The 57,671-nt window shown below is 60.6% G+C and carries 54 protein-coding genes and 1 pseudogene (1 of these 55 running past the window's edge); 38 read left to right on the top strand and 17 right to left on the bottom strand.

Annotation, left to right across the window (positions count from 1 at the left end):
- The 4 genes from FEF26_RS02760 to ilvA all read left to right on the top strand — a co-directional run.
- On the top strand, positions 1-318 hold the 3' portion of the coding sequence (locus FEF26_RS02760; RefSeq protein ID WP_166432889.1) for an energy-coupling factor transporter transmembrane component T family protein. 249 nt of this gene lie to the left of the window's left edge; only the last 318 of its 567 coding nucleotides appear in the window; its start codon lies beyond the left edge, outside the window; the stop codon is at positions 316-318.
- 106 nt (positions 319-424) lie between these two features.
- Complete coding sequence (locus tag FEF26_RS02755; RefSeq protein WP_243730369.1) at positions 425-1,324, top strand: Bax inhibitor-1/YccA family protein; 900 nt, start codon at positions 425-427, stop codon at positions 1,322-1,324.
- A 110-nt stretch (positions 1,325-1,434) separates the two neighbouring features.
- Entirely contained in the window at positions 1,435-2,958 is a 1,524-nt protein-coding gene (locus FEF26_RS02750) for an AI-2E family transporter (protein WP_243730368.1), read from the top strand.
- On the top strand, positions 2,955-4,226 hold the full coding sequence (gene ilvA, locus FEF26_RS02745; RefSeq protein ID WP_138252010.1) for a threonine ammonia-lyase: 1,272 nt from the start codon (positions 2,955-2,957) through the stop codon (positions 4,224-4,226). The genes FEF26_RS02750 and ilvA overlap by 4 nt, the downstream gene beginning before the upstream one ends.
- 21 nt (positions 4,227-4,247) lie before the next feature.
- Here the strand turns inward: ilvA and greA are convergent, their stop codons facing one another.
- Together greA and FEF26_RS02735 are read right to left on the bottom strand one after the other, a co-directional pair.
- Positions 4,248-4,751, bottom strand: coding sequence for a transcription elongation factor GreA (gene greA, locus FEF26_RS02740; RefSeq protein ID WP_138252009.1), 504 nt, complete (start codon positions 4,749-4,751; stop codon positions 4,248-4,250).
- 205 nt (positions 4,752-4,956) lie between these two features.
- Positions 4,957-5,394 carry a DUF4307 domain-containing protein gene (locus tag FEF26_RS02735; RefSeq protein WP_138252008.1) on the bottom strand — a complete coding sequence of 146 codons (438 nt, stop codon included), beginning with the start codon at positions 5,392-5,394 and terminating at the stop codon, positions 4,957-4,959.
- 21 nt (positions 5,395-5,415) lie between these two features.
- On the opposite strand from FEF26_RS02735, the gene mca reads away from it, so the two are divergent.
- The 4 genes from mca to FEF26_RS02715 all read left to right on the top strand — a co-directional run bounded on the left by mca (position 5,416) and on the right by FEF26_RS02715 (position 10,330).
- On the top strand, positions 5,416-6,429 hold the full coding sequence (gene mca / locus FEF26_RS02730) for a mycothiol conjugate amidase Mca (RefSeq protein ID WP_138252007.1): 1,014 nt from the start codon (positions 5,416-5,418) through the stop codon (positions 6,427-6,429).
- A 9-nt stretch (positions 6,430-6,438) separates the two neighbouring features.
- Positions 6,439-6,849 carry a hypothetical protein gene (locus FEF26_RS02725; protein ID WP_138252006.1) on the top strand — a complete coding sequence of 137 codons (411 nt, stop codon included), beginning with the start codon at positions 6,439-6,441 and terminating at the stop codon, positions 6,847-6,849.
- A gap of 191 nt (positions 6,850-7,040) precedes the next feature.
- The gene (locus FEF26_RS02720) at positions 7,041-7,976 is read left to right on the top strand and encodes a PDDEXK family nuclease (RefSeq protein ID WP_138252005.1); all 936 of its coding nucleotides are present in this window, start codon (positions 7,041-7,043) and stop codon (positions 7,974-7,976) included.
- 161 nt (positions 7,977-8,137) lie between these two features.
- Positions 8,138-10,330 carry a thioredoxin domain-containing protein gene (locus FEF26_RS02715; RefSeq protein WP_138252004.1) on the top strand — a complete coding sequence of 731 codons (2,193 nt, stop codon included), beginning with the start codon at positions 8,138-8,140 and terminating at the stop codon, positions 10,328-10,330.
- Here FEF26_RS02715 and trhA read toward each other — a convergent pair.
- Positions 10,323-11,012, bottom strand: coding sequence for a PAQR family membrane homeostasis protein TrhA (gene trhA / locus FEF26_RS02710; protein ID WP_138252003.1), 690 nt, complete (start codon positions 11,010-11,012; stop codon positions 10,323-10,325). The genes FEF26_RS02715 and trhA overlap by 8 nt on opposite strands.
- A 132-nt stretch (positions 11,013-11,144) precedes the next feature.
- Between trhA and uppS the strand changes: the two genes are divergently transcribed.
- Together uppS and FEF26_RS02700 are read left to right on the top strand one after the other, a co-directional pair.
- On the top strand, positions 11,145-11,957 hold the full coding sequence (uppS, locus tag FEF26_RS02705; protein ID WP_138252067.1) for a polyprenyl diphosphate synthase: 813 nt from the start codon (positions 11,145-11,147) through the stop codon (positions 11,955-11,957).
- Positions 11,958-12,425: 468 nt separating this feature from the next.
- Positions 12,426-13,724, top strand: a complete 1,299-nt coding sequence (locus tag FEF26_RS02700) for an RNA 5'-3' helicase PhoH2 (RefSeq protein WP_243730379.1) — start codon at positions 12,426-12,428, stop codon at positions 13,722-13,724.
- On the opposite strand, the gene FEF26_RS02695 is transcribed toward FEF26_RS02700, so the two are convergent.
- On the bottom strand, positions 13,721-14,398 hold the full coding sequence (locus FEF26_RS02695; RefSeq protein WP_166432888.1) for a rhomboid family intramembrane serine protease: 678 nt from the start codon (positions 14,396-14,398) through the stop codon (positions 13,721-13,723). The genes FEF26_RS02700 and FEF26_RS02695 overlap by 4 nt on opposite strands.
- Positions 14,399-14,477: 79 nt before the next feature.
- On the opposite strand from FEF26_RS02695, the gene FEF26_RS02690 reads away from it, so the two are divergent.
- Complete coding sequence (locus FEF26_RS02690) at positions 14,478-15,899, top strand: class II fumarate hydratase (protein WP_138252001.1); 1,422 nt, start codon at positions 14,478-14,480, stop codon at positions 15,897-15,899.
- Positions 15,900-15,929: 30 nt separating this feature from the next.
- Here FEF26_RS02690 and FEF26_RS02685 read toward each other — a convergent pair whose 3' ends face one another.
- The 3 genes from FEF26_RS02685 to FEF26_RS02675 all read right to left on the bottom strand — a co-directional run bounded on the left by FEF26_RS02685 (position 15,930) and on the right by FEF26_RS02675 (position 19,235).
- Entirely contained in the window at positions 15,930-16,721 is a 792-nt protein-coding gene (locus FEF26_RS02685; protein WP_138252000.1) for a thioesterase family protein, read from the bottom strand.
- 2 nt (positions 16,722-16,723) lie between these two features.
- Positions 16,724-18,439 (bottom strand): AMP-binding protein, encoded by a 1,716-nt coding sequence (locus FEF26_RS02680; RefSeq protein ID WP_166432887.1) that lies wholly within the window; start codon positions 18,437-18,439, stop codon positions 16,724-16,726.
- Between the two features lie 124 nt (positions 18,440-18,563).
- Positions 18,564-19,235 (bottom strand): TetR/AcrR family transcriptional regulator, encoded by a 672-nt coding sequence (locus FEF26_RS02675; RefSeq protein ID WP_138251999.1) that lies wholly within the window; start codon positions 19,233-19,235, stop codon positions 18,564-18,566.
- A gap of 90 nt (positions 19,236-19,325) precedes the next feature.
- On the opposite strand from FEF26_RS02675, the gene FEF26_RS02670 reads away from it, so the two are divergent.
- The 5 genes from FEF26_RS02670 to FEF26_RS02650 are packed head-to-tail and all read left to right on the top strand — an operon-like array spanning position 19,326 to position 25,468.
- Entirely contained in the window at positions 19,326-20,933 is a 1,608-nt protein-coding gene (locus tag FEF26_RS02670) for a carboxyl transferase domain-containing protein (RefSeq protein WP_138251998.1), read from the top strand.
- A 10-nt stretch (positions 20,934-20,943) separates the two neighbouring features.
- On the top strand, positions 20,944-22,986 hold the full coding sequence (locus FEF26_RS02665) for an acetyl/propionyl/methylcrotonyl-CoA carboxylase subunit alpha (protein ID WP_138251997.1): 2,043 nt from the start codon (positions 20,944-20,946) through the stop codon (positions 22,984-22,986).
- Entirely contained in the window at positions 22,983-24,146 is a 1,164-nt protein-coding gene (locus FEF26_RS02660; protein WP_138251996.1) for an acyl-CoA dehydrogenase family protein, read from the top strand. The genes FEF26_RS02665 and FEF26_RS02660 overlap by 4 nt, the downstream gene beginning before the upstream one ends.
- A 1-nt stretch (position 24,147) precedes the next feature.
- Entirely contained in the window at positions 24,148-24,627 is a 480-nt protein-coding gene (locus tag FEF26_RS02655; RefSeq protein WP_138251995.1) for a MaoC family dehydratase, read from the top strand.
- Positions 24,614-25,468 carry an HpcH/HpaI aldolase/citrate lyase family protein gene (locus FEF26_RS02650; RefSeq protein WP_138251994.1) on the top strand — a complete coding sequence of 285 codons (855 nt, stop codon included), beginning with the start codon at positions 24,614-24,616 and terminating at the stop codon, positions 25,466-25,468. Before FEF26_RS02655 ends, FEF26_RS02650 begins: the two co-directional genes overlap by 14 nt.
- 3 nt (positions 25,469-25,471) lie before the next feature.
- On the opposite strand, the gene FEF26_RS02645 is transcribed toward FEF26_RS02650, so the two are convergent.
- Positions 25,472-25,966: an NUDIX hydrolase gene (locus FEF26_RS02645; RefSeq protein ID WP_138251993.1), complete on the bottom strand. Its 495-nt coding sequence runs from the start codon at positions 25,964-25,966 to the stop codon at positions 25,472-25,474.
- A gap of 35 nt (positions 25,967-26,001) precedes the next feature.
- On the opposite strand from FEF26_RS02645, the gene galE reads away from it, so the two are divergent.
- A complete protein-coding gene (galE, locus tag FEF26_RS02640) occupies positions 26,002-26,952 on the top strand; it encodes a UDP-glucose 4-epimerase GalE (RefSeq protein ID WP_138251992.1) in 951 nt (316 codons plus the stop codon).
- Here the strand turns inward: galE and FEF26_RS02635 are convergent.
- From FEF26_RS02635 to FEF26_RS02625, 3 genes are read right to left on the bottom strand one after another with little or no spacing between them, the layout of a single operon-like run.
- Positions 26,945-27,457, bottom strand: a complete 513-nt coding sequence (locus FEF26_RS02635; protein WP_243730378.1) for a prepilin peptidase — start codon at positions 27,455-27,457, stop codon at positions 26,945-26,947. The two genes, galE and FEF26_RS02635, sit on opposite strands and share 8 nt — an antisense overlap.
- Before the next feature lie 7 nt (positions 27,458-27,464).
- The gene (locus tag FEF26_RS02630; RefSeq protein ID WP_138252064.1) at positions 27,465-28,091 is read right to left on the bottom strand and encodes a carbonic anhydrase; all 627 of its coding nucleotides are present in this window, start codon (positions 28,089-28,091) and stop codon (positions 27,465-27,467) included.
- Entirely contained in the window at positions 28,084-28,707 is a 624-nt protein-coding gene (locus tag FEF26_RS02625; RefSeq protein ID WP_138251990.1) for a DUF4245 domain-containing protein, read from the bottom strand. The genes FEF26_RS02630 and FEF26_RS02625 overlap by 8 nt, the downstream gene beginning before the upstream one ends.
- A 93-nt stretch (positions 28,708-28,800) precedes the next feature.
- Between FEF26_RS02625 and glpX the strand changes: the two genes are divergently transcribed.
- Together glpX and FEF26_RS15870 are read left to right on the top strand one after the other, a co-directional pair.
- Complete coding sequence (gene glpX, locus FEF26_RS02620) at positions 28,801-29,841, top strand: class II fructose-bisphosphatase (RefSeq protein ID WP_243730367.1); 1,041 nt, start codon at positions 28,801-28,803, stop codon at positions 29,839-29,841.
- 128 nt (positions 29,842-29,969) lie between these two features.
- Complete coding sequence (locus FEF26_RS15870; protein WP_279536471.1) at positions 29,970-30,224, top strand: SDR family oxidoreductase; 255 nt, start codon at positions 29,970-29,972, stop codon at positions 30,222-30,224.
- A 138-nt stretch (positions 30,225-30,362) separates the two neighbouring features.
- Here the strand turns inward: FEF26_RS15870 and FEF26_RS15865 are convergent, their stop codons facing one another.
- Positions 30,363-30,623: a hypothetical protein gene (locus FEF26_RS15865; protein ID WP_208012828.1), complete on the bottom strand. Its 261-nt coding sequence runs from the start codon at positions 30,621-30,623 to the stop codon at positions 30,363-30,365.
- A gap of 19 nt (positions 30,624-30,642) precedes the next feature.
- Positions 30,643-31,785, bottom strand: coding sequence for a S8 family serine peptidase (locus FEF26_RS02610; protein WP_138251988.1), 1,143 nt, complete (start codon positions 31,783-31,785; stop codon positions 30,643-30,645).
- Positions 31,786-31,980: 195 nt separating this feature from the next.
- Between FEF26_RS02610 and FEF26_RS02605 the strand changes: the two genes are divergently transcribed.
- From FEF26_RS02605 to FEF26_RS02585, 5 genes are all read left to right on the top strand, one after another.
- Positions 31,981-33,171 carry a 5-(carboxyamino)imidazole ribonucleotide synthase gene (locus FEF26_RS02605; protein WP_243730377.1) on the top strand — a complete coding sequence of 397 codons (1,191 nt, stop codon included), beginning with the start codon at positions 31,981-31,983 and terminating at the stop codon, positions 33,169-33,171.
- Positions 33,168-33,734, top strand: a complete 567-nt coding sequence (gene purE / locus FEF26_RS02600; protein ID WP_138251986.1) for a 5-(carboxyamino)imidazole ribonucleotide mutase — start codon at positions 33,168-33,170, stop codon at positions 33,732-33,734. Before FEF26_RS02605 ends, purE begins: the two co-directional genes overlap by 4 nt.
- Positions 33,734-35,389, top strand: coding sequence for an LCP family protein (locus tag FEF26_RS02595; protein ID WP_138252063.1), 1,656 nt, complete (start codon positions 33,734-33,736; stop codon positions 35,387-35,389). The genes purE and FEF26_RS02595 overlap by 1 nt, the downstream gene beginning before the upstream one ends.
- A gap of 121 nt (positions 35,390-35,510) precedes the next feature.
- A complete protein-coding gene (gene manA / locus FEF26_RS02590; RefSeq protein ID WP_138251985.1) occupies positions 35,511-36,644 on the top strand; it encodes a mannose-6-phosphate isomerase, class I in 1,134 nt (377 codons plus the stop codon).
- A complete protein-coding gene (locus FEF26_RS02585) occupies positions 36,641-37,165 on the top strand; it encodes a GtrA family protein (RefSeq protein WP_138251984.1) in 525 nt (174 codons plus the stop codon). The genes manA and FEF26_RS02585 overlap by 4 nt, the downstream gene beginning before the upstream one ends.
- On the opposite strand, the gene FEF26_RS02580 is transcribed toward FEF26_RS02585, so the two are convergent.
- Positions 37,146-37,886: a TIGR03089 family protein gene (locus FEF26_RS02580; protein ID WP_138251983.1), complete on the bottom strand. Its 741-nt coding sequence runs from the start codon at positions 37,884-37,886 to the stop codon at positions 37,146-37,148. The genes FEF26_RS02585 and FEF26_RS02580 overlap by 20 nt on opposite strands.
- Before the next feature lie 185 nt (positions 37,887-38,071).
- Here FEF26_RS02580 and FEF26_RS16240 point away from each other — a divergent pair, with 185 nt between their 5' ends.
- The 6 genes from FEF26_RS16240 (at position 38,072) to ahcY (ending at position 46,267) form a co-directional block, all read left to right on the top strand.
- Positions 38,072-38,626: a WhiB family transcriptional regulator gene (locus tag FEF26_RS16240; protein WP_138251982.1), complete on the top strand. Its 555-nt coding sequence runs from the start codon at positions 38,072-38,074 to the stop codon at positions 38,624-38,626.
- Between the two features lie 33 nt (positions 38,627-38,659).
- Positions 38,660-42,262 carry a glycosyltransferase family 2 protein gene (locus FEF26_RS02570; RefSeq protein WP_138251981.1) on the top strand — a complete coding sequence of 1,201 codons (3,603 nt, stop codon included), beginning with the start codon at positions 38,660-38,662 and terminating at the stop codon, positions 42,260-42,262.
- Positions 42,259-44,100, top strand: a complete 1,842-nt coding sequence (locus tag FEF26_RS02565) for a DUF5719 family protein (RefSeq protein WP_138251980.1) — start codon at positions 42,259-42,261, stop codon at positions 44,098-44,100. The genes FEF26_RS02570 and FEF26_RS02565 overlap by 4 nt, the downstream gene beginning before the upstream one ends.
- A gap of 59 nt (positions 44,101-44,159) precedes the next feature.
- The gene (locus tag FEF26_RS02560; RefSeq protein WP_138251979.1) at positions 44,160-44,528 is read left to right on the top strand and encodes a DUF3499 domain-containing protein; all 369 of its coding nucleotides are present in this window, start codon (positions 44,160-44,162) and stop codon (positions 44,526-44,528) included.
- Positions 44,529-44,627: 99 nt separating this feature from the next.
- Positions 44,628-44,798: a Trm112 family protein gene (locus tag FEF26_RS15655; protein ID WP_166432886.1), complete on the top strand. Its 171-nt coding sequence runs from the start codon at positions 44,628-44,630 to the stop codon at positions 44,796-44,798.
- Positions 44,795-46,267 (top strand): adenosylhomocysteinase, encoded by a 1,473-nt coding sequence (gene ahcY, locus FEF26_RS02555; RefSeq protein WP_138251978.1) that lies wholly within the window; start codon positions 44,795-44,797, stop codon positions 46,265-46,267. Before FEF26_RS15655 ends, ahcY begins: the two co-directional genes overlap by 4 nt.
- Before the next feature lies 1 nt (position 46,268).
- Here ahcY and FEF26_RS02550 read toward each other — a convergent pair whose 3' ends face one another.
- Positions 46,269-47,081 carry an RDD family protein gene (locus FEF26_RS02550; protein ID WP_166432885.1) on the bottom strand — a complete coding sequence of 271 codons (813 nt, stop codon included), beginning with the start codon at positions 47,079-47,081 and terminating at the stop codon, positions 46,269-46,271.
- A gap of 25 nt (positions 47,082-47,106) precedes the next feature.
- Between FEF26_RS02550 and FEF26_RS02545 the strand changes: the two genes are divergently transcribed.
- Together FEF26_RS02545 and FEF26_RS02540 are read left to right on the top strand one after the other, a co-directional pair.
- The gene (locus FEF26_RS02545) at positions 47,107-48,096 is read left to right on the top strand and encodes a stage II sporulation protein M (RefSeq protein WP_208012827.1); all 990 of its coding nucleotides are present in this window, start codon (positions 47,107-47,109) and stop codon (positions 48,094-48,096) included.
- Positions 48,097-48,194: 98 nt separating this feature from the next.
- A complete protein-coding gene (locus FEF26_RS02540) occupies positions 48,195-49,502 on the top strand; it encodes a TIGR01906 family membrane protein (RefSeq protein WP_138251976.1) in 1,308 nt (435 codons plus the stop codon).
- A gap of 60 nt (positions 49,503-49,562) precedes the next feature.
- Here FEF26_RS02540 and FEF26_RS02535 read toward each other — a convergent pair whose 3' ends face one another.
- The gene (locus FEF26_RS02535; RefSeq protein ID WP_138251975.1) at positions 49,563-50,207 is read right to left on the bottom strand and encodes a VOC family protein; all 645 of its coding nucleotides are present in this window, start codon (positions 50,205-50,207) and stop codon (positions 49,563-49,565) included.
- A gap of 92 nt (positions 50,208-50,299) precedes the next feature.
- Between FEF26_RS02535 and FEF26_RS02530 the strand changes: the two genes are divergently transcribed.
- From FEF26_RS02530 to FEF26_RS02520, 3 genes are read left to right on the top strand one after another with little or no spacing between them, the layout of a single operon-like run.
- Positions 50,300-51,133: an SURF1 family protein gene (locus tag FEF26_RS02530; protein ID WP_138251974.1), complete on the top strand. Its 834-nt coding sequence runs from the start codon at positions 50,300-50,302 to the stop codon at positions 51,131-51,133.
- Complete coding sequence (locus FEF26_RS02525) at positions 51,130-51,654, top strand: DUF3817 domain-containing protein (protein WP_166432884.1); 525 nt, start codon at positions 51,130-51,132, stop codon at positions 51,652-51,654. The genes FEF26_RS02530 and FEF26_RS02525 overlap by 4 nt, the downstream gene beginning before the upstream one ends.
- 39 nt (positions 51,655-51,693) lie before the next feature.
- Positions 51,694-52,707 carry a LacI family DNA-binding transcriptional regulator gene (locus FEF26_RS02520; protein ID WP_243730375.1) on the top strand — a complete coding sequence of 338 codons (1,014 nt, stop codon included), beginning with the start codon at positions 51,694-51,696 and terminating at the stop codon, positions 52,705-52,707.
- Here the strand turns inward: FEF26_RS02520 and FEF26_RS02515 are convergent.
- The gene (locus FEF26_RS02515; RefSeq protein WP_138251971.1) at positions 52,675-53,676 is read right to left on the bottom strand and encodes a glycoside hydrolase family 43 protein; all 1,002 of its coding nucleotides are present in this window, start codon (positions 53,674-53,676) and stop codon (positions 52,675-52,677) included. The genes FEF26_RS02520 and FEF26_RS02515 overlap by 33 nt on opposite strands.
- Before the next feature lie 127 nt (positions 53,677-53,803).
- On the opposite strand from FEF26_RS02515, the gene FEF26_RS02510 reads away from it, so the two are divergent.
- From FEF26_RS02510 to FEF26_RS16045, 3 genes and pseudogenes are all read left to right on the top strand, one after another.
- Positions 53,804-55,489: an ABC transporter substrate-binding protein gene (locus tag FEF26_RS02510; protein ID WP_138251970.1), complete on the top strand. Its 1,686-nt coding sequence runs from the start codon at positions 53,804-53,806 to the stop codon at positions 55,487-55,489.
- The gene (locus FEF26_RS02505; RefSeq protein ID WP_138251969.1) at positions 55,482-57,134 is read left to right on the top strand and encodes an ABC transporter substrate-binding protein; all 1,653 of its coding nucleotides are present in this window, start codon (positions 55,482-55,484) and stop codon (positions 57,132-57,134) included. The genes FEF26_RS02510 and FEF26_RS02505 overlap by 8 nt, the downstream gene beginning before the upstream one ends.
- Before the next feature lie 42 nt (positions 57,135-57,176).
- A pseudogene (locus FEF26_RS16045) lies at positions 57,177-57,671 on the top strand (hypothetical protein); the annotation flags it as partial.

Here is a 57,671-nt window from a genome sequence, read left to right as displayed (position 1 = left end):
ATCCTGACCTGTCTGATGGCGGCCCAGCTGCTCCTGCTCACTACCGCGCCGGTCGAGCTCGTAGGAGTTCTCCGGCGGATTTTGGCGCCGCTTCGACTCCTCGGAATTCGACCCGGCCGAATCGCGCTCGCTGCGCTCATCATGCTGCGTTCGATCCCTTACCTGGCTGACTCCTTCCACTTGGGCGCTCAGCAGGCGCGTGCCCGCGGGTTGGAACGCGACCTGCGTGCTCGCACCGTGCCGCTGCTGCTAGGGGCGGTCGACCATGCGCGGAACACAGGACGTGCGCTGAACGCCCGCGGTATCGACGAGGCCTGAGCCGATCCGACACGAGGCATAATCCGCGGCCATAAACGGTTAGAATAAATGAAAGCGACGATTTTCGACGTTGACGACGAACCCATTGAAGGAGAGCGGAACCCCTATGGCCATGCAATTTGGCAGCTCGAGCAACCCGGTGTTCAAGTCGGGTGCAATGCCTGACCAGTTCAACGCAGATAAGCGCCGCCGGTTCTACATGGACTCCGGCTCTGGCACGGTGCGAGAAGAACAGCGTCAGCAGCAGACCTACGCCCAGCAGCACGGTGTCCCGCAGGCAGACGACCTTCAGCGGCAGTACAACCTGCCTGAGCGTTCCGGTCTAGAGGGCACGCCGATGACGTATGACGACGTCATCCGCAAGACTGTGACCAGCTTCGCCGTCCTGCTGGTCGGTGCTGGCGCTGCGGTCACCTTGGCCACCATGATGCCCGGCGTGGTCATGGGTCTGGCGCTCGTTGCAGTTCTCGGAGGCCTGGTCTTGGGTCTGGTCAACGCGTTCCGGCGTGAGCCGAACCCGGCACTGATTCTGGCCTACTCGGCGACTCAGGGCTTCTTCCTGGGTGCATTCACGTGGATCCTAGAGATGGCGTATCCCGGCGTTGCCGTTCAAGCAGTGACCGCAACCCTGGTGGTCTTCGGTACTGTGCTGGCGCTTTTCAAGTCAGGAAAAGTGCGTGCCACTCCTAAACTCAACAAGTTCTTCTTCACCGCACTGATTGCCTACATGGTGTTCAGCCTGGTGAACTTCGGAATGGTGATGTTCACCGATATCGGCATGTTCGGTATGCGCGCCGGCTGGCTCGGTGTCGCGATCGGTGCCTTCGCCATCCTGCTCGCCACCTACTCACTCGTGCTGGACTTCACCAACATCCAAGACGGCGTTGAAGCTGGTGTGGAGCAGAAATACGGATGGGCAGCTGCATTCGGTCTGACCGTCTCGCTGGTCTGGCTCTACATTGAAATCCTTCGCGTGATCGTGATTCTGCGGTCCATCGCAGATTGAGCTGAGACTCAGCACAACATCGACACCGAAGGGCCTGTCATGCGTTCTGGCTACGCATGGCAGGCCCTTCGCATGGCCGCATGTGATGACATCAGCCCAGGCACAAAGCCGTGGCTTCGTTCCGTGACAAGATGGACGCCATGAACACTGGTCACACACCAGAGAACCCGGCGCCAGCCGCCACCACTTACGCTGCGGACCATCCACCAGCCGGGGACTCCGCGCCGCCGGCCGCCAATAACGGGCAGGCTGAGCTGAAGGTCTCAGATGAGAACCGACTCCGCCAAGACATTCCGTGGGGGGTGCGGATCGCCGCAGAGTGGTCATGGCGTGTGATTATCATCCTCATTGCAGCAGGTGTGATGATATGGCTCCTCAGTCACGTGATGCTGCTGCTCATTTCGCTGCTCATAGCAGGACTCCTGGCCTCGCTTCTGCGGCCCCTGCACGATGCCCTGCGCAGGGTGAAATTCCCTCAGATCCTCGCGGCGCTGACGTCAATCCTGGTACTTCTCGGCGGTGTTGTCGGCATCCTGTTCCTGGTGGGAAGTGAGATCGTCTCCGGCTTCGCCGAGATGGCAGGGCAAGTGGAGACGGGAATCTTCGAACTCATCGAGTGGGCGGATGAGCTCGCTCGCGACTTCGGTCTAGAGATTTCCACCGAACAGTTCGACCAGGGCATCCAAGAGGCCATCGCCTGGCTCGAAGAAAACTCAGATGCCATCATGTCCGGGGCCGCTGGAGTGGGGTCCGTCGCAGGGAACATAGCCATCGGCACCGTTCTGGTCCTTTTCACCTTGATCTTCTTCCTTTCCGACGGTCGCAGAATCTGGGACTTTATGGTCCTGTTCACACCCGCCAGGCACCGTCCGGCCATCCACGGTGCGGGCCGCCGAGGATGGACGGCAGTCGGAACCTACATGAGGGTTCAAGTGTTTGTGGCGTTTGTTGATGCGGTCGGCATCTACATCGGTGCTGTGATCCTCGACGTCCCACTTGCGTTGCCGATCGCCGTGCTGGTCTTCTTTGGTGGATTCGTTCCTGTGGTCGGCGCCGTCGTGACGGGCGCTGTCGCGGTCCTGCTAGCTTTCGTCGCCCATGACTTCATGACAGCACTGCTCATGCTCGGTGTGGTGCTTCTGGTCCAACAGATCGAATCGAACGTGCTGCAGCCGATCATCATGGGCAAGGCGGTCAAACTCCACCCACTTGCAGTGGTGCTAGCCGTCACTGCAGGCTCCACACTCCTCGGACTCATCGGAGCGCTCTTCGCAGTGCCCGTTCTGGCCTTCATTAAACGCGCAACTCAGTACCTGAACAAGGAAGAGTGGCGCGGAGATTCGGAAGCTTTGGCTATGGAGCGTACAGTCAAAGAGGAGGTCCTGCGCCGAGCCGCCCAGCAGGAGCAACGCGAAGCGGAGGAACAGGCCAGCATGGATACCCTGAAGCGCCGCATTTTTGAGACCATTCCCGTCCTGGACCCTCATAAGCACGGTGCCGGGCGCAGCAAGGCCTCATCGGAACAGCAGAATAGTCCGGAGACCCCAGATCCAGTCCCCGCAACCGGCCGAGATACTGAGCGCCCGCGTCGCGCACCAGTTGACGACGAAGACAAGGACGCGTCCCAGAAATGACCAACACTGCCTCAATCGAACTCCCCGGACATCAACTGAGCGTGCAGCTGAGCGACATTATCTCAGCGCGCGAACTCCTCGACGGTGTCATCGTGGACACGCCCATGGAGCATTCGCGGGCTTTGGGGCGCATGCTCGGTGCCACTGTGCACCTCAAGGCGGAGAATCTGCAGCGGGCCGGGTCCTTCAAGGTCAGAGGTGCCTATGTGCGCATGGCTCGCCTCACTGATGAAGAGAAGTCCCGCGGCGTCGTTGCCGCGTCGGCAGGTAACCACGCGCAGGGTGTGGCTTTGGCTGCCAAGAAGCTCGGCGTTGAGGCCACCATTTTTATGCCGCGGGGAGTGGCGCTGCCCAAGCTGGCCGCAACGCGTGACCACGGCGCCGAAGTCATCCTGCACGGCTCCAATGTTGATGAAGCACTGGCCGAGGCTCAACAGTTCTCTGACGACTCGGGTGCGGTATTTATTCACCCGTTCAACCACACACACGTGGTGGCTGGTCAGGGAACCATTGGCCTAGAAATCCTCGAGCAGCAGCCAGACGTCGATACCGTGGTGATGGGAATTGGCGGCGGAGGGCTCCTGGCAGGCGCTGCAGTGGCGTTGAAGCAGCAGGCTGCGATGCAGGGCCGCACCATCAAGCTCATCGGGGTCCAGGCAGAGAACGCTGCGGCTTACCCGCCTTCGCTTGCGGCTGACGCACTGGTCCCGCTGAAGGGCGTTCGCACTATTGCGGATGGCATTGCCGTCGGGCGCCCTGGCGAAATCCCTTTCGAGATCATCAAGGAGCTGGTAGACGATGTTGTCACAGTCAGTGAGGACGCCATTGCTAAGGCGTTGATCTTCCTCATGGAACGGTCAAAGCTGATCGTCGAGCCCGCAGGAGCCGTAGGAGTAGCCGCCCTGATGGAGGGCAAGCTCGCCGAGTTGGGCATCAACCCCCGCAGCGTGGTCGCAGTTCTGTCAGGCGGCAACATTGACCCAATGCTCATGCTCCGAGTCATCCAGCACGGGTTAGCCGCCGCAGACCGCTTTCTTACTGTGAAACTCATGCTGAAGGATCGGCCAGGAGAACTTGCGATAATCTCCAAGATCATCGCTGACACTGATGCCAATGTCATAGGGGTCGACCACTCCCGAATCGGCGGGGAACTGTCCATGGGCAATGTGTCGATCGTGATCAACATGGAGACCAAAGGCTCAGAACATTCGGCCCTGGTGCTGAACTCCTTGCGGGCAGAGGGCTACGAGCCTCTGGTGATGAACTAGAGGCGAACCGCCGAACACCTGCTATCCGGTGTAGGGCTGGGCTGAGAGAATCTCGACCTCAATGTCCTTGCCGTTCGGCGCCGTGTAGCTGACTTTGTCGCCTTCCTTCGCGCCGTTGATGGCCTCGCCCATAGGGGAGGCGTCGGAGTAGACGGAGAGGTCAGTGTCCCCGGCCACCTCTCGGTTACCGAAGATGAATTCCATCTCACGACCGGCGACATGAGCCTTTACCAGCATGCCGGGCTCAACAACGCCGTCGTCGGGCGGAGTGCCCCCAACATTGGCGTTCTCCAGCAGGCGAGAGAGGTAAGAGATGCGAGCCTCGATCTTGCCCTGCTCTTCCTTGGCAGCGTGGTACCCGCCGTTCTCTTTGAGGTCACCCTCTTCGCGAGCCGACGCGATACGGTCCACGACCTCCTGGCGGCCAGGGCCCTTGAGCTGATCCAGCTCAGCAGAAAGGCGATCGTAGGCCTCCTGCGACAGCCACTGGGAGTTTTCCTCGACTTCTGTGGTGTGTGCGGACACGATGCTCTCCTCTTCTGATCTGCAGGCAACAGGTCAGTTCCACAGACCGCTACCTAAATAGAGACCCCGCCGGGGCGTCCCTGGCGGGGTTGTTGCGTAATGAAACATCTTAGAGACGCATCACCGAAATCTCAACGATTAACCCGTTTTTGCGCCCACTGTGAACTGTTTTTCAGGTCCTCAGGACAAGAAGCGCCTTAAGTTATCAATCGACAAGCCAGCAGGAATCCACGATACCGGTCACGGCACGGTACTCGGTGAGCAATTCCGAGTTGTAGTAGTTGCTGCGGTCTGATTCTCCGCCGCCCTCATGAGGGCCGATGGTCACGATGCGAGCTCCGACAATCGCATAGGAATCGTCAAGCGCGTGAAGCATGCACTGTGCGGTATCGTCGAAGTCTTTGGTGACCTCGAAATCGACCTCGATACGGGAATCGGATACCACCGTGTACCCGACATCCTGGTACTCCAGTCGGCCTACATTCAGACTTATCGTGAACCATACTGTCGTGGCGAAAGCCACCAGAAGTGCACCGAAGATAAGGATCCTCTGGGTTCGGGGCGCCATACCCTTGCGCGCGGCACCGTAACGCCTCGACACATCGGACTGCGAAGTGTTGCTGTCGGACTCGGTGATACTCATCAGCGACTATTCTATGTGGTTATGCACCAGACCACGCCATCGGAAACCGCCCTGGATGTCTCGGCAGTCCCCGCAGACGATCCGCGCGCCTCGGCCGCGGCCCAAGAGCTTCACGACCGTGCGCCGCGAGGATCCACATCTGTGCCGAATTCGGAAGGGCTGAGGCTGCTCGCCGTCCACGCGCACCCTGATGATGAGTCCTCAAAGGGCGCAGCCATGATGGCCGCCTACGCTGACGCCGGGGCGGAGGTCATGGTTGCCACTGTGACCGGGGGAGAAGCCGGAAGCCTATTGAACCCTGCTGCAGCTGAGATTCAGCAATGCCATCGGGACCTGACGGGTGTGCGGAGGCAGGAAATGGCCGAGGCCGCCGAAGCACTCGGAGTCCAGCACGTCTGGCTGGGCTTCGTCGATTCAGGCCTGCCCGAAGGGGACCCGCCCCCACCACTGCCCTTCGGCTCATACGCCGCACTGCCGCTGGAGTTGGCCAGCGCCCCTCTAGTTCGGCTGATCAGGCGCTTCCAGCCCCATGTTGTGACGTGCTATGACGAGTCTGGAGGCTATCCTCACCCCGACCACATCATGAGTCACAAGACCACTGTGGAGGCCTACCATGCCGCAGGGGACGCTTCGAAGTACCCCGATTGTGGTCAGCCCTGGCAGCCGCAGAAGCTTTACTACGACCGAGCATTCAACCCGGGTCGGTTCCGAGCCCTGCATGAGGCGCTGGTCGCCGCTGGAATCAACTCGCCGTTCGGAGAGCGACTCGCTCGTTGGGAATCCGACGAGCGGCCCGACTGGCTGACCAATCATGAAGTCACCACCCAGGTGCCGGTGGGGGAGTTCCTCGAAGCGCGAGACGCAGCTCTGAAGGCGCACCGCACACAGGTTGACCCGGAGGGCTTCTTCTTCGCGACTCCTAACGATTTCCTACGCGAAGTCTGGCCCTATGACGACTTTGTGTTGGCCCATTCGAGGGTCGAGACCTCTCTGCCTGAAAATGACCTGTTCTCCGGATTGAGAGGCAACCCGTAGAATGGTTCTGTGTATTTTTCCGCTGACGCGTTAGCTCCCTCCCTGACCCAATGGTGGCCGGGTGGCGGTGGAGGTGGTGAATCTCCCGATCTGCGCGATGGGCTCACTGAAGCTGATATCACGCCGGGCATTGAGGGTTTCCTGTTCACCCTGCTCATTGTGGTGATGCTGATCTTCGTTGTTCGGGACCTCGCCAAACGCATGCGGAGAATGAAGTACCGCAGCTTGGCTGAAGCTGAACTCGCAGGCGAGGAACCCGAGTTCCCCGGGGAAATAACTCCGGCCGGAATGTCTGAGGCTCAGCAGCACGCCCGGACAGCAGCCGCTGATGCGCGGTTCGGGTCGGCAGTCCCAGCCCCGGACCACCACAGCTCTGCCTCGGGCACACAGACCGCCCCAGAGAGCGAATCTCGCGCCTAGACCCATGCGCAGAGGCCCTTGCGAGCCCTGTGCGCCACCAGATGTCAGATGTTCTTCTTTTCAGCTTCGGCGCTCGGCTGAGAGCGGGGAATTTTGACATCTGTCAAAGGGCCATCGCCTACGAGGCGAGTTTATCCACAGCCTTGTGGAAAACCAAGGTGAATTGACCGGCGATTCGGCATCCTGGAGATGTGCGCTATCCAGAACCCTTGCCGAACGAACTACGCGGCAAGCCGCTGAATGCCAGGCTGCTGCGCGAACACCACGTCGCGGTGTCCCGGCTCCAGCGCGATGACATCGTCACGCTGGGCTCAGGCATCTACCTCGAGCGTGAAGCCGCTCAGGTCTTGGACTCTGAGGGACTGTACCGGGCCAGGGCGTTCGGCCTCGTCGGAGAGTTCCCTGGCAGCTGGCTTTCCCATACGACCGCCGTCAGGCTACGTGGACTGCCCCTGAGCGCCAAGAGGGACGACGTCGTTCACCTTTCCGTGCCGTCCACACAGCGGAACCCGGTGCGCCGACAGGGGGTCGCCGGTCATAGAGCCACTGCCTACCGGGATGAGGTGCAGTATTTTCGCGGAGTGCCTGTGAGCGCGGCGCACCGCATGTGGGGTGAGTCCGCTGCTGAGATCTCGGTGGAGGCCCTCACTGTTCTTGGCGATTCCTTGGTGCGCAGGCCTCGGCCGAGGTTCGAAAAGCGGACAGAGCCGTGGACCACCATCGAGGCACTCCGTATGGTGGTTGGTCGGCATCGGCGTGCCCCTGGCCGAGCTAGAGCGCGAGCGGCGGCCGATCTGATCAGGGTGGGGGCTGACTCGGCGCAAGAGACACTACTGCGGCTGGCTATCCTCCGCGCCGGTCTGCCCGAGCCTGAGCTGCAGGTGCCCGCGGATCCGCGTCGTCCCCGCTCGCCGTGTGCAGATTTGGGTTATCCATATTGGCGCATCGCGATCCAGTATGACGGTGCATGTCACTTTGACCCTGAACGAGCCAAACGCGACCGCAGAGTTGACCGTCATTTTCACGCTCGGGGATGGACGGTGCTGCGGTACTTCGACGCCGACGCCCGGGATGGCTTCCGCTGCGCTGTGCGTGAGATCGGCCAGACTTTGAACCTGCACCGCTGAGTCAGCCAACAGCCGAGGAATGTCGAATCACACCGCTTTGAAGGGAATGACAGTGCTGGTAGCGCACGGATTCGACATCTGGTGCAAGACGGAGCCTCGCCTGAGCAGACGCTGCACCAGCACGCGGGTCGCAAGCAGGAAGCCCAGGTACGGTGGGGATCATGGCACAGCGTTTGATCAATGCCCAGTCGGCGTACCTTCGGCAGCATGCAGACAATCCCGTGGATTGGTGGCCATGGGGGAGTGATGCGTTCGCCGAAGCTGAGCGCAGGGACACCCCAGTGTTCGTCTCCATCGGTTATGCCGCCTGCCACTGGTGCCATGTGATGGCGCACGAAAGTTTCGAAGACGAAGCAGTCGCGGCCTTTCTCAACGAGCGTTTCGTCAGCATTAAGGTGGACCGTGAGGAACACCCCGATGTTGACGATGCCTATATGGCGGCCACGCAGGCTATGACCAGCCAGGGCGGCTGGCCCATGAGTATCTTCGCGCTCCCCGACGGCAGGGTCTTCCACGCCGGAACGTACTTCCCACCGCAGCGCGCTGGTCAGGTACCGTCTTTCGCCGAGGTTCTCCAGGCGGTACACGAGGCGTGGGTTCAGCGTCGCGAGCAGGTGGAGGAACAAGCCGCAACCATTGCCGAGGCGCTCGGCCAACAAAGGCAGCGACAGGCGCAGATGGCCACCGTGGTGCACACCTCCGACGACGGCGCCCCCGCTCCTGCACTCAGTAGGGAAAGTCTTCAGGAGCTCACGGGCCAGATTCTCGAGGCGCTCATCGCCGATGAGGACACAGTGCACGGAGGGTTCGGATCCGCCCCCAAGTTCCCGCCCTCCCCAGTGATGACCTGGCTTCTGGAGGAATCCGCCTGGACATTGCGCGCCGAAGACCCCGACGGTACTGGCGAGCCTGACCGGGCCGGGGGATTGGCTATCCACACAATGGAGGCAATGGCTCGTTCGGCGCTGTTCGACCATGTCGAGGGTGGGTTTGCTCGGTACGCGACAGACCGCGCCTGGCAGCTGCCGCACTTTGAGAAGATGCTCTTGGACAACGCCCAGCTCCTGAGCGCCTACGCCCGCCTCTCCCGCCACCCTGCCGCGGACACCGACGTTCAAGCGCGTGCCGAACGAGTGGCCCGGATGACCGTGGAGTGGTTGAAGAACCGAATGCTCACGCCGCAGGGCCTGCTTGCCTCCTCGCTGGATGCTGACACGGTGGACGCCGAGGGTCATCGCGAAGAGGGTGCGACCTACCTCTTTAGTGACGAGCAGCTGATTCAGCTAGCCACCAGCGCGGGACTCAGCATCTCGCGGGCCCATGAGTTTGCGGCTCTGAATCAGGGGGTGCCCGCTGATGAGCATGCTCTGCGAGCCGGAGCCCCACTAGAGATCAACGAGGCCACGGCGCGGACCCTGCACTTCGATGAACCGCTCACAGGGGATGACCGGGCCCTATGGGAGGCAGTGGCGCCGCACCTGAGAAAGGCCCGGGAGGAAAGACCACAGCCCGCGCGTGACGACAAGGTGGTTGCCTCCTGGAACGCCCAGACAATCCGGTCGCTCGCTGAGGCTGCGATGATCTGGGACGACGCCGAGACCCTGAGTTTCGCAGAAAAGCTCGCCGATAAGCTGTGGGCAGTACACACTGAATCCGGTCCAGACGGTGCCCGCATCTGCCGTACATCCTATGACGGTGTCCGCGGGAAAAAACTGGGGACTCTCGCCGATCATGCGCATACAGTCAACGCGTACTTCAGTCTGGCCTCAGCCCTGGTCGGCACCGGCAGAGAATCCCTCAGCGTGAATCGTGGCCGCCAAGTGCTCGACTACACGCTCAGCCGAGCCATCGTGCGGGACGCTCAGGACGCCGCATCATGGTCCCTGGCCGACTCTTTTGAGGACATGGCCGCACCAGGACAGAGCGGACCACAACTTGCTTCACCGATTGACGGGCCCGAGCCCAGCAGCGTCGCAGCCTTGGCGCAGGCGCTCCAAACAGCTGCCGCTCTCCAGCACCCTCCCGTCGGTGAGATCAGCGCTGTAGATATCCTGCACCATGTCCCGCTCATTGGCCCCCAAGCGCCGCTGGCTGTGGGTGGCTCGCTCGTAGCCGCCCGGCGGGCCGCCGCCGGGTCAGCTGCGTTCCGGATTCTCGGAGGCACTCCGGCAGACCTCGCTCAGCTCAGGCGCGTCAGTGCGCTGCTGGGGATTCCGGTCGAGCCGCTCGGCGACGGCGTCGTCATCAGTTTCCGCCAACAGTTGACGCTCAGTGTGTGTTTGTCTGGTGCAGGCGGGGGAGTGTGTCTGGCCCCGGTGTCCTCGATCAGTGCCGCGCTGTCGGCAATCAGGTGATTGAGATCACAATGGCGATGTAGTGACAGATGAACCCCACGAGGGTGCACGCGTGGAAAAGTTCATGGAAGCCGAACCAGTGCACCGAGATGTTGGGACGCTTCATGGCGTAGAAGACCGCACCGGTGATGTAGGCAACGCCGCCGGCGCATATCAGGACGGCTGCTCGCACATCTGCGGCGAAGAAGTCTCCGATAAACCAGACTGCGGCCAGCCCCAGCACAATGTAGAACACCGTGTACAGCCAGCGCGGCGCATCGGTCCAGAAGAGCCGGAACGCCACTCCGCCCAGTGCGCCGATCCACACTGCGGAGAGCAGAACGGTGCGCTGGGGATCATCCAGCAGTGCCAGCGTCATGGGGGTGTACGTGCCAGCGATGATGAGCAGAATATTAGTGTGATCAAGGCGCTTGAGCACTCGCGCTGTCCGGTCTGACCAACGACCCAAGTGGTAGATCGCTGAGATCGCAAACAGCAGAAGTCCGGTCATAGCGTAGATTGCAGCAGCGATCCGCAGCGTGGTGGTCGGGGCCAAGGCAACGACGACTACGCCGGCAATCAGAGCCAGCGGGACCATCACAGCATGCAGCCAGCCGCGAAGACGGGGCTTGAGTGGTGCGTCGGTGTCGAGCAGTCGGTCTGCGGGTGCAACGTTTCGCCCGCGGCTGGTGGCAGAGCCCATAGGGCCAGTCTAATCTCACAAGATACTTGTCGGTAACTTATACGTAGAGAGTGCCGTTCGTGCCGATCCCCTACAGTGGTGCACGTGACTGAACGCGGACCGTTGAAGCGCTCGCTGCTGGGCCTTACAGATATGGCGTACGCCGTCTATGAGAGGCGGCTGCGAAGTGACCTGCGTTCCTGCCGTCTGCCGCAGCACATCGCGGTCATGGTCGATGGCAACAGGCGCTGGGCCCGGCTGGCTGGCACTCATACCGCTGACGGGCATATGGCCGGTGCGGACAAGATTGTTGAGTTCATCGGGTGGTGCGCTGACCTTGGGATCCCCACGGTGACGCTCTATATGCTGTCCACCGATAATATGAACCGATCGGAGCAGGAGCTCGAACAGCTGATGGGCATCATCAGCGACACGCTCGACCGGCTGACCGAGGCGAGGCCAGGGGGTCGTCCAGTTCGGGTTCACCCTGTGGGTCAGCCCGAACTTCTTCCGGAACCGCTGGCCACCAAGCTCTGGGATGTCACCACCGCCACCGGAGCCATTCCCCGTGTCGAGGCTCAGTCGCTCAGCAATGACGCAGATCCGCCGGATGAGGAGCCCTGCATTCACATCAATGTGGCGGTGGGTTACGGAGGCAGGCAAGAGATCGTCGACTCAGTTAAAGACCTGATGCGTGCCGCTGCCAAGGAGGGCAAGACCCTCGCTGAGGTTGCCGAGTCACTGACTCCTGCTGAGATCGGTGAACGGCTCTACACCAGGGGGCAGCCGGATCCAGATCTGATCATTCGCACCTCAGGCGAGCAGCGCCTGTCCGGTTTTCTGATGTGGCAGTCTGCGTACTCCGAGTTCTACTTTGCTGAGGCCCTCTGGCCTGATTTCCGCAGGGTGGACTTTCTCCGGGCGGTGCGCGACTACTCGAACCGCCAGCGGCGCTTCGGCCATTAGTCTCCTGCCGCATTGCTGGAACAGTGGCGTCGACGTCGTGGAATCGTTAGCTGGTGTTTACCCAGATGTCACACACATTTCGGTGTGTTTGCCCTCATCGGGGGCGTGGAGAGGTCTACATTGGGAACTGTCAGAACACTGACCGGAAGGCCCACAGCTTGATGCCACAAGGCAGATGGGGCCGGCTCGGTCCCTGGCCGAGGAATCGGCTGAGGGCCTGCCGCCCACCATCCGAGAACTGTTGCGGGGATGCACCAGGTCCTGCAGCCGAGTACTGGGACGAGCACGTCGAAGACCTCGAACTTGGGGAAGAGTTCGAAGTGGACGACGAGTCCGTCACAGGGATCTGCTCAGCTGTGGGGCCTTTTCTGCACTCCGCTCGGAAAACCCTTGTCTGGAGATACTGTGGCCTCCTTGAACACCCCTCCCGTCGTTGCTAAGGATTTCGAGACTGCTGTAGCTGCTGAGGTGGCACAGAAGTCCTATGTGCTCGACACCTCAGTGCTGCTGTCTGACCCTAAAGCCGTGCTTCGGTTCGCAGAGCATGAGGTCATCATCCCGATCGTGGTGATTTCCGAATTGGAGAACAAACGTCATGATTCGGAGCTCGGCTACTACGCCCGGTCTGCGCTTCGGCTGCTGGACGAGCTGCGCGTCAAGCACGGAGCTCTGAACTGCTCCGTCCCGCTCAATGATCAGGGTGGCCACCTCCTGGTGGAGCTCAATCACATCAACGAAAACGTGCTCCCTGCAGGTTTTCGACAGGGTGACAACGACTCGCGCATTCTGGCGGTGGCCAAGAGCTTCGCTGACGAAGGCCGGGAAGTCACAGTCGTGTCCAAAGACCTCCCCATGCGGGTCAAAGCCTCAGCCATGGGCTTGGCTGCTGATGAGTACCGGAACGAATGGGTCACTGACTCCGGCTGGACTGGGATGGCTCAGATCAGCGCAACCGAGGAGCAGGTGGGGGAACTCTACGACGGTGAGCATATTGAGCTCGACGCCGCGGACGACCTGCCTGCCAACACTGGCTTGGTGATTCAATCAAGCCACGGTTCCGCTCTGGGGCGGGTCAAGGTAGATGCCACCAGCCGAAAGTATGTCCAGGTGGTCCGTGGGGACCGGGAGGTCTTCGGACTTCACGGTCGGTCCGCGGAGCAGCGGCTCGCCATCGATATGCTCTCCGACCGCGAGATCGGCATCGTCTCGATGGGAGGCCGAGCAGGCACGGGTAAATCGGCCCTAGCGCTCTGTGCAGGCCTGGAAGCTGTGTTGGAGCGCCGCGAACACAAGAAAATCATCGTGTTTCGGCCGCTGTACGCGGTCGGGGGCCAGGAATTGGGGTACCTGCCAGGTTCGGAGTCGGAGAAGATGAACCCCTGGGGTCAGGCTGTCTACGACACATTGGGAGCGCTGGTCAGTGAGAACGTGCTCGAAGAGGTGATGGCGCGTGGACTCTTGGAAGTTCTGCCGCTGACTCACATCCGTGGACGATCACTCCACGATGCCTGGGTGATTGTCGACGAGGCCCAGTCCTTGGAGAAGAATGTCCTACTGACCGTAATGTCCCGTATGGGACAGAACTCCAAGATCGTGCTCACGCACGATGTCGCACAGCGCGACAATCTGCGCGTCGGGCGGCACGACGGCGTGGCAGCGGTAGTGGAGATCCTCAAGGGCAACCCGCTCTTCGCTCATATGACTCTGACTCGATCCGAGCGAAGCCGGATCGCAGCTCTGGTGACGCAGCTGCTTGAGGAGAACTAGTACTGGATCTGTTCGTTCCCGGAGGAGGAGGCTCGTCCGCGTTGCGCGCGGGCCTCCTTCGTCAGGAAGAAAGCCACGGTGACGCCAGCGATCGCACCAGCCAGATGTCCGGTCCATGACACCCCGGGAGTCATCGGCAGCATTCCCACCAGCATGGTCAGACCGTAGACGAATGCGACGCAGAGGCCGAACAGCATGGGCAGGAAGCGGCGAGCGAGGATCGCATATGTGACGATGAACGCTGCGAAGCCATAAACCACTGTGGATGCACCAATGTGGTTCACCACACAGCCTGTTCCGGCTGGAGCATGACAGACCCAGGGTGTGCCGATGATCCACAGCACTGCACCGGAGAGCAGCCAAAGACTCACCATGACGGTGGTGAACCGCTTGGTCAGGAGTGAGGTCATTCCGCCCAGGACCAACCAAGACATCGTATTTCCAATCAGGTGTCCAAAACCGCCATGCAGAAGTGGCATGAACAGGATCCCGATCAGCCCGCTGAAGTCCCGGGCCTCAAGCGCCAGTGTTCTGTTGAACCAGTTGCCCAGGGCTAGCGAGACAACAAACATCAACCACATTGCCAGCAGTGGGAGGATCACCGGCACAAAGGTTCGCTTGAGGGTGGTCGCGAAGTCGCTGCTGATCGAACGCACTGAGTCCTGAGAGGCCATACACCCCATGGTACGGATTCAGAGGAACCTGGTGAGCCCTGACTCCGCCCTGAACCGACCCTGACGTTAGGATGATTCCATGAGCGATGCTTCCACTGAGACTGAATACCGTATCGAGCGCGACACCATGGGCGAGGTCAAGGTCCCCGCTCATGCCCTCTACCGCGCACAGACCCAGCGTGCGGTCGAGAACTTCCCCATTTCTGGGCGAACCTTAGAGCCAGCCCATATTGAGGCCCTGGCACGCGTCAAAAAAGCTGCAGCTCAGGCCAACGCTGAGGTCGGCGTACTGGATGCGGAGCTCGCCGAGGCGATCGTCAAAGCAGCTGACCAGGTAGCCACCGGCGAGTTGGACGAACACTTCCCCGTTGATGTCTTCCAGACAGGTTCGGGCACCAGCTCCAATATGAACACCAACGAGGTGCTGGCTACTCTGGCCAATAGGTACCTGGCGGACAAGGGCTCGGACAAGGAAGTCCACCCCAACGATCACGTCAACGCCTCTCAGTCCTCCAATGATGTGTTCCCCACAAGTGTCCATGTAGCGGCCACATCCGCACTGATCAACGATCTCAAGCCAGCTCTGGACTACCTGGCGGAAGCCTTGGAGGAGAAGGCCGGAGAGTTCGCGGAGATCGTCAAATCGGGCAGGACTCACCTGATGGACGCCACACCGGTGACGCTTGGGCAGGAGTTCTCTGGGTATGCCGCTCAGGTGCGGTACGGCATCGAGCGCATTGACTCGTCGCTTCCCCGGGTAGCAGAGGTGCCGTTGGGCGGCACGGCAGTGGGCACCGGTATCAACACGCCGTTGGGCTTCGCGGAGAAAGCTATCGCCAATCTTGCCAAGGACACAGGTCTGCCGCTGACTGAAGCACGCGATCACTTCGAGGCCCAGGCAAACCGCGATGGACTGGTCGAAGCGTCCGGACAGCTGCGCACTATCGCGTACTCACTGATGAAGATCAATAACGATCTCCGGTGGATGGGATCTGGCCCAAACACCGGACTTGGCGAGTTGGCGCTGCCTGACCTGCAGCCCGGTTCTTCCATCATGCCGGGCAAAGTGAACCCCGTGATCTGCGAGTCGGCCATACAGGTCTGCGCTCAGGTCATCGGCAACGACACTACAGTGGCACTGAGCAGCACCAATGGGGCATTCGAACTCAATGTGGGTATCCCCGTTATGGCAGCCAACTTGCTGGAATCGATCCGTCTGCTGTCCAACACCTCACGTGTGATGGCTGACAAGATGATCAAGGACCTCACCGCCAATGAGGAACGGTGCTCTTTCTTGGCCGGTGCCTCACCGTCGGTGGTGACCCCGCTGAACAAGTACATCGGCTACGAAGCTGCGGCTGACATTGCTAAACATGCCGTGAAGAACAAGCTCACAGTGCGAGACGCTGTCGTGGAGCTGGGCTATGTGGAACGCGGTGACCTGACGCAGGAGCAGCTGGACAAGGCTCTGGACGTCATGTCTATGACCCACCCAGGCTAGCCAGAACTCCGGCCCCGGCGTCTGACTGGTCTACGACATCCGGACAGTCAGCTGTTGGGTCAGGGAGCCGACTGGCCCAACTGCATCGTGCAGGATGCTGTGGGTCAGTCCTAGCCCGGTGGGACCGAAGGAAACATGTGTGTCATAGCCCACCTGTTCACCCTGTGGGATCCGGAAGAAGGAGGCCGTCAGGTCGACATTCGGGAAGGCGACCTCTGCCGGGTCGGCTCGGACTGCCACACCGTTGGCGACATCCAGGAGTGCGCAGAACTTCGCGAAGCTGCTGACCTCTTCGCCATCGACCAAGCGCAGTGACGAGGACGTCCACCCGCGGGCACGCCCCGGTTCATGATGATCACGGTTGCTGGTGAGTGAGGCGATGAACCCACCCGGCCACACCGAGGTGGCGTCCCAGGGTGGAACGTCGTCCCGCCGCGGAATGCCGGGAAGGGACGAGCCTTGGATGGCTTCGGTGGCGAACTCCGCCAGCGCCCACGCCCTCAGGATGACAATGGTTCTCCCGCGGTGGCTCATTCGGGCTTCCACCAACTCGATAGTTCGTCCAGGACGCAGCACCTCGACGTCCACATGCACCTCGCCCACCGGCACAGTGCCGAGAATGTCGAAGGAGAGTCGACAGAGTTGGAGAGGATCGTCGCGACGTGACGCCGCTGCCTTCTCGACGGTGTGGACCATGAGGCCCAGCGGGGAGGATATGTGCTGCTCCGTCTCATCCCAGGCTCCTGAGACGGCCTGTGTCGCCTGGTATCTCTCGCCGCCCAGCGGTATGAAGTAGGCGGAGGGCTTCTCCGATTCACTCATGTTCACCTCGGGTCCTCGGGGTCCTTCCCTCGCTCATCGGCTCGCGCGTCGTCCACGGCCCCCGGTGTGGCCAGCATGTCCAGAGACTGTTGGCGCATTTGGATCTTTCTTACCTTCCCGGTGACGGTGGTGGGGAATTCGTCGACGATCACCACGTACCGGGGGATCTTGTAGTTGGCGACCTCTCCTCGGCAGAACTCTCGGAGGTCATGTGAAGAGAGTGCGGGAGCCCCCTCGCGAAGCCTGATCCAGGCCATCAGCTCCTCACCGTACTTCTTGTCTGGGACCCCGATGACCTGGGCATCCATGATGTCCGGGTGGGTGTATAGGAACTCTTCGATCTCCCTGGGGTAAATGTTCTCTCCGCCGCGGATGACCATGTCCTTGATCCGGCCAGTGACCTTCACATAGCCGCGAGCGTCCATCCGGCCGAGATCGCCGGTGTGGATCCACCCCTCACGGTCAATAGTCTCCGCGGTCCGCTCGGGGTCCTCCCAATACCCCTTCATCACCAGGTAGCCGCGGGTGCACAGCTCACCGTCGTCCTCCACTGGAAGGGTCCTCCCGCTACTGGGATCGATGATCTTGATCTCAGCGTGGGGTGCTGCGCGACCCACCGTGCCGACCCGTAGGTCCAGCGCGTCGTCGGGGCGGGTCTGCAGGGACACGGGAGATGTCTCTGTCATGCCGTAGCAGATAGTCACTTCTGACATATTCATCATGCTGATGACCTGACGCATGATCTCCTCCGGACAGGGTGAACCGGCCATTATCCCTGTGCGCAAGCTGCTGAGGTCGAAGTCGTTGAAGTTCGGCAGCCCCAGTTCCGCGATGAACATCGTCGGCACACCGTAGAGGCTTGTGCATCGCTCCCGTTCTACTGCTTGGAGCGTCGCCGCCGGTTCGAAGGAGGGCGAGGGAATGATCATTGCAGAACCATGGGTGATGGCCGCGAGATTACCCATGACCATACCGAAGCAATGGTAGAAGGGCACAGGGATGCATATGCGGTCGGCTTCGGTGTAGCGATTGATCTGACCCACGAAGAATCCGTTGTTGAGAATATTGCGATGGGACAGCGTCGCGCCTTTAGGAAACCCTGTGGTGCCGGAGGTGTACTGAATGTTGATCGGCTCGTCAGGATGCAGCTCCGCAGCACGGGTCTCCAGCGCGCGATCATCCGGTTCTGCGCTCATCACCTCATCCCAGCTTGCCCTCCCCATGATGACTTTGAGCTTCAGCGGGCCAAGTTCCTGCTCGGCGAGGTCGAGCATCGCTGGGTAGTCCTGGGTTCTGAAGCTGTCCGAAGCGATCATCGAAGTGATGCCCGCCTGCTTCATGACGTAGTTGAGCTCATGCTGCCGGTAAGAGGGGTTGATGTTGACCAGCACCGCCCCAAGTTCGGCGGTGGCGAACTGCGTCAGTGTCCACTCCCAGCTATTGGGTCCCCAGATGCCCACGCGTTCTCCCTTGCGGACACCGGAACGGTGGAGTCCAGTGGCGAGGCGCCGAACATCTGCGTAGAGCTCGTCGTAGCTCCAGCGACGCTGAGCATGCGCGTCCACCATCGCTTCGCGTTCGCGGAACTTTCCCACAGTCTCCCGCAGGGCGCGGCTGATCGTCGTGTGCAGCAGTGGGGTGTCAGTGGGGCCGACGTCGTGGGCGAGCTCCAGTGCGCCGTCGGCGCCGTCAGTGACAACCGCGGGAACAACGTTCACGGTGAGTCTCCTCAACGGATGGAAATTTCAGTTAACAGCGCCAAACTCAAGTTAGCACGCAGTGAACTGGATCACAATCACATAGCCCTTGAGTGCGCGGGAGTGCCGCTGCGGCTCATCTCGGTCAGTGCGATTCAGTGCTGGCCCCACCTGCCGGAAGTTTGCACGCGATGGCGGCCCAGGCCATTGCGGTGAGGGTGGAGTGACTCTCTGCGACTTCTGCCGCAGAGGGGGCCCGTTGGTAGGAGTGCTTCATCGAGTGTGCAGTGGAATTGATCAGCCCAAAGACCCCGTGAATCCGGGTACGCAGCTCTACGGGGCTTATCTGTGGATGCAGCTTCCGGAGGGCTGCACTCCAGATGTCGATATATTTGCGCTGCATTCGACGTACTGCTTCCCTGTCGGCTTCTAGTAACTGAGGCATTTCCTGTTCCTGGACGCGGATGATCTCCGGTGACCTCAGGGCGAAGTCCGCATGGAAGGCGATCAGTCGGTGAATCTGCTCCTGCGCATCGGAGGAATCGGCGCGGATATGCTGGCCGCCCTCCAAGAGCCGGGCGCTGACATCCAGCAGCAACCGCCCCAGCATGTCTTGTTTGCCCTTGAAGTGACGGTAAATGGCTTGTCCGGAGACTCCCACCTCATGTCCGATGTCGTCCAGGGCCACTGAGGCATAACCATGTGTCCCGAAGAGCCGAGCCGCAGTCCCCAAGAGTTCCCGGTACCGTTGTTCCTTTTCGGATTGCCGACGGGTCTTCGGCTGACCCCCTGTGTTGACACTCGCTGCGCTGGACAAACGTGATCACCGCCACTATGTTGGGTTTTCAGTTAGTCAACATTAACTCAAAGGGTTCGTCAGGGCGAGCCCGATTCGGAGGATACCTAAGTGGAGTCACTCCTCAGCGAGGCTGATTCGAAGTCACCGGTGTTCCTCTCCAACGCGGAGGTCAATCACCAACTGGCCGCAGCGCTGAAGGACAATCTGCACCGTGCCGCACTCGGCGGCCCAGGGAAGTCACGCCAGCGACACCTCGATCGAGGGAGGCTGCTGCCCCGGGATCGCGTCAACCGACTTCTGGACGAGGGCAGCCCTTTTCTAGAGATCGGCGCCCTGGCGGCTCACGGCATGTACAACGACGATGCTCCTGCTGCTGGAATCATCACCGGAATAGGTCTGGTGCATGGGCGTCAGGTGATGGTGGTCTGCAATGACTCCACGGTCAAGGGAGGAACCTACTTCCCCATCACGGTCAAAAAGCATCTGCGCGCGCAGGAAATCGCTGCGGAGAACCACCTGCCTTGCATCTACCTAGTGGACTCCGGCGGAGCATTCCTGCCGATGCAGGACGAGGTCTTCCCAGATCGGGACCACTTCGGCCGGATCTTCTACAACCAAGCGAACCTCTCCGCAAGAAAGATCCCCCAGATCGCAGCAGTTCTGGGCTCCTGCACCGCCGGCGGCGCCTATGTGCCGGCTATGAGCGATGAGTCTGTGATTGTGCGCAACCAGGGCACGATTTTCCTAGGTGGCCCACCATTGGTCAAAGCCGCTACCGGGGAAGTCGTGACCGCAGAAGACCTCGGCGGGGCGCGTGTTCACACGTCCGAGTCTGGCGTCGCTGATCATATTGCAGAGAATGACGACCATGCCCTGCAGATAATTCGCGACATCGTAGACACCCTGCCGGCCTCCTCAGAGCCCGCCTGGCAGGTGAAAGCCCCGAAGCCTCCGCGGAGCAATGTCGATGAACTCTACGGAATCATTCCCACCGATGTGAACCAACCGATGGAGATCCGCGAAGTGATCACACGACTGGTTGACGACAGCGCTTTCCACGAGTTCAAACGAGACTACGGCAGGACCCTGGTCACGGGATTCGCCCACATTGACGGGCACCCAGTGGGCATTGTCGCCAATAATGGGATCCTCTTCTCAGAGTCCTCCCTCAAAGGCGCGCACTTCATCGAGCTCTGCGACCAGCGGGGCATCCCGCTGCTTTTCCTTCAGAACATCTCCGGTTTCATGGTCGGGCGTGACTACGAGGCCGGAGGCATCGCCAAGAACGGGGCAAAAATGGTGACAGCCGTCGCCTCGACACGGGTACCGAAGATCACTGTCATCGTTGGAGGATCTTTCGGTGCGGGAAACTACTCGATGTGTGGCCGCGCCTACTCCCCACGGTTCCTCTTCGCCTGGCCCAACGCTCGGATATCGGTCATGGGCGGCACTCAAGCCGCATCCGTGCTCGCCACCGTCAAACGGGACCAGCACGAATCAGCTGGTCACGAGTGGCCGGCGGAGGCAGAAGAAGAGTTCAAAGCGCCGATCAAAGAAAAGTATGAAGCTCAGGGGCAGCCCTACTACTCCACAGCGCGGTTATGGGACGACGGCGTCATTGACCCAGCAGATACCCGCAGAATACTGGCCATGGCACTAGCAACCTGCGCTCGCGCTCCTCTGCCCGAGTCCGGCTTCGGCCTTTTTCGGATGTAAGGGGCTCTTCATGTTCAGCACAGTCCTTGTCGCCAACCGTGGTGAGATAGCCTGCCGAATCATCAGGACCCTTCACAGGTTGGGTATCTCATCGGTTGCCATCTACTCAGAGGCTGATGCGGTCGCGCAACACGTGGCAATGGCTGACTCTGCGATACGTGTGGGCCCAGCACCGGCGACCGAGTCCTATCTCAACATCGAGGCTGTGATCACTGCAGCACAACAGGCGGGCGCGGAAGCTATTCACCCCGGATACGGATTCCTCGCGGAGAACGTCACATTCGCTCGAGCCTGCGCAACCGCCGGAATCACTTTCATCGGACCACGAGAGCACGCTCTAGAGGTCATGGGCGACAAAATCCGCTCGAAAAACCATGTGGCTCAGGCCGGGGTTCCTTTGGTGGAAGGCATTAGCGAACCCGATCTCACCGATGAGCAGCTGATCGAGGCGGCCAGCCAGATGAGCTTCCCAGTATTGATCAAACCATCAGCAGGCGGTGGCGGCAAGGGAATGCATGTGGTGGAGAAATCCGAGGAGCTCGCCCAGGGCCTGGCCGCTGCCCGCCGTGTGGCAGCAGCCAGTTTCGGCGACGACACGCTCCTGATCGAGCAGCTGATTCGCTCCCCCCGGCATATTGAAGTCCAGGTGCTCGCTGATGGTCATGGCAACATCATCCATTTGGGCGAACGTGAATGTTCCCTGCAGCGCCGACACCAAAAGATCATAGAAGAGGCTCCCTCTGCTCTGCTGGATGAGGCCACCCGAGAGCGCATCGGTCAAGCAGCCATCGACACTGCTCGGAGTGTGCAGTACCTCGGCGTCGGCACTGTCGAATTCCTTGTCTCCGATGAGAGTCCTAACACCTTCCACTTTATGGAGATGAATACCCGTCTGCAGGTGGAGCACCCGGTCACCGAGCAGGTCACCGGCATCGACATCGTCGAGCAGCAACTTCGCATTGCTGCTGGAGAACCGCTGGGCATCAAGCAAGACGACGTCACCTTCACCGGGCATTCCATTGAAGCGCGGATCTACGCCGAGGACCCCGAGTCTGGATTCATGCCCAGCACCGGAACCATTCTCCGACTCTGTGAACCCGCAGGGACAGGAATCCGAGTTGACTCCGGGATGGCGGACGGACTCGTAGTTGGAACAGACTACGACCCCATGTTGGCCAAAATCATCGCCACCGGCGCCGATCGAGAACAGGCACTGGCCCGGCTGCACCAGGCGCTGGGGGAAACAGTCGTCCACGGACTGACCACAAACACCGCGTACCTCCAGCAGCTGACTGCGGACCCTGACGTCCAAGCTGGACGTATGGATACCACCATGATCGAGCGCAAACTGCCGGAGCTGAAGTTCCCCGTCCCGACCCAATCCCATGCCATGGCCGCCGCACTGTTCGCCGCGCAGCTGGATGGTGTTGACGTGCTGGAAACTCATGCTGTTGGTCCTGCCGGATGGCGACGAGACGGATGGCGGCACAGCACTCCCCACCATCCAGCATTCCACGTCATCTGGGAGCGGCCCGGCTACACCGGTGAGTCCTTCGACGTCGTCATTGACGGTCAATCCACCCTGCGGCCCAACAGAAATTCTGGCGGCTACCTGCTGCGCACCCCTGAGGCCAGCTTTGAAGTTCACCTCAGCGCAGGCAATCACACACGCCAGGGCCGCCACGTGTGGGTCACCGCCGGAGCTCTCACTGCACAGCTGACAGTGCTGGATCAGGAGGCTCAGACTCACCGGCAACTCGCCGAGATTGAGGCGGAGCTGGCGGAAGCCAAGCCCGAGGTCATCGCACCGATGCCCGGCACCGTTGTTGCCATTGGCCCTGATTCCGGACATGAGGTGAGTGCGGGTCAGATGCTCGTGACCATCGAGGCTATGAAAATGGAGCACCGACTCAACGCGCCCACCGATGGCACCGCCCGCATCCAGGTGGCAGTGGGGGACCATGTGTCGCTTGGGCAGGTTCTGGCCGCGGTGGAAGCTGAAGCGATGATGACATCAGCGGAGAATCCCGACGACAGTAAGGACCAGTTATGACACAGCTGCTTTCTGAAGAGCACCAGGCGCTCGCCGAATCAGTGCGAGATTTTGCAGAACAGGTCATTGCGCCGGTATCAGCCAAACACGACGCTGAGCACAGCTTTCCCTACGATGTGGTTGCGCAGATGGGCAGCATGGGTCTTTTCGGGATTCCCTTCCCGGAAGAGCACGGGGGAGAAGGTGGGGACTACCTCGCTTTCTGCCTGGCACTTGAAGAGATTGCGAAAGTCGACCAGTCCGTGGCCATCACTCTCGAGGCTGGAGTCGGGCTTGGGGCTATGCCCATCTTCAGATACGGCTCGGAGGAGCAGAAGCAGAAGTGGTTGCCCGATCTCCTGAGCGGCAAACGGTTGGCCGGATTCGGCCTCACCGAGTCTGATGCCGGTTCGGACGCCTCGGGCACAAGGACCTCTGGCAGATTGGAGGGTGGGCAATGGGTGATCGACGGAACTAAAGAATTCATCACGAACTCGGGCACGGACATCACCTCACTGGTCACGGTCACTGCCGTTACGGGTACTTCTGAGGCCAGTGACGGCACAACTAAGAAAGAGATCTCCACCATTATTGTGCCCGCCGGGACCCCGGGATTCACCGTGGGCTCCGGTTACGACAAAGTCGGGTGGAACGCCTCAGACACGCATCCACTGTCCTTCACAGACTGCCGGGTCCCGGAAGACCATCTCTTGGGACAACGCGGCCGGGGTTACGCCAACTTTCTGGGCATCCTGGATGAGGGGCGAATCGCCATTGCAGCCCTGGCGACCGGCGCGGCCCAAGGCTGCGTGGACCAAGCCGTTCGCTATGCCAATGAGCGCAAGACCTTCGGCTCACCCATCAGCGCCTATCAAGGCATTTCCTTCAAGATCGCCAGAATGCAGGCCCGGGCACATTCCGCGCGGCTCGCCTACTACGAGGCTGCCCACCTGATGGCAGCGGGAAAGCCTTTCAAAACCGAAGCATCCATCGCGAAGCTCGTAGCGGGTGAAGCTGCTATGGACAACGCACGTGACGCGACCCAAATCTTCGGCGGCTACGGTTTCATCAATGAATACACAGTGGCCCGGCACTACCGAGACTCTAAGATCCTTGAAGTCGGTGAGGGCACGACTGAAGTGCAGTTGATGCTCATCGCTCGATCACTGGGACTGTCCTGATATGAGCACAGTCCAGCAACGAGGTCTGTACTTCGAGGAGATCGAGGTCGGCACCGTCTTCAAACATGCACCGGGGCGCACCGTGACCGAGGCAGACAACGTCTTCTTCACCACGCTGACGATGAACACCCAGGCCTTGCATCTCGACGCTCACTGGTCGGCTCGGCAGCCATTCGGCCGACCGCTGGTGAACTCTATGTTCACATTGGCCACTCTGGTCGGGGCATCAGTTGCGCAACTGACCCAGGGCACTATCGTGGCCAATCTGGGATTCGAAGAGGTGAACTTCCCCCACCCGCTCTACCCTGGAGACACGCTCTACTCCGAGTCCGAAATCCTCAGCAAGCGTGCCTCAAGCTCGCGCCCAGGCCAGGGTATTGTCAGCATCAGACATACAGGCCGCAATCAGGACGGGACTGTGGTGGCCGAGTGCACGCGCAAGGTGATGATATGGATGAAGGAGCACCATGAACAGAAGTGATCACATTACCTTCGCCCTAGGTCCGGCGCTGCTGTTCTGCCCGGCTGACCGGCCCGATCGCTTCGCCAAAGCCATCGAACGCTCCGATGCTGTGATCCTGGACCTTGAAGATGCTGTGGCTCCAGAGGACAAAGATCTGGCACGCCAGAGTATCGCCGAGCATTTCCGCAAAATCGACTCTGAGCTGGCGTCCAGGACCGTGGTGCGGATTAACCCGGTCGGAACGCCACACTTTGCTGCTGATGCGCAGACGCTGTCCGATTTCACACCGGCGTATGTCATGGTTGCGAAGACCGAGAGTGCTGAGCATATCCAAGCCGTTCACACCAAGTTCCCGCACTCCCAGATCATTGCGCTGTGTGAGACAGCGGCGGGAGCTGCCGCCGCATACGAGATCGTTGACCATCCCGCCACCTCCGCCATCATGTGGGGAGCGGAGGATCTGATGGTCTCACTTGGAGGTACCTCGTCCCGGCATGCTGATGGTACCTACAGGGACATTGCCCGTCATGTCCGCAGCACCGTCCTTCTCGCAGCAGCGTCCCGCGGCAAGGCAGCGGTGGATTCGATCTACGCCGACATCGGCAACACTTCCGGACTCTCCGCCGAAGCCGCCGACGCCGTGGGAAGTGGGTTTGCAGCGAAAGCTTGTATCCATCCTAGCCAGGTTTCCGCAATCCGCCAGGCTTTCCTCCCCACCGAGGAAGAGGCCGAATACGCCCATGCCCTCCTCAAAGAGGCTGAGCAGCACGGTGGTGCGTTCCAGTTCCGTGGGGGCATGATCGATGCCCCCTTGCTTCGCCACGCGGAACGGATCGCCCGGCGCGCGCTCAGCGACTAGGAATCAAAAAGTCGCCGGGGCACCAGAATTCAGTGCCGCGAGGATCCGCTCTCTGTGCTGGTGGGTGAACGGCTCAGGCAGCGCCTCAGTGGAAAACCAACCCGCATGGGTAGATTCGTCGTCGGCTACATGTGGGGAGCCTGAGACGTATTCCATCTCAAAGCAAATATCAGTGAATCGGCATCGATCTCCGTTCGGGTACACCACTAATCCGTGGTCTGCCACACTCGCCACACGGACGGGACGGGCGACGACGCCTGCTTCCTCTGCGACTTCACGAACTGCGGCTGACGCTGGCCCTTCTCCGGGCTCCATAATCCCTGAGGTGACACCCCAGTCCCCATTGTCAACACGTTTGACCAGGAGGACTTCCGGGGCGGGCAGCTGATTGGAGTTGTTGTCAACGTGCCGAATCACGACCGCTGTCACTGCTGGCAGCAGAAGTTCTTTGTGCCCAATATCTTGGCGCAGGTCCTTGATGTACTCCGGAGTTGGCATGAAATCCACCTTACCGGCGCAGTAGGGTATGACTCGTGAAACTTCTTGTAACCGGCGGCGCCGGATATATCGGTGCAGTAGTGGCCCAACAGCTTCTGAACGACGGGCACTCCGTTGAGATTCTGGACAATCTCACCACCGGCCATGGGGATCTGGAACTTACGGGAGCGGTGTGGCATGAGGGGGACATCAGCGACGCCGGTGAAGTGCTGGACTCCACCTTTGACGGTGTGGTGCACCTAGCAGCGAAGTCCCTTGTGGGTGAATCCGTCGAACATCCGGAACGGTACTGGCACGGGAACATCGTGGCCTCGTTGCGGCTGCTAGATGCCATGCGTGCAGCAGGTGTGCCACGGATGGTGTTCTCATCCACTGCTGCGGTTTACGGCGAGCCCGGAGTGGATAAGATCACTGAGGACCTTCCGCCGCGGCCCACTAACCCCTATGGTGCGTCGAAACTGGCGATCGACCATATGCTCACCGCAGAGGCCCACGCCCACGGGCTCGCCGCAGTGAGTCTGCGGTACTTCAATGTGGCGGGTGCTTCGGGTGCCCTCAGAGAACGCCATGACCCCGAGACGCATCTCATCCCGAACATTCTTCGTGTGGCACTCGGTGAGAGCACGGAGGTAAAAATATTCGGCACGGACTATCCCACGAGGGACGGCACTGCGATCCGGGATTACATCCATGTGGTGGATCTCGCAGACGCTCATGTTCGAGCAGTACGCACCGCCACGGCAGGCAAGCATGCGGTGTACAACTTGGGTACCGGAACCGGAACCTCTGTTCGGGAGATCATCGATGCAGTCCGCGAGATTACCGGTCGTGAGGTCCCAGCAGCGGAATCTCCGCGGCGGGCCGGTGACCCGGCTGTACTCGTCGCTTCAGGAGATCGTGCCGCTGAAGAACTCGGGTGGCGTCCGCAGCGGGACATTCGTGAGATGGTCGCCGATGCGTGGAACGCCCTTCAGCAATTCAGCTGAGCACCAGGGCAGCTGCGGTGCCGAGGATGAGAAACGGGCCAAAAGCAATCCGGGACGACGACGTCGCACGCCTGGTCAGCAACAGCCACATCGAGACCAGCCCACCGAGCAGGAATGACAGCGCAACTCCAACGATGAAGACGTCCCAGCCCAGGAATCCGGTGTAGAGACCAAGCACCACAGACAGTTTCACATCACCCATACCAATTGAGGGCGGATGTAACATCCGCACCCCGAAAAACAGCAGCCCCCAGATCGCCCCAGCTGCCAGGGCGCGGCCCAATCCTGAGATGTCGCCCAGAAGGAATGTCACCAGGACGAGGAGCCCAGCGGTGAAACCGGCCCAAGGATAGACAATCCGGTTGGGCAGGCGGTGCTGCTGTACGTCAATGTAAGCCAGTGCTGTTGCGCAAACCCCGAAGACGAGACCGCCCAGGAGCAGAAGAATACCTGCCACCACCGGCGCCGCAGCCCCGGAGGAAAGCAGTTCGCCGATATAGGACATCACCGGTCTAGAGGTCTCCTACCTGTGAGACCACATCGGCCCGGCCCTCTTCGAGCCGGTACGTCACTCCGATGACGGCGGTGCGCCCCGCTCCGACGGCGTCATGGAGTACGCGGGAATGGTCAACCATCCGAAGAGCAGTCTGCTTGACGTGTTCTTCCACTGCATCGTTGACCGTGGCGTGTCCGGCCTTCTGGGCGCTGAGCACCGAAGGGAAGATTCTTTCGACGAGGTTGCGGACGTAGCCTGCGGGCAGGGTCCCTGTCTCTGCTGCCGTCAGCGTTGCCGACACAGCTCCACATGAATCGTGGCCCAGGACCACAATCAAGGGCACTTTAAGAACATCGACGCTGAACTCCAGAGAGCCCATGACGGCATCGTCAATGACTTGACCCGCAGTTCGCACCACAAAGACATCGCCTAGTCCTACATCAAAGATGATCTCGGCTGCCAAGCGAGAGTCCGAGCAGCCGAAAATGGCGGCCATGGGATGCTGAGATTCCGTCAATGAGGAGCGGCGGGCCGCATTCTGGTTGGGGTGGCGGACGTCTCCCTGGACAAAGCGGACGTTGCCCTGCCTCAGTAGTTCCCAAGCCTCAGCTGGGGTGGGCTGCTTTACTGCCTGCTCAGTCATCATTCTCCTCGGCGTCGTCGTGCTCAGGGATCTCCCGACCAATTGAGTCGAGGATGGCGTCCAAACCATCCTGGAACTCGGCGTCCTGGGTATCAGTGCTGATCACGACTGTGGTCCCGTCGATCGAGTTTTCCTCAGCGTCCAGCACATAGTAACGGCGGTCGCCCTCCTCACGGGTTTCCAGGGTCATCCCATCTGCGGTGATCGAACCAGTGGCAGGCGCCATGTTTGTCTCCGCGTTAACCCACGCAGGATTGGCGTGGTCCGTCTGCGCGAATCCCAGAAAATTGACATCCGGCGTGGTGTATCCGGCCTCCCACACTTCGACACCCTGCTCGGTTCGGGTTTCCCACCGTGCGTAGTTCGCCGTCCAGCCTTCAGGCACATCAGGGGCAATGGGGGAGTAGTCCGTGACATCATCCGTCCAAGCAGCGGCCTCATGAACGTCCTCGTCGCGGCTGTATGTCACATCCGGCTCAGGGTTGAGGAACCAGAAAACGGCCAAGATGCCGGAAAGTACGACCATGGTGATGATCATGCCCATCATGGGAGTGCGCAGGCGCTGAGCCTGAGAAGGGGTGATCTGTACGGGGCGCTCATCATTCACATTCACCATTCTCTCATTAGCGAGACGAGGGGCACCCGATATGCTGGTCCTCAGCCAGACATGGACGTCGGGCACATTCTGAAATCCGGAAGGTGGACCACAGTGACCGCAAACACTGAAGCCCAGCAGGACGATGACTACTCTCACCTGAGCCCGCGACTCGCTGTGGGGGACGATGAGCCCGACCGTAACCTGGCGCTGGAGCTGGTGCGAGTCACCGAGGCCGCTGCTATCGCCGGTGGCGCTTGGGTGGGGAAAGGTGACAAGAACGGTGCTGATGGGGCGGCAGTTGACGCGATGCGCTCGCTCTTGGACACCGTCAATCTCAATGGGGTGGTGGTCATCGGCGAGGGAGAGAAGGATGAAGCTCCCATGCTGTTCAACGGTGAACATGTCGGCAACGGCACCGGTCCTGAAGCGGATGTGGCTGTGGACCCCATCGACGGCACCCGTCTGACGGCCCTGGGCTATGACAATGCCCTGGCTGTGTTGGCGGTTGCTGAGCGCGGTTCCATGTTCGATCCTTCTGCCGTGTTCTACATGGACAAGCTCGTGACAGGGCCCGAGGCTGCCGATATGGTCGACCTGCGACTGCCCGTGAAACAGAATCTGCATTTGATCGCGAAAGCCACGGGAAAGAGTGTCGATCAGCTCAACGTATGCGTGCTTGACCGGCCTCGGCACTCAAAGCTCGTGGAGGAGATCCGCAGCGCTGGGGCCAGGACCCGCTTCATCATGGACGGTGACGTGGCCGGGGGAATTGCCGCGGCTCGCCCAGGCACTGGTGTTGACGTGCTGATGGGAACTGGTGGTACCCCTGAAGGTATTGTGACGGCGTGCGCCATTCGCGCCGTCGGCGGAGTTATCCAAGGCAGACTGGCGCCCAAGGATGATGAAGAGAAGCAGCGTGCCCTCGACGCTGGTCACGACGTGGACGAGGTCCTCACGACCAATGATCTGGTGAAGTCGGACAATTGCTACTTCGCAGCAACAGGCATCACCGATGGGGACCTGCTGCGTGGAGTCCGCTATGAGGGAGACCGGGTGACAACTCAATCGATCGTCATGCGTGCTCGGTCCGGCACTGTCCGGATTGTCCAAGCCGAGCACCGCCGCCGCAAATGGGAGTCCTACACTAAGTGAGCCTATGGAGGCTCGACTACCCAGCTGAGATGCCGTCACAGAGCTGCGGCGTCTCAGACTCCTCCAGCAGCTGCGCATGAGATGACCGCAGGGCAGAGTTTAGAATTGCCGCAGTCGGCGGTCCATGAATTGGGGGAGTTGCCGGTCGCTACCCACATCACCGATGTCACCAGTGGGCGCACGAGGGGGCGAGCAAGGCCGCCCAGTTGGGCTTTGTGCGCGCCTCGGCAACAAAGCTGACCCCACGGGGTGTCACGATCAACGCCGTGCTGCCCGGCAACTTCATGACTGAAGGGCTGGCGGATCTTGGGCAGGATTGGGTGGACGGTATGGCGGCCCCGATTCCGCAAGCGCGCCTGGGCTCGGTCGAAGACATTGGTTGAGCAGCCCTGTACTTCGCTTCACCACAGGCCGGCTACCTCCCCGGACAGACGCTTGTGGTCAACGGCGGTCAAGTCCTGCCCGAAGAACCGGGAGCTCTCGGCGCCATCAAGGTCCGTGCTCCACTGCACCCAGAAGGCTCATTGGACGGTGCTATCCGGCGGGCCGACGCCCCACCTCCGGGCGGCATCCACCGACGCCACGCCTTCAACAGCTGCAAGCGCCTGGCTCACAGCATCCTCCGCATCCTGCCCCGAGTCTGTTGCTCCGGTGACTTGACCCAGACTGCGTAGAACCCCGCTGGTGTGAAACCCAACCGATTCCAGGCTGAGGACCACATCATCGATGTATTCGACGTGCTCGTCGTCCACAGTGATGATCCATTCCTGGTGTGCCATCATCAGATGTCCTTCGCCGGGTTTACCAGCTGTTGGCGTCCGGAAGCTTCGCCAGCCCTGCACCCGCATCCTCTGAATCTTCGTGCTCGAGCGGCACTGCGTAGTCAATCAGAGCCTCCCACAGGGCTTCACCGCGTGAACCGGTGACTCCGGAGATCAGCGCAGCGATCCCGGATACATGAGGCGCTGCCATAGACGTTCCACTGATGCTGCGGTAGCGCTCCTCTCCAGGCCAAGCTGAATGAACGTCGACGCCCGGTGCGGTGACGTTGACCTCCCCACCATCATGGGAGGACGACCTCGCGGAGAAGTCAGCGGTGCGCAAGTCCTGCCCTACCGCTGCCACGGCCAGAATATGGGGGCTGTTCGCCGGAGCGCCGACGAACCCGGGGTTCCCGCCGTTGCGCTGGGCGTTGTTCCCTGCAGCGGCGATGATCAATGAACCCTGCTCCAGAGCCCGACGTCCTGCGGCGACATAGGGCGGATGGACGTCACGGACATCTGCCCCCAGAGACATAGAGATGATGTGGCACTCGTTCTGCAGGGTCCAGTCAATGCCGGCAAGGATTGAGGAGTCCGAGCCGGTTCCATCATCGCCCAAGACTTTCGCCACATACATCTCAGACTCTGGTGCCACCCCGTACCCGGGACCATAGTCGGACTGCCACGGCCCACAAGCGGTGCCCAGACAGTGCGTTCCATGCCCGTGAGCATCCTGTGGCCCCTCGTTCGGCACGAAAGACACAGCGATGACTCCGCGTGAAGAGAAGTCCGGATGGGCGGCGTCGAACCCCGTATCCAGAACCGCTACGCGGACACCTGCCCCGGAGTGATGACGCTCTATGGCGGAGCTGATACCGATCGTCTGCAGTCCCCAACTCAAATCGGATGTGTCGCGGTACGGGGGCTCTGCTGGTCCACTCGAGGCGGGGCCCTGGGAGATGGCATAGTACGTCAGTTCTGGAGTGAACGACACAGGACGACGCTGCTGACGACACCGACTGCTGAAACTCTCCATCTGCTCCGGCTCACCATCGACAACGCCGACTCCCAGCCGGGAGAAATAGGTGTCGGTGGAAAACCCGTGGCTCACCAGCAAGTCGGGGGCATCCGCCTGCAAAACACCGGCGTCAGCTGTATCAAAAGTCACCACATACCGCGTCATAGTTGATCGGTCCTTCCCTGGAGAGGTGGGTTCAACACCACGACACTAGAATGGTTGCCTCCACATTTGCCGTGTGCGTGCGGTCCCGACAGGTGTGGTGATTGCGGAATTGACCAGGGCTGTGCCACATAATGGGGGACTGTGAATACTTCTGTGCCGAAAATCGGAGTGCTGGGTGACGGTCAGCTGGCTCGCATGATGGCGCCTGCCGCTACTCACCTCGGCATAGAGCTTCACCTGCTCGCCGGGTCAGAGGGGTCATCGGCTGCTCAGGCCATACCCCACACCGTCATCGGCGACTATCGGAAAGTCCAGGATGTGCTCGCGTTCGCAGAGCGAATGGACGCCATGACCTTTGACCATGAGCATGTCCCCGCCGAGGTTCTGGCCGCTCTCGTCCAAGCTGGAACAACTCTGAACCCATCTCCGGACGCGCTCATCTACGCCCAGGACAAGCTGGCCATGCGGCGAGCCGTCGAAGAGCTCGGACTGCCCAACCCGCACTGGGCAGAAGTGCACAGCCCTGAGGACCTTGCAACCTTCGGCAATGCCGTCGGATGGCCCGTGGTGTTGAAGACACCACGTGGTGGGTACGACGGTAAGGGTGTGATGGTGCTCGACGATGCCGCATCAGTCAACGACCTCGCCGTCAGAACATGGTTCGAACGAGCACACGAAGAAAAGACTGGCCTCCTGGCGGAGCAGAAAATGCCCTTCACCAGGGAACTCTCAGCTCAGGTCGCCCGGCGGGCCTCCGGCGCGACCGCGGCCTACCCCGTGGTCGAATCAAATCAGACAGACGGCGTCTGCGATGAGGTCGTAGCTCCCGCCCCGCGCACCTCACCCGCTCATGTGGCGGAAGCCGAGCGAATCGCGACCCTGATCGCCGAGAAGCTCGGAGTCACTGGAATGCTCGCAGTGGAACTCTTCGAAATCGCTGAAGACGACGGCGGTGCCGGCGCGCCACCTGGCCTCTATGTGAACGAACTAGCCATGCGTCCGCACAACTCTGGTCACTGGACAATGGACGGATCCGTGACCAGCCAGTTCGAACAGCATCTGCGCGCAGTGCTGGACCTTCCACTCGGAGCGACGACCATCACGGGTGGAGCCGGCGGGTACGTCGTCATGAAGAATCTGCTCGGCGGGTCCAATCCAGATCTGCACTCCGCTCTTCCGGCAGCGATGCGACGCTCCGGAGCGTCTAAGATCCACATCTACGGCAAGGATCCCAAGCCTGGCCGCAAAGTCGGTCACGTGACAATCCTGTCGCAGACCAGTAAGCGCGATGAACCCTACGATGCCACACGTGCACGGCTGGCCAGGGTGCGCCAGAATGCTGCTGAGGTGGCGCACATCCTGACTGAAGGAGAGGCGCCACTATGACCTCCCCCTACGACCCGAGCGGACCGCAGGTCGGCATTGTGATGGGATCGAACTCCGACTGGCCTGTGATGAGGGCAGCCGCAGAAACACTGGACGAATTCGGCATCACCTTCGAAGCCGACGTCGTCTCTGCCCACAGGATGGCCGCCGAAATGATCGACTACGGCACCCAAGCCCATACCCGGGGCCTGCGAGTCATCATCGCTGGTGCTGGCGGTGCGGCCCATCTGCCAGGAATGCTGGCCTCCGTCACTCCGCTTCCCGTCATTGGTGTCCCTGTTCCCCTCAAATACCTCGACGGAATGGACTCGCTGCTCTCGATCGTGCAGATGCCAGCAGGTGTCCCGGTGGCCACAGTCTCAGTTGGGGGAGCGAGAAACGCCGGACTGTTGGCCGTGCGAACCCTGGCTGCCGGAACCGACCAGCAAGCTTCACACCTGCGCAGCAAGCTCATAGCCTTTCAATCAGACCTCGCCGCCCAGGCCCACGCCAAGGGTGAAGCGTTGCGCAGCGAGGCCGAGCACCTGGACACCTACCGGTCCAGAGGTGGACACCGCCCGTGATGACTCCAACCATCACTTACCACGAGTTTCAGGGGCAGAATGATGCTCTGCGGAACCCCCGCTCGGCCAGTGAGCGCGATCGAACCAAACGCGCCTGCCTGCTCACCCTGCTGACGCTCCTCGTGCCGGGAGGAGCCCAAGTCACCGTCGGCTCCCGGGCACTGGGTAGAATCGCGCTCGCAGTCACAGTGGCCTGTTGGTTCACCATACTGCTCGGACTCGCAATGTACTTCACCATGCGCTCCGTGCTCCTGAGCGCCCTGACTCAGCCTTTCATCATGTGGACAGCATCCCTTGTCCTAGCTGCCTTGGCTATCGGCTGGCTGCTTCTCTGGCTCGATACATTCCGTCTGATCCGGCTCGGTCAACTGGCTCCAGGATTAAAACCAATTCTTGTGGTCGCGATGGTCGCGCTGATGACGCTCACCTCAGGGGGGCTCGGATACGCCTCGCATATTGTCAACGAGGGGCGCCAAGCCCTTGCCGGGATCTTCAGTGGCGGTGCAGCGATACCCGCAGACGAAGGCCGCTACAACTTCCTCCTGCTCGGCGCCGACGCAGGTGAAGGACGCCAAGGTCTGCGGCCCGACTCCATCCACGTCGTCTCCGTCAATCAGTCCACAGCTGAGACCATCATCTTCTCCATCCCCCGCAATTTCCAGAACGCGCAGTTCAGCGAAGACTCACCCATGCGGGAGGTGTACCCCAACGGGTACAACTGCGGCAATGAGTGCATCATCAACTTCCTCTACACAGAAGTGCACAACTCCTACAGCCACCTTTACCCAGAGGCCGAGGTCCCAGGGGTCGAAGCCATGATGGACGCAGCCTCGGGAACCCTCGACTTGAACCTGCACGGCTATGTGATGGTGGACATGGACGGTTTCTCCGAACTCATTGACGCCATGGGAGGAATCACCGTTGAATCCGGTGGTTGGGTGCCCTACCGCGGCCGCCACCCCGAAACTAACCAGTGGGGCAACCGGTGGTTCGAACCCGGTACGCTCGAACTCGATGGTGACGATGCTCTTTCCTTCGCGCGTTCTCGGGAGCACAGCAACGACTATGCCCGTATCCAACGTCAGCAGTGCGTTCAGCAGGCCATGATCGGACAGTTCTCCCCACAGACGCTGCTGACTCGGTTCACTGAGATGATGACGGCGGGAGAGAACCTTGTTGATACCAACCTGCCGCAGTCTCAGTTGGGCAGTTTGCTCAGTCTCGCCGCGGATGCTCAAGATCACTCACCCCAGCGGCTGACGCTCGGTGCGCCAGACTTCGGGAGCTCAGGAGAGCTCTTCTCCACCTACCCCGACTTTGAGTTGATACATGCCCGGGTCGAGGAGCTCATCGCCCGTGAAGGGGACGGCTCCGAGGAGCCGGATTCCGATACCCAGGATGAGCCCGATACCAGCGATGATCAGGCGGCACCTGAAGAAGTCACTGAACCCCCTGGTCCCACCCCAGAACACAGCGATGAAGCCGTAGCCGGTGACGAGCCGGGGGAGGAACCGACCCCCGAACCCACAGAACTCACTCAGCCCGATGGATCAGCGCTGACCGAGCTGTACCTCATTGAGGCCCAGCAGCGCGGGGAAGTCGGCCTCCTCGAACAGGCCGCCACCGGCAACGGCGACTGCAGCCCAGCCGAGTAGCGTCACCGTCAGAACAACGGTTGCAGGCCTCGCTGCGACCTTCACCACACTTCGAGCCGCACAGGGCCAACCCGCGGGCTAGTTCCTGGGGTCCGCTGATAGAGTTTAAGCAGTGTTCAGAATGACAAATCCCATTCGCGACTATGCGTGGGGCTCAAAAACGGCTTTCAGTGAACTTTTCGGCTGGGTTGCATCGGCTAGTCCACAGGCCGAAATATGGATGGGATCCCACCCCGCTGATCCCTCGCGTCTTGAGACGGGGGAGACCCTCACTGATGTGCCTTTTATGGTCAAAGTTCTCGCCGCCGAAATACCCCTGTCCATCCAAGCCCACCCCACCCAGGAGCAAGCTCAGGCAGGCTTCGCTGCAGAGCAGGCAGCGGGTATCCCCGTAGACGCACCTGAGCGGACCTACCGCGATCCACACCACAAACCCGAGCTGGCGTTGGCACTGACTCCGTTCATCGCACTCTCCGGGTTCGACGATCCCGGAGCAGTCGTGGGCCGTCTCACCCAAGTGCAACGCCTCATCGCGGAAGGTGACCTCGCCATTGCCGTGGAGTCGCTGTGTGCGGATATTCTCAGGGACGACTATGCCACTGCTGTGCGCACCGCGTTGGAAGATCCCTCCGGTCTGCTGAGTGTCGCCGCTGAGGAACTAGCCATGCGAGACACCTCATCGCTGGAACCTGTTCTGGCCGACACCCTCAAACGCACTGGGGCAAGCTTCCCCGGTGACTCCAGTATTTTCGTCGCCCTGATGCTCCACCGTGTCGACCTTTCTCCGGGTGAAGCTATCTATGTGGCCCCGGGGACACTTCACGCCTACCTCCACGGCGCTGCCGTAGAGGTGCAGGCATGTTCGGATAATGTGCTGCGCGGCGGTCTGACATCCAAATTCATTGATGTCAACGGCCTTCTGAAAACCATGAACACTGCCCCACAGAATCCCCATATCGTCGAGCCCGTCCTCACCGGTTCGGGTATCCGTCGCTATGTGACCGAAGCTAAGGAGTTTCAACTGACTCAGATCGACTTCCCGGACGTGGGAATGGAATACCGCACTGATGGAGCCGGGCCAATGATCGCGCTCTGCACCTCCGGAGAACTTGCAGCAGGAGGGATCTCACTCTGTGCCGGCGAGTCGGCCTATATTGCCGATGGTTCGTCAGTGGTGCTGACTGCGGAGAATGCGCAGCTGCTCATCACCCAACCCCGCAGCCAGGACCCCGACTCCGTGGACGGTGACCTGTGATTGCCGATCTGTGGACACGAGGACTACGACTTTTCCAGGCATTGTGGCGCGAGTTAGCAAAATTCGGAGTAGTCGGGGCCGGTGCGTTCGTCATCGACTCCGCGGTATTCCTGTGGCTGATCACCGGGCCCATGGATGAATCTCATGTGAAGGCCAAAGCCATCGCCGTGGCCGTCGCCACACTTTTCTCTTGGATCGGGAACCGCTACTGGACCTTCCGGCATCAGCGCACTCGCACTCGGGTTCGTGAGCTGGGCATGTTCATCCTCATGAATGTGATCGGCCTGCTCATTATGTCTGGCTGCGTCGCCTTCAGCTTCTACGTTCTCGGGCTGCGCAGCGAACTGGCCTCATTCGTATCCGGCTCCATCATCGGCACGGGACTGGCCATGTGCTTCCGGTTCGTCGCCTATAAGCTCTGGGTCTTCACCGGAAACAACGAAGGTGACACCATTCGCGCCGCCGCCCACGCGGCCCCCTACACCGATGAGATTCCGCAGATCAGGGGATCTGCCCACTGAGGCCTTCGTTGCGGAGCATCTGCTCCCACATCTCCCCACCCTCGGCTCCGTGAAAGAGCACGACGACGCCGCCAGCCGCCCATGTGCCCACCATATGAGTGAAGCTGTGGGGGCCCCAATTACGAATCAGTACTGTGCTCTTCGCCGGGACAGTCTCTGACTGTGGCAGCTCAACGGCAGGTATCGGGCTCAGGAGCTGATCGGGGAATTGGCGAGCCTCAGCTGAGACATCGGTGACCCACGCGGGCAGCTCCACACCCGTAGCCTCCTGATATGACCCATCCAGCATGCCCAGTGACACCGCGGCGAGCTCAGCATCTCCCAGCTCTTCGTTGGCGACCCACTCCGTGGGCCGGTCTGTCACGACCAAATGAAGGTCGGGATTACTCTGGTCACCGTCTTCACGGGGCATATGCACCGCCGCCCCGACTGCTCCAGCCGCCAGAGCGACTGCCGCGGCTTTCCAATGGGGCGCCATATCCACCAACACCACATCATCTGTGGAGAGGTCATGCTCCTCGGTGAGTAGGCCGATCAGTTTCGTCGCCCAGTTCACCAGGACTTTGCCGGAGAGTTCGATCCGGCCTGACTCGGCACGCGGTGCTGAGCTTCCGTCGTAGTACACCAGCGCTGGCTGCGGCCGCGAGTCCAGAAAGCGAAGCAGCTCCCCAAACTCTGTCGGCGGTTTCTGCTGAGAACTTCCCAAGGTGAGTGGGCACATATCTGATCGTCCTCCTGATAGGGGCTGTCACCGCGGTCGTCCCACATAGCGCCCATTGAGCGTCGTCCAGTGCGACTCGCCGACGGCACTTGACGAATGTTTACTCACACCAGTGTAATTAGGGGCGAGACAAGGACCGTTACGAGTGTATAAGTGCAGGGAAAGAGCCGGGGGAGGCCCACAGTATGGGGAAGCCGCAGCGGCTGAGTGAAATCGGCCCCGAGCAGGACCAAAAATCTGTCCGCAGCAGCGGACTCGACGTGCCGCCAGACTGGTTCGTCGATCCGGCTGACCCAACAGCAGCAGAGAAACTTGAACACGGCACCGCGTTGGAGAACCAGGCGACTGCCTTCCTCGCAGCCGCTGAGGCGGCAGAAGCCGAGGCTCACGGTACGGTGACTGCCCTGAGTGAGGCGCCTTCCCGCCGCACCCAGGCCAGCCCCGGAACGAGCACCGCCGAATCTGTCGAATCGGTCTGGCTGGGCATTCCGACGCTTGTGCCGGCGGAGCAGGTGGAAGGCGAACTCTCCTGGCAGGTTGATGCCCTGTGCGCTCAGACTGACCCGGAGGCGTTCTTCCCGGAGAAGGGCGGGTCCACCCGCGACGCCAAAAAAGTTTGCGGTGCCTGCAACGTCAAGCAGGAATGCCTGGACTACGCATTGGCCAATGACGAACGATTCGGCATCTGGGGCGGGCTCTCCGAGCGGGAGCGTCGGAAGTTGAAGAGGCGAGCTCGCTGACGTGATGCTCACAGACCCCTTGGGCGCCGCTAGGTGAGTGGTCCTGCTGCTCGAGTTCATATCGCCGCCGTCGTACTTCATGACGGCGGCGGTTTTGCGTCGCCGCAGTGGGACACCCACGGCCGCGCGTTGAACGTTGCTGCGGGACTGGAATGGCAGACTCGGCAGGCTGACAGTGTGATTGAACTCAGTTCAGCTCACTATGAAGGACCTCAAGACCTCTCCCGGTCGCTGCATTCCCGGCTCCTCAACGATCGTCGTCAGGCCAAGCGCACACTCTCCACCGGTCCCGGAGGGGTGAAGTCCACACCGTTGTGGAGGACCTTTGAACGGCAGCTGGGCGACGGGTTCACACCACGTTTCCAGTGGTTATGGATCCTGCCGGCGGATGCCGTGCCTGAGCCTGAGGCGTTGAAACACCTTGAGGACCGGATCTTCACCGTTAAGGATGAGGAAACCCACCGAGCTGTCGAGATCGTGGGAGCCAAACAGTGGGTAGCCGGGATAGAGGAGCCTCGCCTCGTCAACGCGGGTCTGTGGAGCACTCGCTCGGGAGAAGTCACCACGCTGACTGAGCCCAAAGAACTCGACCAGGGTCAGTACGACGGGCGAGACGAAGTGCCAGGAGTCTCTGCCCACGGAATGTTGGTGCGCGCCAGCCTCTTCGGCGACTTGGGTGGTTTCAGTCCCGAGTTAGAGGGTGACTATGCCGCCGCCGACTTCTGCGCACGAGCCCGCGAGGTAGGTTCCCGCACTGTGCTGGAATCCCGCGCATCAGTGCGACGGGTCGCCCCACCCCAGCGGGAAATGGTGCACCGTCTGGCTGGCAGCCTTCTGCTTACCAAAGCAGAGCGCCGCAGCCAGCTACGGGCACGCCTGACACAAGCGCACCCTGTCCTGCTGCCGCTGATCTGGTTGGGTTTGTGGCTCGCCGCCGGAGGCCGGTTCATCGCGCTCCTGGTGTGCAAGGCGCCCGATGCGGGACTTTCTCAGTTCCTCAGCTCAGCAGGTACTCTCATCAACTGGGCCGCGATCAGCAGACTGCGGCGGCATCGTGCTTCAGGACGCCGTGCGGCGCTTTCGCGACCAGAAAGGGCCGGCGAGTCCGGCAAGGATGTCCTGGCCGAGGGTAGACAAGCTGTGCGCGAGAACCGGCTCAGCGGAGCTCAGCTGCGCGAGCAGCGGCGTCGGGACACTACCGCTGAGACCGTAGGTGTCACAGGAGAACGGACCGCAGGAGTCGCCGGTGTCCCGGGTGATGAGCGGGCACTGTTGGAAATCGGCTCTGGTGACGGCGAATTCGATCAGCTGCCGGCCCGAGGTTCCGGGGATCGTCTTGGTCTTTTCCTTCTGCTGACAGCCCTCACTGGGGTGTCGTTGGTGGGATTCAGGGACCTTCTCCTGTCTGGGGCCCTCGGCGGCGGTGCGGCTGTTCCGGTCTCTGCCTCGATGACCGAAGTGTGGACCCACACCTTGTCGTTCCTCGTGGCCGATTCGCTCGGAGAACGGGCTGCTGCCGATCCGTTCAATCTGGTACTGCTCATCCTCTCAACGCTGAGCGTTGGGCATGCCTCAGCGGTCTTGCTGTGGGTTGTCATCCTCGCGGCGCCCCTGAGTGCGCTCACAGCGTGGTGGGCGGCGGGGCTCTGGAGCTCCGCGTCCTTCCACCGGGTGGTCACTGCGCTGGTTTGGGCTCTCCTTCCGGCGCTGCAGGCAGCAACGGGCCAGGGGCGCATTGGTGCCGTGATCGCGCATATTCTGCTGCCAGTACTGGTGCTCACCACGGTCCGCGCAGTCCGCGCCCACAGCCAGCGGCGTGACAATGCTGGTCGAGTCGCTGCTCTGCGCCTGACCGCAGGGTGGGAGACGGCAGCTGGGGCTGCCCTGCTTCTCGCAGTGGTCACTGCTGCGGCCCCCGTCCTGCTTGTCCCGGCAGTGCTCTGCTGCATAGTGACCGCCCTGGTTCTGCGCCGTCGGGGGAGGGTGCTCTGGCTGCTTCCGATCCCCGCCCTGGCGATCTTCGCGCCTATGCTGATCTCCACACTGGACCGCGGGTCAAGCCTGATCGCGGCGCTGATCTCCGAACCAGGCCGCACTCTGACCAGTGCAGAGGCAGGCTTGCCGGCTCCAGTGTGGCAGCAGCTGTTGGGATTCTCCCAAGCATTCAGCCCTGCCGCTGGGCTCCCTGGTGCGACGAATTCGGGGGGCCTGATCTGGCTGCCGGAGGTGCTCTCCGCCGACTTTTGGGCATTGCGACTGGCGCTACTCATCGGTGCCCCGCTGCTTGTCATAGCAGTTTTGGCGATGTTGGCAGCTGGTCGCAGAGCCCTGGTCATCACCTGTGGGCTAATAGCAGTGGGACTGGTGGGCTACTCCGCGCTAGTGGGTCGGTTGGCAGCTGGAACGGCAGGCGGGGAGGTCGTTGGAGCCTATACGGGCCCATTGGTGTCGGCGCTGGCGCTGTGCCTGATAGCTTCGGCAATCAGCGGGCTTCAAGTGACTCATCGTTCCTCATCCGCCCTCGGTGGAGTATTCAGCCCTGTGGCGTCGACACTTTTGGTCTTGGCGATCTTCGCTGCTGGTGTCTTCTGGGCTGCGCCACGGCTGATGCCGGCCACCGAGCTGACAGACAAGACCATTACGGCAGTCAACGACGAACAAGTTCTCATCCGACCCGGCGCAGTCCGGACATTGCCCGCGACTGCCGCAGACCTCGGCATGGGGCCAGCTGCCAGCCGCACCCTGGTGCTCTCATCCTCACATGAGGGGGTGACCGCGGAGATTCGCTCCCGTGGCGGTGAAACGCTGGATAAGCACCGCAGCGCCGTTGCCGGACAACAGGTACCCGTCTGGGCCACCGTCGGCAGTGCGGCGTCGTGGCTAGGGAACGACGATGACGCACCAGAAGAACTCAGCGATTCCGAACAGCGGCTGGCTGATCTGGTTGCGGGCGTCGTCGTACAGGGTTCTGAGGACATCGCGGAGATCGCCTTCGAGCTTGGGATCGGCTATGTGCTGGTCACAGACGGCACAGCACTGCGGGAAGCCGCTGATACTTCCAGTGGTCTGACGTCGGTAGGAGAGACTGAGTACGGTGCACTGTGGCGCATAGATTCTGCGATATCGGAAGAGCTTGCTGCACCTCAAGAAGTAGTTGGTGCGCCAGCTGCCTGGGCCAGGATCGTCACCGCAGACGGAGAGCCCATATCCCTGCTGCCGAGTGAGCACCACCGGATTGATGTAGAGCTCTCCGAGATTCAGGAGCCTGAGGGCGGGGCCCTCGAGCTGTCCGACGAGACCGAGTACTACGTGCAGATAGCTTCCGAGAGAGCATCCGGGTGGCAGGCCACTTTAGACGGTGAAAACCTGCGACCCGTGACAGCGAACAGTCTCGGAGTGGCTCCTGAAGAAGTCGGATGGATCCGTCAGTTCCACCTCCCGGACAGTTTCGCTCAAGACCCGGAAGGTCATCTGACGCTGAGCCACAGTTCCCAGTTCCAATACCCCATTCTGATCTCGACGGGTGCGCTGTTGCTCATCTTCCTGCTCATCGCACTGCCGCTGCCGCGAAGTTGGAGGATACTGCCCGTGGTATCCGATGATCGGCTCACGTACCGGCCAGGGGGGACGCTATGACGTCCAGGAAAGTCAAGAAGTACATCAAAGCCCAGAAGAAGGCTCGACGCCGAGCACTCAGCGAACCGCAGAAGGCTGAACTTGGTGGCACCCACCTCACCGACGGGGCAGAACCTACCCCAGGAGGGGCCGATGCCGATGCCCCGGGCTCCTTTCATGGTGCGCCCAGGCGATCGGATCGTGCCGGCCAGGCTGCGCGTGCGGTCGCGGCAGTGGTGGGACTCAGCCTCATCACCACGGCAGTGGCATCAGCGGGACTGGAACTGGCTGGAGACGATGAAGAACGGACCGTTCTGCTCGAACCCCACGCGGTTGCTGGGCCCGAAGTGACGCAGAGATTGGCTTGTCCCGCGGTGCCCGGAGTCCCGGATTCCCTCTCCGATCAAGGAGTCTTGGACTATGCGGACCGCGACGAGTCCGTCACGACAAGTACCAGAGCCGCGGTTTTCGCAGCACTCAACGGCGAATTCCCCGCAGCCAACTGGTTTCCACTTGGTGACGAGGGGCGCGGCGACGCGGAGCCCCTGATCACAGCAGGGGAGCGCGAAGACGATTCGGAAGGCCCTGTGGTGGACCGGCCCTTGATCACCGGTGAATTTGACGCCGGCCAGGGGCTGCCCCTGATCCAAGTGGAACCACTGGAGGGACGCTCCCCATCGAGGGCCGCAGTCACTGCTGGAGGCTTTTCCTACAGTGCGGACTCAGGGCTGGTGACCGGCATGACGGCGGCGATGTGCCAGGAACCGGCTCGAAGTCAATGGTTCCTAGGGCCTGAGACCGGATCCGGGGCGAATTCGCTGCTAACTCTTGCGAATCCCCACGACCGCGATGCCACCGCAGAGGTCACCACATTCGACGCAGAGGGTGATACGGGGCCGCTGGGGACCACGACGCTGCTGATCCCAGAGAATTCGGTTCGCACCGTGAACCTGACTGGCCTCGTTGAATCAGATGCCGAGGTCGCCGTGCATGTGCAGGCCAGCGGCGCGCCAGTAGCTGGTCAGCTTCAATCTGCGCGGTCGTCCGGGGGAACCGGGTTGGGCGTGGAGCTGCTGGCTGCCCTCCCTGGCCCCCAGCAGCAGCACGCCGCGCTGGGTGTGCCCGCTGGAGCAGATGAAGACCCCCAGATGTGGTTCTACGTCCCTGGGGAAGACGCCGTGACCGTTGAGTTGCAGGTCTTCGGTCCCGATGGGCAGGTGGAAACGGACACTCCGGGAGTGTTCACACTGGAGCCTGGACGTGTTTCGGTAGCAGGACTCCACGGGTTGTCGGCCGGAACCTACGATGTCGCCCTGACGTCCGACCAGCCGATGTTGGCAGCAGTGCGCAGCGCCGGAGACGGTGAGCCAGTCACCACTGAGGTGGAGACGGAGCCGGAGTTCGATCCCATCACCGGCGAAGAGCTCGAGGCTGAGACTCAGGTCGAAGAAACAGATCCTATCCCTGACTTCAGCTGGTCCACCGGGGAAGAGCCTCTGGAAGCCGGCTCCGGGGCGATTCTGGATTCCGACTATGAGACCGAGCTGCGATTCCTCGCGCCTCAGGGTGACCAGCAGGCCCAGGTCACCTACCGGCTGTTCGACAGCCAGGGAGAACGCACCGAGGATCTGGTGGAAGAGATCGACCCGGGTGCTTCGGCTGTGGTGACGTACGAGGAACTGGTCGACCACGCCCAGTCAGCCGGACTTGAGGACATAGTCGCTGTGGTGCTCGCCTCCGCTGAAGGGGAAGTCTACGGGGGAGCTTTCGCCCGCGATGAGGCCGGCGGCTTCACCTCCACGGTCCTGACGCCCATCAGCCCCAGCGCTCAGTATGTACCGCTGCGCATTGAACCGTAGGACACGGGTACAGTCAGAATCCCCGCATTCCCGCTAGAAGCTGGGTAGGCTCAGTGCTCGTGGATTCTAAACGCCGTTGTACCAAGCACAGTTGCGCTGCCCCGGCCGTGGCGACCCTGACCTACTCCTATGCCGACTCCACCGTGGTCGTAGGCCCCATCAGCGTCTACGCCGAGCCGCACGCCTACGACCTCTGCGCTTCCCACGCTGATGCAGTCCGCGCCCCCCGTGGCTGGGAACTGATGCGACTGGACTACACGACCGCCGAACAGGGTGAAGACGACCTCCTGGCCTTGGCAGACGCGGTGCGTGAACCTCGACGTGAACCTGTGACGGCCGCCGGCGCGAGGCAGTCTCCCACGCCACTGTCCGCTCCCGAGAACAGCTCCGGTGTGAGCCGAGGACATCTGCGGCTCCTTCCTGACTAAATGGTGCAGCTCCTAGGCACGTTGAAAACCTCCGTCGGATTACGTCGGCAGATGACAGGTGGATCAGCTACCCGACCGAGGAGAGGTATCCTGGGGGCCATGCCCAGCACGCCCTCGATCGAGTCCTCCATTGTGCAGATTCTGCGGTGCCCGGCCACGGGGAGCCGCTTACGCCAGGAGGGCGACGAGCTGGTCGCCGTGAGCGACGAAAGCCGGCGATATCCGATCGACAAGGGCGTCCCTACTTTGCTGAAGGATCACTACTCATGAGCTTTGACTACAAGATTGCCGACATCTCCCTGCACGAAGCAGGCCGGCACCAGATCCGCCTGGCGGAGCACGAAATGCCGGGACTGATGTCGCTGCGGGAGGAGTTCGCCGAAGAGCAGCCCTTGAAGGGCGCGCGGATTGCCGGGTCTCTGCACATGACCGTGCAGACCGCGGTGCTGATCGAAACTCTCGTCGCGCTGGGCGCCGAGGTGCGGTGGGCTTCCTGCAATATCTTCTCCACCCAGGATGAGGCCGCCGCGGCCGTCGTTGTCGGCCCACAGGGCACCACTGACGACTTGCAGGGCGTCCCGGTGTTCGCCTGGAAGAACGAATCCCTCGAAGAGTACTGGTGGACCGCTGCACAGATCTTTGCGTGGCCGGGGGTCGACGAGGATCCCACCGTCGGAGCGAACATGATTCTCGACGATGGCGGAGATGCCACGCTCCTGGTCCACAAGGGCGCAGAGTTCGAGGCCGCAGGAGGGGTGCCCTCAGCGCAGGAGGACGACCCGGAGGAGTACCGGATCATCCTGGAAACCCTGCGGCAGAGTATGACCGAGAACCCTCAGCGGTTCACCGGCATTGCCTCGACCATCAAGGGCGTCACCGAGGAAACCACAACCGGCGTCAACCGGCTCTATCAGCTCGCCCGCGACGGTCGCCTGCTATTCCCCGCGATCAACGTCAATGATTCGGTCACCAAGTCGAAATTCGACAATAAGTACGGAGTGCGGCATTCCCTGCCGGACGGGATCATGCGCGCCACAGATGTCCTGCTCGGCGGCAAGACCGCCGTGGTGTGCGGCTACGGTGATGTCGGCAAAGGCAGCGCCGACGCGCTCCGCGGACAGGGAGCCCGTGTCATCGTTACGGAAATCGATCCGATCAACGCTCTCCAAGCGGCGATGGACGGCTACCAGGTTGCCCAGCTGGACGATGTGGTGGACCAGGCACACCTATTCATCACCACCACCGGGGGCAAAGACCTCATCACCGCTGAACAGATGCAGCGCATGCGGGATAAGGCCATTGTGGGCAACGTCGGACACTTCGACAACGAAATCGATATGGCCGGACTGGCCAAAATCCCGGGAATCAAGAAGGTAGAGATCAAACCTCAGGTCCGTGAGTGGGTCTTCCCCAGCGGGGGCTCGATCATTCTTCTCTCTGAGGGTCGGCTGCTGAACCTTGGCAACGCCACGGGTCACCCGTCATTTGTGATGAGCTCAAGCTTCGCCAACCAGACGATCGCCCAGATTGAACTGTTCGCCAAGTCTCATAAGGGATTCGACGGCGACGGTGCCTATCTTTCAGATGTCTACACCTTGCCGAAGATTCTGGACGAAAAGGTGGCCCGTCTGCACCTTGACGCCCTTGGAGTGCGGCTGACTGAGCTCACGAAGGATCAGGCAGAGTATTTGGGTATTGATGTGGCTGGTCCCTACAAGCCAGAGCACTACCGATACTGATCTACGAGTAGGGCAGGGTGTGGATGCGCCGGTGCAGATTCTCGGCCCTGGTCTGTTTGATGCGCAGCCGCTGATACTCCCGGTTTCTCCGTTCCGCCATCACCGCGGAGAGGAACTCCACTGAGGAGGTTGTCGGCGGCGCCGGCGCTACACAGGTCACAATCTCAGAGGCGAGTCGGTCGCCGACTGCGGTAATGGCATCGGTGTCCACCTTCCGGCCGCCTGTCTGTATCGTGCCCAACAGGCGGGATGCGCGAGCAGCCAGGTCATCAGGCACCCGGCCGATATCGGCAATCTGCGCCCAGGCTGCCATATTCGGTGGCACGGGAAGCATCATAGGCCGCACGCTGGGGTGGCGGGCCCTAATGGCGTAGGTGCCGGCCATGACGTCTCCGAGGCGTTTACCGCGTTCAGTGAAGACTCCCATGAGCAGTGGCAGCAGTCCCAGAGTGAGATAGATTTCGGCGAAGCCCGCTAACCCGCGGATCAGGCAATGCCTGAAGCGCACGCCACCGCCGTCATCGCGGACAACACGGATGCCGAAGATCAGTTTTCCTATTGAACGGCCGCGGGTCAGAGTCTCTACCGCAATGGGAACGATGACCAGAACCCCGACGACAGTGGCCAGGCTTATGGCTGCGGCCGCAGCCTCATTGAAGCCTATGCCGGCCCCGGTGAAACCGAGCGCGACGAACGCGAGCACCAGAGTTGACCAATAGATCACCAGATCAACCAACAGGGACGCACCCCGGGTGATGAGAGACACAGAGGCGAGTTCTAGGGCGACTGCTTCACCGGTAACCACGTGGCGCATCCTCCAACCATATAGTGTGGAACCCGTGGACATCGATGCATTTGTTGCCGTGCACAAGCCGCAGTGGGACCGGCTGCACACCCTCGCGTCGAAGCGGCGGCTCTCCGCCGCCGAAGCCGACGAAATGCTGGTGCTCTACCAGCGTGCGTCTACGCATCTATCCATGATTCAGGCAGTCGAGCCTGATTCACCCGTAGCCGCCAGGCTCTCCGCGGGAATCGGCCGTGCACGATCACAGCTGACAGGCACCGGTGAGAACGTCTTCGTTGCGATCGCCTATTTCTTTGCCCAGGGTCTTCCCGTGGCCTTCTACCGGTTGCGCTGGTTGACAGTCATCATTGGGGCAATGTTTATCGGCCTGGGCGCTGCTTCAGGGTGGTGGGTCTACCACCACCCCCAAATTGACCTGATTATGCCTGAAGCCGCCCGTGAGTCCTATGCCGAACAGGACTTCGTCAACTACTACTCCGAACACCCCAGTTCAGCCTTTGCCTCACAAGTCTGGACCAATAATGCCTGGATAGCGGCTCAGTGCGTCGCCTTCGGCATCACGGGTATTTGGCCAGTGTGGATTCTGGGGGTCAACGGCATCAATGTGGGAATCGCAGCGGGTGTGATGTACGAACAGGACGCGGCTGGAGACTTCTGGCTGAACATCCTGCCGCACGGATTGATGGAGCTGACTGCAGTGTTCGTCGCTGCTGCTGCTGGCCTGAGAATCTTCTGGGCGTGGATCGCCCCTGGGCAGAAGCAGCGTCTCACATCGGTAGCGGAGGAGGCACGCAGACTGATCACGGTCGCCATCGGACTGTGCTTGGTGCTGCTGATATCCGGCATCGTAGAAGGTTTCGTCACGCCCGCACCGTGGCCAGACTGGCTCCGTATCGGGATTGGAGCAGCGGTCCTTGCCGGATACTGGACATACACGCTCGTTCTGGGTTCACGTGCGGCAGCTGCTGGGGTCACCGGTGACCTGGGACGATACGACTCAGGAAACCACGAGCTCACCGCCTGATCAGAGATAATTGCGCAACTTGCCGCGCGAGTTCCGGCACAGTTGATGATCCGGGCCCTACTGTGTATTCAGGCCAGTAATGCGTGGAGAGGCGAACAATGAGCCAGAACCCTGACGAACCTCGCGAAAGCACTTCGGAGGAGAAGTCATTCGAGTCCGGTCTGGACTACGGTGCCTTTGCCTCCGAAGAACCAGATTTCCCCGAGGACCATCTGGGGGAGGAGACTCCCCCACACGACGACGCCGCAGCGCATACGTCATCAGCCCCCGCTGCGGGTGTACCTGCGCCCGCGGGGCACGACTCGTCTGCCCGGGATGCTCAGCCGACCGAGGTAGTCCCTCCGGTCAGGTCAGATCAGGCGCAGACCCGCTCATTGTCGGATGAGCTTGACGCCGCCCCGACTGCCACGTCAGGAGACAGAGTGGAAGCCGCCGAGGCGGCCACAGTTAGTGCCCCTGCAGCGGCCGATGAACAGCCCACCACGGCTTTGCCACAGGAGCAGCCAAGGCAACGAAGCTCCGCGCCGGCTGTCTCGCCGGCGTCCCCGGTTCCTCCGCGGCACCAGCGTTCACCCGAACAGCCCGCTGAAGCTCCACGACGCGAACAGGTCATTGCGCCGCCGAACGAGCACGAGCTGCAGGAGGAGGTAGAGAAGGACAAGAGGGGAATCTCACGGTTCTTCACCGTCCTCATTGCCATCTTCACGCCCCTGATGTTCATTGTGTTGGCCCTGCGGCTGGTTGCCAGCCCAGTGTTCCTGATGTTCACCTACTGGCGTCCAGGGTTTCCTGCCGACCCGGGCGGATGGGAACTCAGCGATCGACTGCTCTATGGCTCATACGGCACCGACTTCCTCCTCAACGCCGCCAACTCCAACTACCTTGCTCAGCTAGCGCCCGATGGTGAGCCTCTGTTCACCGATGCTGAAGTGTCGCATATGTTGGATGTGAAGTTCCTGCTCTGGTACGCGATGATCATCGGAGTCGGGTTGCTGCTGCTGACCCTACTGATGGCGCTTCTGCTGCGAGCATGGCGGCCCGGAGGTTTGGCTCGCGGCATCTTCGCTGGAGCATGGGCCACGATTGGCATCATGGTCGGGATCGCGGTCCTGGCAATCATTGACTGGCAGCTGTTCTTTACGGAGTTCCACAACCTGTTCTTCCCACAGGGAAATTGGAGCTTCCCCTCCGATTCCACATTGATCAGGCTCTACCCGGAACAGTTCTGGATTGACGCCGGGATCTGGGTGGCCGCACTACTGCTGATCTTCAGCCTGATCGCACTATTGGTCACCTGGCCCACTAAGCGCCGTCGTGCACGTCGCGCCGACCGACTCGCTGAAGTTCAAGAGCGCAAGCGCACCAAGCTAGAGGACGAGCTCAATAAAGCTGCAGCAGAAAGCTAGCAGCTGCACTACTGACGAGTGCTGCCGCGCTCACCCCACGGGTGAGCGCGGCAGCACTCGTTAAATGGTGACTTCGCCGTTCGGGCTTGAGAAGGTGACGCTCATAATTCCAGGCGTTCCCGACGGTGCGATCCAATCGACCTCAACATTGTCGAATGGGTCCGCGTCAGGGGAGCCCAGCCAGTCAGCCACTCGTTTCGGAGAACCGGCGATCGACAGTTTGACGAGCTTGGCCTGCGGCTCATATGCCCGTGAAGGGTGGAGGTGCTCTGTACCATCGTCCCAGCGCAACAAATAGGGAACCTGCGGGTCAGCGATGAGCCCTTTGATCCCGATCTGTTGCCATGTGAGTTCCTGATTATCCGGGAACTTCCGGTTTCCCGGCACACTCCGGCGTCCCAGTCTGTTTTCGAATGGCAGCAGGTCATCAACAGTGACGCACCAACCCATCCAGCCGCCGCCGATCTGGGACCGGTTGCGAACAGCTTGCCCGAAGGGCGCTTTGTTCGCACTGGGATGATCCAGTACTTCAACGATTTCTAAGTACTGCCGATCCGCCAGTGGAATGATGGCATTCGCCGTACCGAACCGGGGGTGAATACCACCTTTGACCCGGTCGACTCCTAAAGCGTCAGTGATTCGCTTCACTGTAGCGTCCATTCCGTCTGGACCCACAGCAAAAGAGACATGATCTAGTCGCATCATGTCACCTATCCTGACACCGGAAACGAGATAGCCGAAATCGGGTATTTCTACCTCATGTAGAACTCACGCCACGGCACGCGTATTCTAGTGTGGTGGCCTCTTCTTCCTTCTGGGCGACCGCCCGCCAACCACAGTGGATCACGATGCTGGTCCTCTCCCTGGTGCTGGCCACCGTGTTCGTCGTCCTCTCAGCCTGGCAGTTCGACCAGTCCCGCACCGAGCACAGTTATGCCGAAGACACCGAGACGCCGGTGAACCTCACTGCGATCTATGAGCCTGAGCGGCCCATCGGGCTACCCGAAGCCGATCGGATCGTCAATCTCACAGGGGAGTTCGTCCCTGACACCGATGTGTATATCGCCGACCGGTTGCAGGACGGTGAGGATGGGTATTGGGCGGTGGCTGCGTTCCGAGTCGATGACGCCCCAGATGAGCAGGTGATTCCCATCGTGCGGGGGTGGACCGCAGAGATCGATGACGAGGCGCCCCCGGCACCAACAGGACAACTCTCCCTCCAGGGAAGACTCCTTCCCACCGAAGCGCCAGGCCCAGGCCCTCGCGATCTGCCGTACCCGATACTGCCTACCCTTTCGGTGGCTGAACTGATCAACCTCTGGGGAGAAGACTCCTACTCCGGTTTCGTAGTGGACTTCAGTGAACAGGCCATCGGGACCTCGTCACTGGAATCGGTATGGGTGGGCACCCAGCCCGAAGGCAGCGACATCAACTGGCTCAACCTCTTTTATGCCGTCGAATGGGTCGTCTTCGCTGGATTCGCCTTCTACCTGTGGTGGCGGCTCGTCAAGGACGCTCACGAGCGCCAACTGGAGGAAGAACGTCTGGACCGCGAATGGGAAGAGCAATGGCGGGCCGAGCAGTTGGAGAAGCAAAGGCAGCAGACCGAGCACGTCGAGGAGAGAACATGACCGACCAACAGGCCAATACGGACGTCACCCTTGGTGATCCTCCGCCACGGCCGAAGAAGAACACCCAAAGGCTCTATGGGACGCCGGCGCAGATCCGCAGCGGGCTCACGTTCTACCGCGTGATGGCTATCATTACCGGCATCTTTCTACTCGTTATGGTAGCTAAGATCCTCATCAGCGGTTCCCTTTTCGGGTGGACGTTCTGGGACGGCTATGAGCTCTATATCGGCGGTACTTCGGTGGATGGGACATCGAACCTCATTGGGTTCTATCCTGCCGAGTCCCTGCAGGATGCACGATCCACGTCAACAATGATCGCCCAGGCTCACGGCGTCGCCTACGTCGTCTACCTGGTAGCGGGTTTCCGCCTCTGGTACATGCTGCGCTGGGGCGCGGGACGGCTGGCTCTGATCATCAGCGGCGGACTCGTGCCCTTCTTCAGTTTCTTTGTGGAACGCAAGGTCGTCGGCTTCGTGAGCCGAGACCTAGCCGCTGAATCGGCCACTGTGCCACGCTACTAGACCTTCAGAAGTCCGGCCCTGGACTACGATGAGCGGGTGATGAATCAAGGCCGTGGGAGAGCTCCGTCGATGATTGATGTGGCGAAGCAGGCTGGTGTCTCCCACCAGACAGTCTCTCGGGCGATCAATACACCGGAGGCCCTCAGGAGCGACACTCTTGAACGGGTGCGCAGGGCCATGCGAGATCTGGGGTACCGCAGGAACTCTCAGGCGCGTGCACTGAAGACTCGGAAAACCGGGCTGATAGGCGTCGTCAACCCCGGTGATTCCTCCTTTGGCCCCAATCGCACAACACTGGCTATCGAAGAAGCTGCCCGCAAACAGGGGTTCGCAACAGCTCTGAGCGTGGTCCGTGATGCTCGGAAGGAGACAGTCGACTCCACACTGGATTTTTTCCTCGGTCACGGTGTCGAGGCCGTGATCGTGATCGCCCCTGTTCCGACCGTCGCAGATGCCGCCAGGCAATTGTCCACGCGCATGCCCGTGGTCATTGTCACCTCGGGCCTCAGTGCTGCGGCGGATCAGAACGTGGTGGGTATTGATCAAGAGATGGGTGCACGTCTGGTGGTGCAGCATCTGCTCACACTGGGCCACCGGAATGTGGCCCATATCTCGGGACCAGACGACTGGTACGACGCCCGAGGTCGTGTGACCGGTTGGCGACAGTTGCTTGCTGAGTCCGGGTTAGAAGCTGGGGCCCAGGTCGGTAGCTCCGGATGGACCGCAGAATGCGGCTTTCGAGCAGCTCAGGAACTTCTCGCTCATGACACTCCGGATGCCATCTTCGTGGCCAACGACTTCATGGCCCTCGGTGCGATTCGCGCGCTGGAATCCAGAGGGCTGCGCGTGCCTTACGACGTGTCGGTTGTTGGGTACGACGACGTTGACGCCGCCGCCTACTTTAGTCCCTCCTTGACGACTGTCCGGCAGCCATTCGAAACAGCAGGCAGGGCCGCTATGAATATGCTGCTACGCATCACCGCAGAAAAGGTGCCGGGGGATGGGCTCATCGCCCCTGAACTAGTGATCCGGTCCTCTGCTGGTCGGCGCTGACGGTCCGAAGACTCGGTCGATCCGCTCCCATTCACGTGGCGAAAGTGCCAGAACGGACCCGTGTTTTGTATTAGGAGGCATGGAGAACCCCGGGGTCCATGACCAGCGTCCGGAGCTGATGTCATCGGTGAACAGACCCACATAGCCCTGTGGTTGTTCCATGTACTGGTCGACCATGAGATACCAGCGGTCACGGCGATGGTTGTCAGCGAAGACGACTGGGCCTTCCACTTGAGGGTATAAGTCGTTGCCGATGTTGGAGCTGAGCCGTGAGAAGGGCTCGGCGAAGAAGTGTTCACCGACCTCGTGGCACAGACCCGGTGAGTCTTGACGAAACGAATCTTCCTTGAAGAACCGATGAACAGCGCCGTCGGCCTCGACTGGGCACATATCGATGACGGACGTGCCGTTGTCAACAACCGTCTGGGGGGCGGTAAATGAGTGGAAGTTTGTGGTGCGGGAGGCCAGAATCCGGCTGTAGCTGGGGTTTTCGTGCAAGGGGTCGTCGGCACCATATAGGTGTGAGGACCAGAAAACCAGATAACTGCCACTTGAGCTCTCGTACATCGCTTTCGGTGCCCATGCCATGCCAGCATTGGCAGGTGCGACCTCTATTAGGCGCGGTGGAGACCACGTGACGAGGTCCGGACTGTCCCAGAGCACCAAGCAACGGCTCCCATGGCTAGTCCACTGGCGCCACAGTTCCGGTGTGTGATGACCGTGAGCCCAGACTCTTAGGTCGGTGGCCATGAGGGTGAACCCTGAGCCGTCGCGTTTTCGGATGATGTGTGGATCGCGGACCCCTCCGGTCCCCACATGAGACTCCAATACGGCATCACCGGCGTTGAGTCGCTCCCATTGCGTTGGGTCATTGTCCCGTGACCGCGAAAAGTAGATCTTCTCCATGTGCCGTGAGCTGCTCTCGACAAAGTGGACTAGAAGATAACCGTAGGGCTGCGAATGTGACACGTGTTCTCCCTCAATTTGTTTCACCGTCTTGCATTATGTGAACGTTAACATTATTGTGCTGAACATCACACTTGTTCGAAGAGGAGGGCACGTGTGACGTTCACATCGCACTGAGAGGAACTTTGATATGACGCATAACCCAATTCTGGAGCCTGGTCGGCGTGGCTTGTGGGTGCCCGTTGCCGTGTTGTCGGTGGGTGCACTAGTGCTGACTGCTTGTGGTGGCGGAGGTGACGATGACGATGCTGTGGAGATTGATCAGGAGGAGCTGGGTCAGGGGGCAATGGAGTCCTTTGACGTTGGTGACACCTTCGTCGCCACAGAGCCGGTGGACTTTTCCCTGCTCTACCGAAACAATCCGGACCATGGTTTCGATGAGGATTGGATGTTCTTCGAGCATCTGGAAGAAGAGCACAATGTGACGTTCTCCGTGGTCAATGCACCACTGAGTGATTTCGAAGAACGGCGTTCGCTTGTCATTGGCGCTGGAGATATGCCGGACTTCATCCCCGTGACATATCCCGGTCAGGAGGTGCCGTACATCTCAGGTGGCGCCGTGCTGCCGATCAGTGACTATTTGGACTACATGCCGAACTTCACGGATAAGCTCGACCAGTGGGATCTGTGGGAAGAATTCGATGCCCAGCGCCAGGAAGACGGCAAGGCCTACGTTCTTCCCGGATTGCTAGAGGATCCGTTCTACCACTTCAGTGTGGTGGTGCGAGGTGACATTTGGGATGAACTCGGACTCGACACTCCCACCACCTGGGATGAGCTGGAAGAGCAGCTGCGCGTAGTGCAAGAGGAGTACCCCGATGTCACGCCGTTCTCTGACCGCTGGGAGCTGCAGAGCACGCTGAACATCGCCTCCGCGAACTTCGACACTGTCGCTGGCTGGGGGTACGGACAGGGTCTGTACTTCGACCACGATGCCGATGAGTTTATCTACGCCGGTGCCTCGGACGGTTATCGTGAGCTGCTGGAGTATTTCGCTGGCCTCGTCGACGAGGGTCTGATGGACAGTGAAACGTTGACACAGGACGATCAGATGGCGGAGCAGAAATTCGCAGCTGGTGAATCGTTCGTCATCGGAGGCAACGACGAGTCGACCCAGATATATCATCGCGGATTCGAAGAACTGGGCACTGAAGGCGCGGAGGCTCGGTTGATTCCGATTCCAGGTGGACGCAACGGAGACTACATTCACAGCGGGGGCCGTTTCGACAGCGGAATGATGCTCTCGGCGTCAACAGCTGATGAGGATAACTTCCTGGCGTTGTTGCAGTTCATTGACTGGTTGTACTACTCCGACGAAGGGCTTGAGTTCGCTACCTGGGGAGTCGAGGGAGAAACCTACGAACGTGACGACAATGGTGAGATCCAAATCGCGGATCACATCGATGTCAACAACATCAACCCAGACGGTGATGAGCACCTTTTGCGCGACTACGGCTTCTACAACCAGCCATTCCTCCACGCCAGTGGCTCGACGACCGAACTGGTGCACTCCGCATTCCGGCCGCAGGTTATTGAGTGGCAGGAAAGCATGATGCATAAAGAGGAACTTCCGGTGACCCCGGCCCACCCGTTCACCGATTTGGAGCTTGAGCAGGTCGGACTGTGGTCGACTGCGCTGACTGACCAGGTGCAGACCGCCACAGCACAATTCATCCTCGGCCAGCGGTCCTTCGACGACTGGGACTCTTACGTCTCCGAGTTGGAGAGTCTGAATATGCAGGAATTCGTGGATCTTGCCAATGAAGCGTACGAACGCGCTCAGGAGAACATCGAAGACGAGTCTGCCGATGACTAGGAACTCCACGCTGGCAGGACCTTCCTTGGTGCTGACAGGAGCAATTCTGCTCAGCGCTTGTGGCTCCCAGTCTCCGGGTGATTCCGCAGAGATCAACCTGGATGACGCAGGGCGAGGTGCTATGGAGAGTTTCGAGGCGGGTGACACGTTCGTAGCGGAGGAGCCCGTAGAGTTCTCACTTCTGTATCGCGACCATCCCAACTATCCACTCAGAGATGATTGGCTCATTCTCGAACACCTGGAAGAACAGCATGGTGTCACGCTGGATCCGGTGATTGCTCCGCTGAGCGACTACGAGGAACGTCGTGGTGTGATTATCGGGTCTGGTGAAGCTCCTGACTTCATGCCAGTCATTTGGCCTGGCCAAGAGGTGCAGTACATTTCTGGCGGCGCGCTTCTTCCGGTGAGTGACTATTTGGAATACATGCCCAACTTCACAGAGAAGCTCGAGCGTTGGGACCTTCAGGACGAGTTCGACAACCTGCGGCAGGAAGACGGGAAGGCATATATCCTTCCGGGCCTTCGCGAAGACCCCTACTACCAGTGGACGGTCGCAGTTCGGGAAGACATCTGGCAGGACCTGGGCATGGATTTCCCGGAGACCTGGGACGAGTTCAGAGATCAGCTCGAAGTTGTTGCCGAAGAATATCCGGAGATGACTCCGTGGTCGGACCGGTGGCAGATGCAAGCGACCCTCAACCTGGTGGCCCCTAATTTCGACACAGCTGCAGGATGGGGTTTTGGGCAGGGCTTGTACTTCGACGCGGAAGCTGACGAGTACATCTACGCCGGTGCCACTGATGAGTATCGCCAGCTGCTGGAATACTTTGCCGGACTGGTTGAGGATGGCCTCCTTGATGTTGAGTCCGTCAGTCAGGACGACGACACGGCCATGCAGAAGTTTGCGTCGGGTCAATCTGCCGTGATCGCTGCCAACGAAGAAGAACTTCAGCTGTATCGAAGTGCTTTCGAGGAAGCCGGTAACGAGGATGCAGTGGTGACCATGATTCCTGTTCCCGCAGGTCCGGCTGGCAATTATGTGGGAAGCGGGGGACGGTTCGATGTAGGCCTGACGATCTCATCAGAAGCTCGAGACAATGACGACTTCGTCGCCATGCTGCAGTTCGTAGATTGGCTTTACTATTCGGATGAGGGCCTGGAATTCGCCACGTGGGGTGTCGAGGGCGAAACCTTCGAGGTGGAGGCCGACGGCGAAAGAACTTTGGCGGAAGACGTCGGGCTCAAGGATTTCAATCCTGGGGCTGATCAGCACCTCTCCGTGGACTTCGGTTTCTATAACGGAGTTTTCTCGCACAACTTCGGCTCGGACACGGAGCTCTTTCGCTCACTTCTGAGCGAAGAGATTGTCGAACTCCAGGAGCAGATGTCTGATAAAGAGGAGTTGCCGCTGCAACCGAATGTTCCTTTCACTGAGCTTGAACAAGAGCAAACATCATTGTGGCAGGGGGCTCTGACCGACTACGTCGATCAGTCAACAGCTCAATTCATCGTCGGTCAACGTGACTTGGACGACTGGGACAGCTATGTCGCTGAACTCGAAGCTCGCAACATGAACGAGTACCTCGAAGTGGCGAATGAGGCATACCAGCGTGGCCAGGACATGCTCGAGGAACTCGACGAGTAAACCTTTCTGCCGATAAATACACACGTTTTCCAGGAGGGGTGTATGACTGCGTCGTCTCAGGTGCCTATGGGTCAGCCGCCCGGTCATGGTGCTGGTTCTGCTGCGGTGTTAGCTGGTGAGGAGTCGTCTTCGGGGAGGAAGCGTAAGTCTCGCCGGGTGCGGAAGAAGGATTTGTATCAGGGAACGAATCGTACTGATACGTGGTCCCATCATCTGAAGCGGGATTGGCGGCTTTATAGCTTGTTGATCGCGCCGTTGATCTTTCTGTTGATCTTCCGGTATTTACCGATGGCCGGTAACGTGATCGCGTTCCGCCGGTTCCGTCCGGGATCGAATATTTTTGGTGATGAGTGGGTCGGTTTCCACTACATCGAGATGTTCATCAATGACCCCACGTTTTGGCGGGTGTTCTGGAACACAGTCATTCTTGGGGCATTGACCCTAGCGGTATGTTTCCCGTTACCGATTGTGTGGCACGTAGCGAGAGTTGGAAGCGGTAGTCTGCGTAGTTGGAAGCGACGTTCCGGACTTCAGGTA

The sequence above is a fragment of the Nesterenkonia salmonea genome, from assembly GCF_005771525.1.
In the GTDB taxonomy this organism is placed as follows: domain Bacteria; phylum Actinomycetota; class Actinomycetes; order Actinomycetales; family Micrococcaceae; genus Nesterenkonia; species Nesterenkonia salmonea.
This window is presented reverse-complemented; position numbering and strand designations above follow the sequence as displayed.

Coding starts and splice junctions, on each gene's coding strand:
- FEF26_RS02755 (WP_243730369.1), top strand. CDS start 425: ATGGCCATGCAATTTGGCAGCTCGAGCAACCCGGTGTTCAAGTCGGGT.
- ilvA (WP_138252010.1), top strand. CDS start 2,955: ATGACCAACACTGCCTCAATCGAACTCCCCGGACATCAACTGAGCGTG.
- FEF26_RS02735 (WP_138252008.1), bottom strand. CDS start 5,394: ATGAGTATCACCGAGTCCGACAGCAACACTTCGCAGTCCGATGTGTCG.
- mca (WP_138252007.1), top strand. CDS start 5,416: ATGCACCAGACCACGCCATCGGAAACCGCCCTGGATGTCTCGGCAGTC.
- FEF26_RS02715 (WP_138252004.1), top strand. CDS start 8,138: ATGGCACAGCGTTTGATCAATGCCCAGTCGGCGTACCTTCGGCAGCAT.
- trhA (WP_138252003.1), bottom strand. CDS start 11,012: ATGGGCTCTGCCACCAGCCGCGGGCGAAACGTTGCACCCGCAGACCGA.
- uppS (WP_138252067.1), top strand. CDS start 11,145: ATGGCGTACGCCGTCTATGAGAGGCGGCTGCGAAGTGACCTGCGTTCC.
- FEF26_RS02695 (WP_166432888.1), bottom strand. CDS start 14,398: ATGGCCTCTCAGGACTCAGTGCGTTCGATCAGCAGCGACTTCGCGACC.
- FEF26_RS02690 (WP_138252001.1), top strand. CDS start 14,478: ATGAGCGATGCTTCCACTGAGACTGAATACCGTATCGAGCGCGACACC.
- FEF26_RS02685 (WP_138252000.1), bottom strand. CDS start 16,721: ATGAGTGAATCGGAGAAGCCCTCCGCCTACTTCATACCGCTGGGCGGC.
- FEF26_RS02665 (WP_138251997.1), top strand. CDS start 20,944: ATGTTCAGCACAGTCCTTGTCGCCAACCGTGGTGAGATAGCCTGCCGA.
- FEF26_RS02660 (WP_138251996.1), top strand. CDS start 22,983: ATGACACAGCTGCTTTCTGAAGAGCACCAGGCGCTCGCCGAATCAGTG.
- FEF26_RS02655 (WP_138251995.1), top strand. CDS start 24,148: ATGAGCACAGTCCAGCAACGAGGTCTGTACTTCGAGGAGATCGAGGTC.
- FEF26_RS02650 (WP_138251994.1), top strand. CDS start 24,614: ATGAACAGAAGTGATCACATTACCTTCGCCCTAGGTCCGGCGCTGCTG.
- FEF26_RS02645 (WP_138251993.1), bottom strand. CDS start 25,966: ATGCCAACTCCGGAGTACATCAAGGACCTGCGCCAAGATATTGGGCAC.
- FEF26_RS02635 (WP_243730378.1), bottom strand. CDS start 27,457: ATGTCCTATATCGGCGAACTGCTTTCCTCCGGGGCTGCGGCGCCGGTG.
- FEF26_RS02630 (WP_138252064.1), bottom strand. CDS start 28,091: ATGACTGAGCAGGCAGTAAAGCAGCCCACCCCAGCTGAGGCTTGGGAA.
- FEF26_RS02625 (WP_138251990.1), bottom strand. CDS start 28,707: ATGGTGAATGTGAATGATGAGCGCCCCGTACAGATCACCCCTTCTCAG.
- FEF26_RS15865 (WP_208012828.1), bottom strand. CDS start 30,623: ATGATGGCACACCAGGAATGGATCATCACTGTGGACGACGAGCACGTC.
- FEF26_RS02610 (WP_138251988.1), bottom strand. CDS start 31,785: ATGACGCGGTATGTGGTGACTTTTGATACAGCTGACGCCGGTGTTTTG.
- FEF26_RS02605 (WP_243730377.1), top strand. CDS start 31,981: ATGATGGCGCCTGCCGCTACTCACCTCGGCATAGAGCTTCACCTGCTC.
- purE (WP_138251986.1), top strand. CDS start 33,168: ATGACCTCCCCCTACGACCCGAGCGGACCGCAGGTCGGCATTGTGATG.
- FEF26_RS02595 (WP_138252063.1), top strand. CDS start 33,734: ATGACTCCAACCATCACTTACCACGAGTTTCAGGGGCAGAATGATGCT.
- manA (WP_138251985.1), top strand. CDS start 35,511: ATGACAAATCCCATTCGCGACTATGCGTGGGGCTCAAAAACGGCTTTC.
- FEF26_RS02580 (WP_138251983.1), bottom strand. CDS start 37,886: ATGTGCCCACTCACCTTGGGAAGTTCTCAGCAGAAACCGCCGACAGAG.
- FEF26_RS16240 (WP_138251982.1), top strand. CDS start 38,072: ATGGGGAAGCCGCAGCGGCTGAGTGAAATCGGCCCCGAGCAGGACCAA.
- FEF26_RS02565 (WP_138251980.1), top strand. CDS start 42,259: ATGACGTCCAGGAAAGTCAAGAAGTACATCAAAGCCCAGAAGAAGGCT.
- FEF26_RS15655 (WP_166432886.1), top strand. CDS start 44,628: ATGCCCAGCACGCCCTCGATCGAGTCCTCCATTGTGCAGATTCTGCGG.
- ahcY (WP_138251978.1), top strand. CDS start 44,795: ATGAGCTTTGACTACAAGATTGCCGACATCTCCCTGCACGAAGCAGGC.
- FEF26_RS02550 (WP_166432885.1), bottom strand. CDS start 47,081: ATGCGCCACGTGGTTACCGGTGAAGCAGTCGCCCTAGAACTCGCCTCT.
- FEF26_RS02540 (WP_138251976.1), top strand. CDS start 48,195: ATGAGCCAGAACCCTGACGAACCTCGCGAAAGCACTTCGGAGGAGAAG.
- FEF26_RS02535 (WP_138251975.1), bottom strand. CDS start 50,207: ATGATGCGACTAGATCATGTCTCTTTTGCTGTGGGTCCAGACGGAATG.
- FEF26_RS02525 (WP_166432884.1), top strand. CDS start 51,130: ATGACCGACCAACAGGCCAATACGGACGTCACCCTTGGTGATCCTCCG.
- FEF26_RS02520 (WP_243730375.1), top strand. CDS start 51,694: ATGAATCAAGGCCGTGGGAGAGCTCCGTCGATGATTGATGTGGCGAAG.
- FEF26_RS02510 (WP_138251970.1), top strand. CDS start 53,804: ATGACGCATAACCCAATTCTGGAGCCTGGTCGGCGTGGCTTGTGGGTG.
- FEF26_RS02505 (WP_138251969.1), top strand. CDS start 55,482: ATGACTAGGAACTCCACGCTGGCAGGACCTTCCTTGGTGCTGACAGGA.